The 57,671-nt window shown below is 41.3% G+C and carries 45 protein-coding genes, 1 tRNA gene and 1 other RNA gene (2 of these 47 cut by a window edge); 13 read left to right on the forward strand and 34 right to left on the reverse strand.

Going from position 1 to position 57,671, the window contains the following annotated elements:
* Positions 1 to 691: the 5' portion of an MNIO family bufferin maturase gene (bufB, locus tag PCIT_RS07695; protein WP_010362555.1), read on the reverse strand. Its footprint begins 296 nt before the window's first position; only the first 691 of its 987 coding nucleotides appear in the window; it begins with the start codon at positions 689 to 691; the stop codon falls past the left edge of the window.
* A 13-nt stretch (positions 692 to 704) separates the two neighbouring features.
* Positions 705 to 3,026: a ferritin-like domain-containing protein gene (locus PCIT_RS07700; RefSeq protein WP_010362554.1), complete on the reverse strand. Its 2,322-nt coding sequence runs from the start codon at positions 3,024 to 3,026 to the stop codon at positions 705 to 707.
* A 1,021-nt stretch (positions 3,027 to 4,047) separates the two neighbouring features.
* On the opposite strand from PCIT_RS07700, the gene PCIT_RS07705 reads away from it, so the two are divergent.
* Together PCIT_RS07705 and PCIT_RS07710 are read left to right on the forward strand one after the other, a co-directional pair.
* The gene (locus tag PCIT_RS07705; protein ID WP_010362553.1) at positions 4,048 to 4,362 is read left to right on the forward strand and encodes a hypothetical protein; all 315 of its coding nucleotides are present in this window, start codon (positions 4,048 to 4,050) and stop codon (positions 4,360 to 4,362) included.
* Positions 4,363 to 4,732: 370 nt separating this feature from the next.
* Positions 4,733 to 7,855 (forward strand): Ig-like domain-containing protein, encoded by a 3,123-nt coding sequence (locus PCIT_RS07710; protein ID WP_010362552.1) that lies wholly within the window; start codon positions 4,733 to 4,735, stop codon positions 7,853 to 7,855.
* A gap of 221 nt (positions 7,856 to 8,076) precedes the next feature.
* On the opposite strand, the gene PCIT_RS07715 is transcribed toward PCIT_RS07710, so the two are convergent.
* A complete protein-coding gene (locus PCIT_RS07715) occupies positions 8,077 to 8,508 on the reverse strand; it encodes an acyl-CoA thioesterase (protein WP_010362551.1) in 432 nt (143 codons plus the stop codon).
* Positions 8,509 to 8,963: 455 nt separating this feature from the next.
* Here PCIT_RS07715 and PCIT_RS07720 point away from each other — a divergent pair, with 455 nt between their 5' ends.
* Positions 8,964 to 9,200, forward strand: coding sequence for a hypothetical protein (locus PCIT_RS07720; RefSeq protein ID WP_010362550.1), 237 nt, complete (start codon positions 8,964 to 8,966; stop codon positions 9,198 to 9,200).
* Between the two features lie 55 nt (positions 9,201 to 9,255).
* Here PCIT_RS07720 and PCIT_RS23220 read toward each other — a convergent pair whose 3' ends face one another.
* On the reverse strand, positions 9,256 to 9,381 hold the full coding sequence (locus PCIT_RS23220; protein WP_021032256.1) for a hypothetical protein: 126 nt from the start codon (positions 9,379 to 9,381) through the stop codon (positions 9,256 to 9,258).
* A gap of 327 nt (positions 9,382 to 9,708) precedes the next feature.
* Between PCIT_RS23220 and PCIT_RS07730 the strand changes: the two genes are divergently transcribed.
* Complete coding sequence (locus tag PCIT_RS07730; protein ID WP_010362548.1) at positions 9,709 to 10,146, forward strand: nuclear transport factor 2 family protein; 438 nt, start codon at positions 9,709 to 9,711, stop codon at positions 10,144 to 10,146.
* Positions 10,147 to 10,274: 128 nt separating this feature from the next.
* Here the strand turns inward: PCIT_RS07730 and PCIT_RS07735 are convergent, their stop codons facing one another.
* The 7 genes from PCIT_RS07735 to PCIT_RS07765 all read right to left on the reverse strand — a co-directional run bounded on the left by PCIT_RS07735 (position 10,275) and on the right by PCIT_RS07765 (position 21,122).
* On the reverse strand, positions 10,275 to 11,000 hold the full coding sequence (locus tag PCIT_RS07735; protein WP_010362547.1) for a transposase: 726 nt from the start codon (positions 10,998 to 11,000) through the stop codon (positions 10,275 to 10,277).
* Positions 11,001 to 11,840: 840 nt separating this feature from the next.
* Positions 11,841 to 12,488: a transposase gene (locus PCIT_RS07740; protein ID WP_010362545.1), complete on the reverse strand. Its 648-nt coding sequence runs from the start codon at positions 12,486 to 12,488 to the stop codon at positions 11,841 to 11,843.
* A gap of 548 nt (positions 12,489 to 13,036) precedes the next feature.
* The gene (locus PCIT_RS07745; protein WP_010362543.1) at positions 13,037 to 13,756 is read right to left on the reverse strand and encodes a transposase; all 720 of its coding nucleotides are present in this window, start codon (positions 13,754 to 13,756) and stop codon (positions 13,037 to 13,039) included.
* A 2,061-nt stretch (positions 13,757 to 15,817) separates the two neighbouring features.
* Entirely contained in the window at positions 15,818 to 18,709 is a 2,892-nt protein-coding gene (gene gcvP, locus PCIT_RS07750) for an aminomethyl-transferring glycine dehydrogenase (protein ID WP_010362542.1), read from the reverse strand.
* A gap of 181 nt (positions 18,710 to 18,890) precedes the next feature.
* Positions 18,891 to 19,280: a glycine cleavage system protein GcvH gene (gcvH, locus tag PCIT_RS07755; protein ID WP_010362541.1), complete on the reverse strand. Its 390-nt coding sequence runs from the start codon at positions 19,278 to 19,280 to the stop codon at positions 18,891 to 18,893.
* Between the two features lie 52 nt (positions 19,281 to 19,332).
* On the reverse strand, positions 19,333 to 20,415 hold the full coding sequence (gene gcvT, locus PCIT_RS07760) for a glycine cleavage system aminomethyltransferase GcvT (protein WP_010362540.1): 1,083 nt from the start codon (positions 20,413 to 20,415) through the stop codon (positions 19,333 to 19,335).
* 134 nt (positions 20,416 to 20,549) lie between these two features.
* Entirely contained in the window at positions 20,550 to 21,122 is a 573-nt protein-coding gene (locus tag PCIT_RS07765) for a hypothetical protein (protein WP_010362539.1), read from the reverse strand.
* Between the two features lie 130 nt (positions 21,123 to 21,252).
* On the opposite strand from PCIT_RS07765, the gene PCIT_RS07770 reads away from it, so the two are divergent.
* A complete protein-coding gene (locus PCIT_RS07770) occupies positions 21,253 to 22,104 on the forward strand; it encodes a LysR family transcriptional regulator (RefSeq protein WP_010362538.1) in 852 nt (283 codons plus the stop codon).
* 592 nt (positions 22,105 to 22,696) lie between these two features.
* Here the strand turns inward: PCIT_RS07770 and PCIT_RS07775 are convergent.
* From PCIT_RS07775 to PCIT_RS07790, 4 genes are read right to left on the reverse strand one after another with little or no spacing between them, the layout of a single operon-like run.
* The gene (locus PCIT_RS07775; RefSeq protein WP_010362537.1) at positions 22,697 to 23,860 is read right to left on the reverse strand and encodes an FAD-dependent monooxygenase; all 1,164 of its coding nucleotides are present in this window, start codon (positions 23,858 to 23,860) and stop codon (positions 22,697 to 22,699) included.
* Entirely contained in the window at positions 23,860 to 25,044 is a 1,185-nt protein-coding gene (gene ubiH / locus PCIT_RS07780; protein ID WP_010362536.1) for a 2-octaprenyl-6-methoxyphenyl hydroxylase, read from the reverse strand. The genes PCIT_RS07775 and ubiH overlap by 1 nt, the downstream gene beginning before the upstream one ends.
* A 9-nt stretch (positions 25,045 to 25,053) precedes the next feature.
* Entirely contained in the window at positions 25,054 to 26,364 is a 1,311-nt protein-coding gene (gene pepP, locus PCIT_RS07785; RefSeq protein WP_010362535.1) for a Xaa-Pro aminopeptidase, read from the reverse strand.
* A complete protein-coding gene (locus PCIT_RS07790) occupies positions 26,364 to 26,927 on the reverse strand; it encodes a UPF0149 family protein (RefSeq protein WP_010362534.1) in 564 nt (187 codons plus the stop codon). The genes pepP and PCIT_RS07790 overlap by 1 nt, the downstream gene beginning before the upstream one ends.
* A gap of 196 nt (positions 26,928 to 27,123) precedes the next feature.
* On the opposite strand from PCIT_RS07790, the gene ssrS reads away from it, so the two are divergent.
* Both ssrS and PCIT_RS07800 read left to right on the forward strand, forming a co-directional pair.
* A non-coding RNA gene (gene ssrS / locus PCIT_RS07795) (6S RNA) lies at positions 27,124 to 27,306 on the forward strand.
* A gap of 340 nt (positions 27,307 to 27,646) precedes the next feature.
* Entirely contained in the window at positions 27,647 to 30,322 is a 2,676-nt protein-coding gene (locus PCIT_RS07800; RefSeq protein ID WP_010362533.1) for an ATP-binding protein, read from the forward strand.
* 60 nt (positions 30,323 to 30,382) lie between these two features.
* Here PCIT_RS07800 and rimI read toward each other — a convergent pair whose 3' ends face one another.
* The 5 genes from rimI to guaB form a co-directional block, all read right to left on the reverse strand.
* Positions 30,383 to 30,808 (reverse strand): ribosomal protein S18-alanine N-acetyltransferase, encoded by a 426-nt coding sequence (rimI, locus tag PCIT_RS07805; RefSeq protein ID WP_238348012.1) that lies wholly within the window; start codon positions 30,806 to 30,808, stop codon positions 30,383 to 30,385.
* A gap of 31 nt (positions 30,809 to 30,839) precedes the next feature.
* Positions 30,840 to 31,109, reverse strand: coding sequence for a hypothetical protein (locus PCIT_RS07810; protein ID WP_010362531.1), 270 nt, complete (start codon positions 31,107 to 31,109; stop codon positions 30,840 to 30,842).
* Positions 31,110 to 31,174: 65 nt separating this feature from the next.
* Positions 31,175 to 31,251, reverse strand: a tRNA-Trp gene (locus tag PCIT_RS07815).
* 146 nt (positions 31,252 to 31,397) lie between these two features.
* On the reverse strand, positions 31,398 to 32,972 hold the full coding sequence (gene guaA / locus PCIT_RS07820; protein WP_010362530.1) for a glutamine-hydrolyzing GMP synthase: 1,575 nt from the start codon (positions 32,970 to 32,972) through the stop codon (positions 31,398 to 31,400).
* A gap of 166 nt (positions 32,973 to 33,138) precedes the next feature.
* Positions 33,139 to 34,608 (reverse strand): IMP dehydrogenase, encoded by a 1,470-nt coding sequence (gene guaB, locus PCIT_RS07825; RefSeq protein WP_010362529.1) that lies wholly within the window; start codon positions 34,606 to 34,608, stop codon positions 33,139 to 33,141.
* Positions 34,609 to 34,721: 113 nt separating this feature from the next.
* On the opposite strand from guaB, the gene xseA reads away from it, so the two are divergent.
* Positions 34,722 to 36,119: an exodeoxyribonuclease VII large subunit gene (xseA, locus tag PCIT_RS07830; RefSeq protein WP_010362528.1), complete on the forward strand. Its 1,398-nt coding sequence runs from the start codon at positions 34,722 to 34,724 to the stop codon at positions 36,117 to 36,119.
* A gap of 88 nt (positions 36,120 to 36,207) precedes the next feature.
* On the opposite strand, the gene cysE is transcribed toward xseA, so the two are convergent.
* Both cysE and PCIT_RS07840 read right to left on the reverse strand, forming a co-directional pair.
* Positions 36,208 to 37,029, reverse strand: coding sequence for a serine O-acetyltransferase (cysE, locus tag PCIT_RS07835; protein WP_010362527.1), 822 nt, complete (start codon positions 37,027 to 37,029; stop codon positions 36,208 to 36,210).
* A 252-nt stretch (positions 37,030 to 37,281) separates the two neighbouring features.
* A complete protein-coding gene (locus PCIT_RS07840; protein ID WP_010362526.1) occupies positions 37,282 to 40,152 on the reverse strand; it encodes a M16 family metallopeptidase in 2,871 nt (956 codons plus the stop codon).
* 256 nt (positions 40,153 to 40,408) lie between these two features.
* Here PCIT_RS07840 and PCIT_RS07845 point away from each other — a divergent pair, with 256 nt between their 5' ends.
* Positions 40,409 to 41,365: a methylenetetrahydrofolate reductase gene (locus PCIT_RS07845; protein ID WP_010362525.1), complete on the forward strand. Its 957-nt coding sequence runs from the start codon at positions 40,409 to 40,411 to the stop codon at positions 41,363 to 41,365.
* 27 nt (positions 41,366 to 41,392) lie between these two features.
* Here the strand turns inward: PCIT_RS07845 and PCIT_RS07850 are convergent, their stop codons facing one another.
* The 7 genes from PCIT_RS07850 to proB form a co-directional block, all read right to left on the reverse strand.
* Positions 41,393 to 42,352 carry a sensor domain-containing diguanylate cyclase gene (locus PCIT_RS07850; RefSeq protein WP_010362524.1) on the reverse strand — a complete coding sequence of 320 codons (960 nt, stop codon included), beginning with the start codon at positions 42,350 to 42,352 and terminating at the stop codon, positions 41,393 to 41,395.
* A 99-nt stretch (positions 42,353 to 42,451) separates the two neighbouring features.
* A complete protein-coding gene (locus PCIT_RS07855; protein WP_010362523.1) occupies positions 42,452 to 43,687 on the reverse strand; it encodes a DEAD/DEAH box helicase in 1,236 nt (411 codons plus the stop codon).
* Between the two features lie 99 nt (positions 43,688 to 43,786).
* On the reverse strand, positions 43,787 to 44,479 hold the full coding sequence (locus PCIT_RS07860; RefSeq protein ID WP_010362522.1) for a DUF3581 family protein: 693 nt from the start codon (positions 44,477 to 44,479) through the stop codon (positions 43,787 to 43,789).
* Positions 44,480 to 44,622: 143 nt separating this feature from the next.
* Positions 44,623 to 46,107 (reverse strand): glutamate--tRNA ligase, encoded by a 1,485-nt coding sequence (gene gltX / locus PCIT_RS07865; protein ID WP_010362521.1) that lies wholly within the window; start codon positions 46,105 to 46,107, stop codon positions 44,623 to 44,625.
* 96 nt (positions 46,108 to 46,203) lie between these two features.
* Positions 46,204 to 46,569 (reverse strand): glutaredoxin family protein, encoded by a 366-nt coding sequence (locus PCIT_RS07870; protein ID WP_010362520.1) that lies wholly within the window; start codon positions 46,567 to 46,569, stop codon positions 46,204 to 46,206.
* A 40-nt stretch (positions 46,570 to 46,609) separates the two neighbouring features.
* Entirely contained in the window at positions 46,610 to 47,584 is a 975-nt protein-coding gene (locus PCIT_RS07875; protein ID WP_010362519.1) for a GGDEF domain-containing protein, read from the reverse strand.
* 58 nt (positions 47,585 to 47,642) lie between these two features.
* Positions 47,643 to 48,758: a glutamate 5-kinase gene (gene proB / locus PCIT_RS07880; RefSeq protein ID WP_040696832.1), complete on the reverse strand. Its 1,116-nt coding sequence runs from the start codon at positions 48,756 to 48,758 to the stop codon at positions 47,643 to 47,645.
* A gap of 333 nt (positions 48,759 to 49,091) precedes the next feature.
* Here proB and PCIT_RS07885 point away from each other — a divergent pair, with 333 nt between their 5' ends.
* Positions 49,092 to 49,307, forward strand: coding sequence for a hypothetical protein (locus PCIT_RS07885; RefSeq protein WP_010362517.1), 216 nt, complete (start codon positions 49,092 to 49,094; stop codon positions 49,305 to 49,307).
* A gap of 1 nt (position 49,308) precedes the next feature.
* On the opposite strand, the gene PCIT_RS07890 is transcribed toward PCIT_RS07885, so the two are convergent.
* Complete coding sequence (locus PCIT_RS07890) at positions 49,309 to 49,809, reverse strand: DUF1543 domain-containing protein (RefSeq protein WP_010362516.1); 501 nt, start codon at positions 49,807 to 49,809, stop codon at positions 49,309 to 49,311.
* Positions 49,810 to 50,009: 200 nt separating this feature from the next.
* Here PCIT_RS07890 and PCIT_RS07895 point away from each other — a divergent pair, with 200 nt between their 5' ends.
* Positions 50,010 to 51,665, forward strand: coding sequence for an amidohydrolase (locus tag PCIT_RS07895; protein WP_010362515.1), 1,656 nt, complete (start codon positions 50,010 to 50,012; stop codon positions 51,663 to 51,665).
* A gap of 26 nt (positions 51,666 to 51,691) precedes the next feature.
* Here PCIT_RS07895 and PCIT_RS07900 read toward each other — a convergent pair whose 3' ends face one another.
* Positions 51,692 to 51,904: a YgjV family protein gene (locus PCIT_RS07900; protein ID WP_010362514.1), complete on the reverse strand. Its 213-nt coding sequence runs from the start codon at positions 51,902 to 51,904 to the stop codon at positions 51,692 to 51,694.
* Positions 51,905 to 52,151: 247 nt separating this feature from the next.
* Here PCIT_RS07900 and PCIT_RS07905 point away from each other — a divergent pair, with 247 nt between their 5' ends.
* Positions 52,152 to 52,808 carry a Crp/Fnr family transcriptional regulator gene (locus tag PCIT_RS07905; protein ID WP_010362513.1) on the forward strand — a complete coding sequence of 219 codons (657 nt, stop codon included), beginning with the start codon at positions 52,152 to 52,154 and terminating at the stop codon, positions 52,806 to 52,808.
* 50 nt (positions 52,809 to 52,858) lie between these two features.
* On the opposite strand, the gene PCIT_RS07910 is transcribed toward PCIT_RS07905, so the two are convergent.
* Complete coding sequence (locus PCIT_RS07910; RefSeq protein WP_010362512.1) at positions 52,859 to 53,422, reverse strand: phosphoribosyltransferase; 564 nt, start codon at positions 53,420 to 53,422, stop codon at positions 52,859 to 52,861.
* A 300-nt stretch (positions 53,423 to 53,722) separates the two neighbouring features.
* Here PCIT_RS07910 and PCIT_RS07915 point away from each other — a divergent pair, with 300 nt between their 5' ends.
* The gene (locus tag PCIT_RS07915) at positions 53,723 to 54,943 is read left to right on the forward strand and encodes a DUF418 domain-containing protein (RefSeq protein ID WP_010362511.1); all 1,221 of its coding nucleotides are present in this window, start codon (positions 53,723 to 53,725) and stop codon (positions 54,941 to 54,943) included.
* 63 nt (positions 54,944 to 55,006) lie between these two features.
* On the opposite strand, the gene parC is transcribed toward PCIT_RS07915, so the two are convergent.
* Together parC and PCIT_RS07925 are read right to left on the reverse strand one after the other, a co-directional pair.
* Positions 55,007 to 57,310: a DNA topoisomerase IV subunit A gene (gene parC, locus PCIT_RS07920; protein WP_010362510.1), complete on the reverse strand. Its 2,304-nt coding sequence runs from the start codon at positions 57,308 to 57,310 to the stop codon at positions 55,007 to 55,009.
* A gap of 8 nt (positions 57,311 to 57,318) precedes the next feature.
* Positions 57,319 to 57,671, reverse strand: partial view of a PQQ-dependent sugar dehydrogenase gene (locus PCIT_RS07925; protein ID WP_010362509.1) — the 3' portion only. Its footprint extends 757 nt past the window's final position; the window shows 353 of its 1,110 coding nt (coding positions 758–1,110); its start codon lies beyond the right edge, outside the window; the stop codon is at positions 57,319 to 57,321.

A 57,671-nucleotide genomic window follows, 5' to 3' on the forward strand; every position in this document is an offset into this window, starting at 1 on the left:
AGTCACTAGGGCCTGCTAGGTGGATCTGAACAATGTGCTCATGAGGTAACTGGCGAATAAATTGTTCAGCGTCAAACCCATGATTAAAACTACTGACAAAAACATTATTTACATCCAGTAACATGCCGCACCCTGTTGCTTTGACTAGTTCACAAAAGAACGCGCTTTCAGTGAGCGTTGAGTGTTGAAATTCAAGATAAGTTGACGGGTTTTCAAGCACTAAAGGTCTTTCTAAAAAGTCTTGTACTTGGTCAACGCGGTTAATAACGTGCTGCAAACTTTCGTCATTTAACGGCATTGGCAGCAAGTCGTGACTATTTAAACCAGCAAGGCCTGTCCAACATAGATGGTCAGAAATAAGCTGAGGCTTAACGAACTCGCCCAACTCTTTGAGCTTGCCTAAATATTCAAAGTTAATTGGATCGCTGCTACCAATATTCATTGATACGCCATGCATCACTAATGGGTATTGTTCCTTTAACTTATCAAGTACATACCTACCATAGCCGTGATTATCTATATAGTTTTCACTGATGATTTCAAACCAGTCAACACCAAGTGATGTGCCATGCTCCAAATGAGACATAATATAAGGATAGTGCTGGCTTCTGAGGCCAACACCAAGCCCTAAGTTGGTCAGTTTTTCAATAGCGGACGCAGCAAACTGCTGCGTCCGAGTTAAGTTTGTCATACGCTCTTTCCTATCAAGTTGAAGGAGGAAGTGCTAAACGAATATCTGAAGGCGTTGGCTGCTTGGGCGGTTTACCGTCTTCATCCAACAAGCCATTCGCATTACTGTAAGCTTGCCAAGCGATGTTGTATACAGCGTCACCTACTTCATAAGGCATTGATACGGGAACAGTTGGATCTTCCGGAGGTGCGGTTTGGCCTTTCGGATAGGTGTAATCAATTTCCGAAAAGCTGTTATCTTTAAGGTCAAACTTAAACAATTGCATATCGTATTTTTGGTCATCACATGACAGCTCAGGAAAAAGTTGAGATGCTGAAATAGGCACCGCACACCCCCCCAAGTTATTACACTTGTTATCCGCTGGTGCACTTTTTTTCCCTGCAGATATACTGCCACTGCAGCTACCACCAGAGGTTGTACTATGAACAAAACCGCATCCACCCTGCGCTTTACAATCATTACTGCCTTTACAACTGTGATATACCTCAGGAGGTGGCAAATCATCAGTGCCTATGTTGGTATAACTCATCCCTTGGCAGGCATGATAAAGCGTGTTCGGATGTTGTGATTCAATGCCTGTCACTAAATCAGGTGCTATTCCTGTGGTTGCCCAGCAGATCGAAATTCTATCTCCAGATCCTCCCATTGCAGGACCTGGGAATTCGTTGGTTTTACACGACCAATAGCGATCTAGCGCGGTCGTAAGCCCTTTAATTGTACCTACCGCTGAACTACTAAATAATCGGTGAGTGTCATTACAATTAGGCGTGAGCCTCAGGTTATTCAGCGCTTGCACTACGCTTGCTACCGCTGGGAGTTGCGAGTTATGCTTATGTGCTAAATCGCCCCCTTCGGGATCCAATAATTCACAGCTCCAAGTGTTGCCATCAGCAAACCAAGTTGGCCAAGTCATGTAGCGTTCGTTAGGGTTGCTTGAAGGTTTTTCAAAATCAACTATCAGCTTTAATGTGTCGGTGAAAATCTGGAAGTGATCTTTATATTTATTGGTAAACCGTGCACATGCAGAGCCTGATATAGGGCCTTCACCGCTGCTTGCTGGGTAATCCGCTTTTAATGCTTCAGCGCTTGGTTGGAACTTTTCTTCGACTGTACTCGGGTGAGCATCGTTTGATTGCGACTCCTTAGAAGCAAGAAAGTTTTGCGCCCATAACTCATCGGCCCAACGCTTACAAAGCATATCAGCCACACCATCACCTTCACCTTGATCCGTAATGGCATTCACATTATTCATTAAGGCCTCTTTTAAAGCCGTATGATCTGTCTTTACACTGAGCGAGCCCATAATGCCCGGGAATTGTGCTTGATAATGATTATCTCCAGGGCGCTCATTAAAGTAGTCGCGCTGAATAGCCACGTAATCTAGTAAACTAGTTCCATCATCATATTCGATTTGAATATAATTCCAATAACTCAGATACATATGCCCAATTGAACCAAATAACGGCAAGTCACTTTCCTTGTTATTCGGTTTCCACCAATCATAAGGGGCTTGTTCAAAATACTTTGGCTGCTCGCTTGGTTCAAAAAGTTGTGGCTGGATAATTTTTTTCGCATTTTCTTCCGTCTCTTCTATCAACATAAATAGCAACGTTTGCTCTTTGCTAAGTTCTGTTGCATTAACGCGTAAATCTTGTAGCGTTTTACCAGGAAAAATTTGTTTGAAATAAGCTTGAACCTCAGGGCTCAATTTAGATAAATCGGTAGTGCAGTCTGCAAAATTCAAAATATGTGGAATGCCGCTTTGGTTGTTGTAGCACTTCCAACCGTACTTTTCGTCAATTAATGCCTGACTTGTAAAGCTAGGCGTGAGGCCCAGTTTACTTGCCATATTTGAGGCTAACTGTAGATGCAGCATTTCTTCAATAAAAACACTATATACCCCATTGAACACCTGTTGATTGACAGACAGTTCATATTTTTCTGCCGATTTATTAGGTACATCACTGCCGCCAGTTAAGTTCTCGGTATCAAACAGAGGTTCTAAGTTAACGTCATAGTCATTGCGCCTCACTTCTGGGATGTAGCCAGCTGAAGGACCGAGCCCGGGCCAATAACGGCCAGGATACAAGTTCGACGAGTCTGCAATTTGGTGGGTGCCTTGAATCGAGTAGAGGCTGCTCATATAAAGTGGGATTGTAAATAACTCGACGTTAATTGCAGCCTGTGCAATCGCCCTCAAACAAGATAAATCAGCAGCTTTATACTTGCTATCACGCACTTTAATTTTTTTCTTTTGTTCAAGGTTCCAAAGAGTATTAGCTTCAATTTCTGTATCGACTTCTACCGACGGCCCCGTTTTGTTCTGCACATTCATAATTTGCTCCTTTGTGACGGTGAACGTTGTGCAATATCGCTGGCTTAAATTAGTTAGGATCTTGATTAGCTATCCAAGACAACTCAAAAGTTTTAAGCAAGTTGACGTAAGTGAGCGATGGACACTCGCTATAAAAGGTAGCTGAAAGCAAGCGCAAAACCGATTACACAACATTACATGAAGGTATTGAGGGGTGTGCTACTGAGAGTGGACACTGACCTGTGTCAGGAAGAGTGCACTGACACATATGTTACTAAGAACAAGCAAAGTTAATAGTCAGGACTTGCACTGTGGACGATACATATACAGGGCAAGTGAGCTTGACGATTAATACTATGTCTTAGTAGCCAAAACTCTAGACAATAAACCTACCTCCTGCCGCTACTTTCAACGCTAACTGCGTTGAGTTTACTTGCAATAGGCCTGCGATTGACGCGTAAATTAGCCTTATCATCTCAATTGGGATCAATGAAAGCCTCAGGCTGGAGGCTAATAAAAAGAACTTAATTATTATAGATCAATAATTAAGTTAACCTCTTAACCAAAGTGAAGGTTAAGTACAAATAAAACAACCTACTAAACTGCAAAATTCAGTAAACAATCTAAAAAATACACAATCCAAGACTTGACCCCCATGTTCTTAATCAATATGGTGCTCCATTGTCAGAGTTAACAGCCACCGTCTCTTCGATATTACAAGGTTTCCCGGCTTCATAGCGATATGCAGAACGCTGCTTCTGTTGAGCTCCGTGATTTCGAAAATAGCAGCACCTTCACTTGAATCCGAATAAAAACTCTCTTGCTTCATTGTTATGGGGCTGCTTAATGCCCTCTTTTTCGAGTACTCCCCCTCGCTCTATACAAAAAATTGACACCCTTTAAAGTACTAATGCTAAGTTTAGGTAGCCAATCATGTTTTACCCCTTACTTTCAAGGTGTAGGCACATCACATAGACATGTTTATTAATTTGGTTCGAAAAATGCATGATGAATTAAAATTCACTTAAGTATGCAAGCAACAATGAATAAAAGCGAAAGTACTGTGTATGTGTTGAGCGGGTACGCCAAATGTTCAACCACAAACAATGGCAAGTACAAACTCGGTAATAAGCATTCTATCGGCTTATTAACAACCGATGAAAACTATCAAGGCAATATCAAACAGCTTAAAACTTTTATTAAAGGTTTAGGTTGGGAATCCATTACGTTTTGCATGGTTGAAAAGGTCAACGATATAAATACCTTATCAAATAACGTTTTAATCTCTAGTTTTATCCGAGCCAAGGAAAACGGTCAATCCCTAGTCGTCAATGATCAACCTATAACAATGCATTAAACAGCATTAGCTTATTTATAATCGTGATAAAAGGAAATTGGCGTTGCTTATAAGCACTATGACTAACATTAAATTATTGAGTCATCTTTACACTCAATAACCAGAGCCTGCTTCATGACTTTTGATTCATAGCATAAGTTAACCAATATGCAGCGTATAAAAGGGTCATAGCCTTCGATATTTTATCTGTAGAAATTCTATTTTAAATTAGTCATAACTTATCAATTCAGAATGAAAATAGAATAAGGGGCCAGGGTTAGCGCTATAGGTTACTATTTTTATTAGTATAACGTAATTATAATTTCACAATATCAACAAAAAAACAAATGTAGTATCATCAAAGGTAAGCATATAACTTTAAAGGCGTAAGATGAATAACCTCAGCTTATTTTGGTATCTAATCATCACATCATTTTTCTTTTTCCCAACTATAAGTTTGGCAAAAACTAACAAAGTTACTTTACCTAAAGCTAAATTAATTAAGCAATGGGCTGAAGTAGGCGAAAATATTGGAGACTCCGGTTTTTATAGTGCCGATTTAGACGGTGATGGGAATAAAGAGATTATTTTTGGTAACTCAAATAATAGAAGAACCAGAAATTCAAAAATTGCCATATTAAAAGAAGTGCGTCGTGATGAAAGTAATTCACCAGATAAATATGAAATAGTGAAGGAGTTTAGCCTACCAGATAGTGCTGAATTTGAAAGAATATATGGTTTTCATGATAAAGTTTCTGATAATCATTTTTTAGCTGTTATTTCCTCATTAAAAGAAGTGTTTGTCTTTAATTTGAGCGCTCAAAGCTATATCTCGAAGCTCGAAAGCATGACGACTGAACAAATAGACTTTGCAGATTTAGATAATGATAATATTACTGAAATGCTGCTGGTATCTGAAGACACTTTGACTAGTATCAATATGCAAACATGGCAAGTTGAAAAAAATTATCAAATTTCAGGTGAGAAGTTTCTAAAAAACAATCGCTTGCTGACTTTCCAGGCAGGTTACTTTTTGGATAGTCAAACTATTGATATTGCTTTTACTAATGGTAACATTTATAGAGAAAAAGCTGGTAGTTTCGAGCTGGTATGGACGATTAATAAACCGGCAAGCTATGACTTTGCTCATGATGTAAATAAAGATGGATTAGACGAACTGGTAGGTGCTAAATGTACTTTAGATGTTTTAAATAGATCTTACATTGTCCCTGAAGGAAAAAATGCAGATGAGAGTGAATGTAGTAATAATAGATCCTCTCCAAAATCTGCAATAGATCCCAAAACAGGAAATTTAATCAGTTTTATGGCTCCTAATACCCCTTATACCCTAGATCTTAAAACTGGCCCTATTGTTGGGGTTAACACGGTTACTTGGCAAGAAAATACATACGCGTATCCGCGATACTCAAGCCTTAATAAGACTAAGCACTCTACTTTTTACGCATTAATTAATTACCATATTGATGATATTGACAATGATGGCTTATTAGAGACAATCTCAACAAGTGTTGAAGTAAACTCCTCAACAGGCGCCGAAGTTATTACAATTTCAGGAACGAATTGGTTAGGTATGTCTTGGGTATTCTGGGATTATGAAACTAAAACTTACGCTTTGAGTAATCTGGGCGAAACAAATGACATAGAGTTATTTGAATTCAGCTATCAGGATTACTACAACTTCGATACCTATTTATCACAATATTTAGAGTTTAAGGCCCCGGCACTGAACCGCTTCAACACCAATACCTTATCATCAATATGGGAAGACAAACGAAAACCTTATTCACAAGTTTTTGCTGATATTAATGGAGACGGTAAAAATAATGTAATTTCAACTCACGAGGCTCCCTTTTCTTATGAGGTATCAATTTTGGTAGAAGGTATTGGTTATATTTATAATTTTCCAGATAGAACTCATGAACTAATACACAGTGATTTAACATTTGATGGTAAAGATGAAATTTTACTATTGCATGCTAACTCTACCATAGCCGTATTTAAACCAGATCTAGCCAACCCTATTCTTTATTCGACAAATATAGAAAGTTCAAAAATAACAGGGTCTTTGAAAGGGTTGCAAGCCTTAGATTTTGATCACGATGGTGTCCAAGAAGTCATAGTAAGAGACAGTGACAGTCTTTTTATTTACTGGCTAGAAGCGAATCGTGTTGAGCAATTTAATTTTGAGGGCTTCGGTGACTATACTTCAGCAATAATTAAAGGGAAAACTAGATTATTAAGCACGAATGAACAAGGTGAGTTAGTTTCTTTTACTCAGGAAATAGTACCCTCAGTCATAGCTAAAATATGTGATCGTGCTGCTATGCACTTATCAGTGAATGACAATGCTCAAGTCTACTATATTTGTGATAATAAGTTAGGAGTAATTGACTTAAATAGCCAAGCTATTATTTACCAAGAATTACTCAATCACAGCCCTGATCAGGTACAAATATTACATAGTGATGATTTATCCTACTTGCTTACTTTTGCAGGAAGTCGACGCTTTTTATTTAAAATTGACTTAGTCTCTGCAGAAACGATCAGTTTAGAAAACCTCAATTTAACAACTACGAGTAATAATAAAATTGAAGGCAAAGTTCTAAACGCGGATGGGTTAGCTGCTGATGGATTTTACACCTTTAGTGCGCCGGAAAATGGCAAAATTGACTTCATTAATAGACAGGCGGGAATATTCAATTATACCCCCAATAATGGTTTCTCAGGAACTGATGAGTTTGTTATTGCATCAATAAATTCACAAGGTAACTCAGCGAAAGCAAGTGTTTCGGTTAAAGTCCTTAACACCGTACCAACGATTAATAACCAAAGCTTTACCACACACTGGAACTTAAAATTAACTGCTCAGTTAACCGCTGTTGATATTGATAATCAACCTTTAGAGTTTAGTGTTAAGAGTCAACCTAGTTTTGGCGCTGTTCAGTTCATTGATAGCACAACAGGTCAGTTTGACTACATTCCATCGATAGCGTCATTAGAGCCAAGTAGTTTTAACGTAATGGTCAATGATGGCTATAGTAATTCGGAAGCTAATATCATTATTAACCATACTAATAGCCAGCCTACAGCTAAAGGTGTAAGTAGGACATTTTCGTATGATGACGTCATTAAGTTACAACTTATAGGTAGTGATGCCGATGGAGACCCTCTAACTTATGAGCTGTTAGATAGCGTGACATCTGGGGAACTTAGTCTAGATAACACAACAGGTATTTTGTCTTATAAATTAGAAAGTACCTCTGACAATGAGATCAATATTAACTTCCGAGTGTCGGATGGAATAAGTTACTCTGAACTTGCAACAATTAATATTACGATACAAGGTAAAGCTATCAAAAAAGACAGTAAAATTGATAAAGATAATGCAAGTGGTGGCGCAATGCTTATTTTATTGTTTATTCTACTACTATGCTTGGCTCTGAGGGCTTTAAATTACAAAGAAAAGATAGCTTTGCAAAGTAGGCTAAATTAAAAATAAAAGCTCATAAAAGGGGCAATAACCAAAAGGTTATTACCCCTTTTATTTACAGAACTTACTTGTGATAGAGACGAAGAAGATAATGAACAATGCGCAAACAGGTAGTCCCCGCAAAATAGCAGGTGTTATTCAGTTCCCTATTTGATGGCTTTACTTTCACTGGAGCACGATATCGCATAATGCAATGCCACCGACTAACTCACCTCTTAACGTTACTATAATTGTCCTGTGTATTGCTTCAGTATGGTTAGCATGTTGCTTGGAATTGACGCTTTTTGCCCTGTTTTCATATTAAACATCACCACACTCGCATACCCTGTGGTGCAGATTGCTTGCTGTGATTCGCTAAACGCCTCGTAGCGCATAGTAAAACGGTCTTCTTTTATATCGGTAATGTATGAACCAATATGCAGCGTATCAGGAAAAGTAACCGGTCGTTTGTATTGCGCGTAAGTGTCGCGCAGAACAGGGCTATGAGTGGGTTCTGATAAAATAGACAGTAAGCCCGTTTGGCTTAAAAAATCAATTCGCGCGGTTTCGAAATAGCGAAAATACGACACGTTATTCACATGCCCTAAGGCATCCATTTCTCCCCATACCACATTAATCTTTGTGTTAATTGCAAACTTTTCGAAAAATTCCTGCATGACGATGCCTCAAAGTTATGGTTATTTATTTTGAGAGTAACAACTCATCGTACCAGCAACAAGGGTAATGCGATCCCTAAATGAAAAAAGATAACTAACTATCTCAAACCAGAGCCTAGTCAATTTAAGACCTGACCTCAATACTTGCTCGACATACCCAGATACCTGCATATTTAAAATTCAGAAAAACAACCTGCTCATTTAAAACTCGCATAAATCAACTAATATCAGACAAACGCTTCCTGAACTATTTTGTTTCCCACTCTAAAAACTGCGGTCCTTTATCCAGACTCTCACCTACCAAAAACTTTTGCCTATGAAGCGTACCTTTAAACAATTTATGCCAACGAATCAAATAGCCCCTAACTTATTATTTTTTGAATGTATTGATTAAAAAGATATTTTATATTAAATTTAAGAACCCGTAATGGGAACTGATATTTATAAGGAATAAAATGAAGTTTAGTTTAAACAAGGTCAAGTTAAAGAATTTATCAAACGATGGTGTACGTTTACCTCTAAATCTAACACCTCAAATCGCAGGTGCCAGCATTAATGGAGGCTGTGTAACAGGGGAGACCATTACAGAGGGTAGAACAACAGATGTGTCTGTAACAATTACCGATCCAACGATCGGCACCGTAATTGGACCTGTAACCGGCCCTGGCACCGCACCTATATTTAGAGGATAAGCTACTCTAACTATTTTAGCGTGTTAAAAGCTATGTTGATAGTGCTATTGTACTATCAACTGTCACTCTCAATATAAACAACATAGTCATCTGCTTCAACAAAAGTCACTTGCCGATTGTTACCATGTTGAACAATATGCTGCGAGATATTGGGAAGGTTTAATCGAGGAAAACGTGCCATAACTTAACTAGTCCATTAGTTTTTCGTTACATCAGTATAGCCCATCAAACACAAGTGAAGCCTAAATCAACGACTCTGACCCCATTGATTGGCGTGATTGGCGGGATATTGGGAAGATTTAATCGAGGAAGACGTGCCATAACTTAACTAGTCCATTAGTTTTTCATTACATCAGTATAGCCCATCAAACACAAGTGAAGCCTAAATCAACGACTCTGACCCCATTGATTCGTGACCCCATTGATTCAAAATGGTTATAAATTTGATAGATTAAAACTGTAATAAATTAAAAAAATCAGATAAATTAGTGTAAAACAAGGAGGATTAATGACTAGATTACTTTTTATCTTAACAAGCTGTATTTTGCTAACATTCCCTACATTAAAAGCCAGTGCTGGTCAGTTTAACACACCACAAGAAGCCGTTGGGACCTATGTCACAGGCGTCACCCTAGGCATTGGTAGAAATATTGAAATGGCCTTCCAAAAAACAGCTACAATTCAGTACTTTGACGAGCGCGGTCAGTACCAAATCTTTGGCCGTGATCAATTTATGCAACGGGTTGATACAGGTAATAAGTGGGCTGCGAAGGTCGAAATCACGAACTTGTTAATCACGGGAAATGTTGCCAATGCCACTGTCGAGTTTACATGGGGAAAAGAAAAACAACATGGTTATGTAGATTATATCAATCTCATTTTTGATGGTCAGCAATGGCAAATTACCAGCAAGGTTGCACAGTACATCTCAAGAAAGCCCAATTAATCAGTTTATCTTAGAGCACTTAGAAGCGAGCTCTTGGACAGAAGTGCCAAGTAAAGGTAAGTTAATCACGCCAAACCAAGCTGGGGAATACCAGCTAGTTCGCGTGAGACTAAACGAGTTCAAAGGGGTCAGAGTCGTTGATTTTTCTCTTTTGACTTTAAGAACGCCCCTGATTTTCTATCTCCTCCTTTTGGCAAAGGCGAGACTCTCCTACCCGATACTTCCTCAACTTGTTGTTTAAATTTATCATTGCCAAGTACCCACATTTTATCAGTTGCTGTTTTTATTTCCTCAAGCGTATATCGCGGAATGTCTCTTTCAAATAATGAGCGATATTGCGCTTGCCTCTGCTCTGGGCGAGTACCTAACTGTGTATATAAATCGTGCTCAGTAATAAGCTCAATGACCTTCCCCGCCCCATTATGCTGATAGCTAGACCAAGTATACTCAGCTGGGTGTGCAACCATACCGGCTCTAACAGGATTAAGCTCAATGTAACGGCTCACAATTAAAAAATAATTGTCACTATCAACTAATGTTGATTTAAATCGCCCTTCCCACAGTGTGCCCGTGCGTTTATAAGTTTGGTTAAAATAGCGAACATAATAACGCCCTAAAGACTGTATAAGCTTGCTCACACCATTGCTTGTGGTTGGTGTGGCCAGTAAATGAATATGATTCGTCATCAGTACAAACGCATGTACTTTTACTTCATATTCTTTGGCGTAGTACTTTAGCTTTTCTAAATAAACAACATAGTCATCTGCTTCAACAAAAGTCACTTGCCGATTGTTACCACGTTGAACAATATGCTGCGGGATATTGGGAAGGTTTAATCGAGGAAGGCGTGCCATAACTTAACTAGTCCATTAGTTTTTCGTTACACCAGTATAGCCCATCAAACACAAGTGAAGCCTAAATCAACGACTCTGACCCCATTGATTGCCGGATTGGCGGGATATTGGGAAGATTTAATCGAGGGAGGCGTGCCATAACTTAAACTAGTCCATTAGTTTTTAGTTACATCAGTATAGCCCATCAAACATAAGTGAAGCCTAAATCAACGACTCTGACCCCATTGATTAGACCCCATTGATTACATTGATTGCCGTGATTGGCGGGATATTGGGAAGATTTAATCGAGGGAGGCGTGCCATAACTTAAACTAGTCCATTAGTTTTTAGTTACATCAGTATAGCCCATCAAACATAAGTGAAGCCTAAATCAACGACTCTGACCCCATTGATTACCATTGATTAGAAGCGAGCTCTTGGACAGAAGTGCCAAGTAAAGGTAAGTTAATCACGCCAAACCAAGCTGGGGAATACCAGCTAGTTCGCGTGAGACTAAACTATAATTTGCCAAACAACCCTTCCAGTGCTTACCAAATTACGCTGGGTTCAAATATAGCGTCATTTTCTCAACACTCAATAAAGGGCGAGCCAAATGTGTTACGAGTGCCGTATTCAGCACAAAGCTCCCCTTATTTAACAACTCAGGCCTATCAAACACTCAAATGAAACTTGGTTTTAAACGATTCAACAGGACGCCCTGTGCCAGGAGGCCAAGCCCTATTCTTCTTATGGCGTGATTACTATACTCTACAGGCAAACAACTTCGAATTAACCTCCGCTACTGCAGACGCGCAAGGAAAGATTTCACAAACTATCGAACTAGGTCGCCGATCAACGGGGTCAGAGTCGTTGATTTTTGCCAACTTGTTGTTTAAATTTATCATTGCCAAGTACCCACATTTTATCAGTGGCTGTTTTTATTTCCTCAAGCGTATATGGCGGAATGTCACTTTCAAATAATGCGCGGTATTGTGCTTGCCTCTGCTCTGGGCTAGTACCTAACTGCGCATATAAGTCATGTTCAGTAATAAGCTCGATGACCTTCCCTACAGCATTATGCTGATAGCTAGACCAAGTATATTCAGCAGGGTGCTGAACCATGCCTGCTCTCACTGGGTTTAGTTCAATATAACGACTCAGAATTAAAAAATAATTGTCACTATCAACCAATGTGGATTTAAATCGCCCTTCCCACAGCGTGCCCGTGCGTTTATAAGCTTGGTTGAAATACCTTACGTAATAACGCCCAAGCGACTGCATAAGCTTGCTTACACCACCTGATGAAGTGGGTGTAGCTAATAAATGAACATGATTAGTCATCAGTACATATGCATGAACTTTAACCTCATACTCTTTGGCGTAGTACTTTAGCTTTTCTAAATAAACAACATAGTCATCTACTTCAACAAAAGTCACTTGCCGATTGTTACCGCGTTGAACAATATGCTGCGGGATATTGGGAAGGTTTAATCGAGGAAGACGTGCCATAACTTAACTAGTCCATTAGTTTTTCGTTACATCAGTATAGCCCATCAAACACAAGTGAAGCCTAAATCAACGACTCTGACCCCATTGATTTTCATAGCGTTTGATTTGCCAACAGGCGTTGATGCACACCCTAATAAGCTACTCCCTAAGCCCATAAATGCTAATGTCACGGTATTTTTTGTAAATTGTCTGCGAGAAATCACTGATACTGCCCCTAAATTTTTAAATAAGCTTAATCGAGCAAAATGATACTTTTATCAAAGCTATGTTAAACCTAATGATATTTTCATTGAAAATAAATGATACAATATAACATAACAAAAGAACCAAAAAGGAAGATGAATACTAAAAATTAGGCATATATGATTTGACCCCTTTGATTACATATAACGTAACCCACATTCAAAAACAACCTATACAAACCTCAATAACTTGTAACAATATCGTATAAAAAATAAAACCCAATGGGTGGTAAAGGTTAAATTTCATACAACATTTAATGTCGCTTAATGCTATTCAGCCTATAAGCAAACAGGAGTTCAATGGGGTCAGAGTCGTTGATTTTTCTCTTTTGACTTTAAGAACGCCCCTGATTTTCTATCCCCTCCTTGTGGCAAAGGCGAGACTCTCCTGCCCGACATTTCCTCAACTTGTTGTTTGAATTTATCATTGCCAAGTACCCACATTTTATCAGTTTTTATTTTCTCAAGCGTATATGGCGGAATGTCACTTTCAAATAATGAGCGGTATTGTGCTTGCCTCTGCTCTGGGCTAGTACCTAACTGCGCATATAAATCATGTTCAGTAATAAGCTCGATGACCTTCCCTACAGCATTATGCTGATAGCTAGACCAAGTATATTCAGCTGGGTGCTGAACCATGCCTGCTCTCACTGGGTTTAGTTCAATATAACGACTCACAATTAAAAAATAATTGTCACTATCAACTAATGTTGATTTAAATCGCCCTTCCCACAATGTGCCCGTGCGTTTATAAATTTGGTTAAAATAGCGAACATAATAACGCCCTAAAGACTGTATAAGCTTGCTCACACCATTACTTGTGGTTGGTGTTGCCAATAAATGAATATGATTCGTCATCAGTACAAACGCATGTACTTTTACTTCATATTCTTTGGCGTAGTACTTTAGCTTTTCTAAATAAACAACATAGTCATCTGCTTCAACAAAAGTCACTTGCCGATTGTTACCGCGCTGAACAATATGCTGCGGGATATTGGGAAGGTTTAATCGAGGAAGACGTGCCATAACTTAACTAGTCCATTAGTTTTCGTTACATTAGTATAGCCCATCAAACATAAGTGAAGCCTAAATCAACGACTCTGACCCCATTGATTCTCAAACATAAGTGAAGCCTAAATCAACGACTCTGACCTCATTGATTCTAAAGAAGTATTAAGAACCACCAAGGAGTGGTTTCAATGAATTTGATAATATTAATGTTTGTTTAACCGTATAAAAACCTAAATCTCAGGTACGCCATATAATTAGAGCTGAAGTACCCTCTGTGGGGGCTAATTTTATTTGATAAACCGAGTAAGTAAACAGTTAAATCGCATTCACGCCAAGAATCTTCCTTTTTAGAGAAAAACAAGACAAACCGACAAGCAAATAAAGAGCTGCATATGGGGGTATGAGCTGCCCAAAGCGAGTTACGTTAGCTTCTCAAAACCTGTCAGCAGCTATCTTTCCTTATTACTACATATAACAATTTAACCACTCTCAAAATCAGGGTAAATACCAATATAAAACTGGTCTAAAAATTAGCCTGTCGACAAGTAGCGCCACGAGCACCCATCGGTACATCGTCAATACATACCTCTGTAATTTCAATTTAATTTGTATAACGCTTAACATATTGCCTTATACAGGTCCAAGTGATAGAGTGAATTTTGTTCACTCTATATTGCCATAATTTTGGTATTTAGCTTTAAATAAGGATCGGCATGGCAGTGAACTAAGACTATTAAAATAAAGGAATGAATTATGAAAATGAAACTCAATAAAAAAGCAATCAAGTCTCTATCTTATACAGAAAAGTCATTAAATCAGGAACAAACCAAACAAGTCGGTGGAGGATGGTCAATTCCAACAAACTACATAATGTGTACGTATATATGTCCTATTACTCGTTAATTTAATTGTTTAGCGCGACTCACAGCGCGACACTCTTAACTAAAGTTAAGCAGTCATAATCTCTTTTTCACATATTTATTGGCTGCTTTTTTGATTCCAAGTACATAAACTCTTATACGAACAACCCACTGAAAATAAGCCGTTCGTAAAAGTTATAATCTCCAACAAGGCCATGCAACTGACACTAAAAGTGCCATAGGTGAAGCGTTGCGATCACGGAAAGTCAGTGAAGTATTTAATCTTATTTATGCTTTTATCTAGTCTTGCTTATGCCCACCAAGATACCATCATTAAACTTGAAGGTAATAAATTAATCGGTCTTCCTAATCAGAGTACGTAAATCCCTATAGGCAATGCACTTCAAGACATGCCGGTACATGGATGTGCTTTCATGGCGTTTACGTTCACATCAATTATTTATTTGAAGATCAGCGTCGCTGGGTGAGTCCAGTGAGGGCCAGCGGCCGCCCCTCTTTGGTTGCTGTCGCCAACGCGACAAAGGGTTAATTTTCAAATGAATGTTGAGAAATAGAAAATGCTGACATGAGTTGTTTTGTGGGTCCTGACTTTCGTCAGGAAGAGGATATTGATACAAGCAAGATCCTGACCTACGTCAGGAAAACGACATTAATACAAGCACTGCTAAGAATAGATCCTGACCTGTCTCAGGCAGACGATATTGATTCAAGTGCTGGTAAGAATGGGTCCTGACCTACGTCAGGAAGACGATATTGATTCAAGTGCTGCTAGGAATAGATCCTGACCTGCGTCAGAAAGACGATATTGATTCAAGTGCTGCTAAGAATGGGTCCTGACCGACGTCAAGAAAACGATATTGATTCAAGTGCTGCTCAGAATGGGTCCTGACCTGCGTCAGGAAGACGATATTGATTAAAGTGCTGCTAAGAATGGATCCTGACCTTCGTCAGGAAGACGGTATTGATATAAGTACAGCTAAGAATAGATCCTGACCTTCGTCAGGAAGACAATAACTACCTTGAAAAACGATATTGATACAAGCGCTGCTAAGAATGGAGCCTAACTTGCGTCAGAAAGGCATAATTAAAATACCAGCTTCTATTTAACAAGCTACAAAAAAGCCGCTTTGAACACTCAAAGCGGCTTTTTAATTTAAGTAGAGGTTTGGCGTAAAGCCAAACCTACCTCACTCAATTACTCTGCATACGTCTCAATTGGCGGACATGAACAAATTAAGTTACGGTCACCTAACACGTCGTCAATACGTGTAACTGTTGGCCAGAACTTGTCTTTTGCCACACTTGGTACTGGGAATGCCGCGTAGAAACGGTCATACGCTCGGTTCCACTCATTGCCTAGTACGTCAGCTTGGGTGTGTGGTGCAAATACCAATGGGTTGTTTTCAATAGACCATTCACCAGAGATGATTCTGTCTACTTCGCCCTTGATAGAGATCATGGCTTCAATGAAGCGGTCGATTTCTACTTTAGATTCAGACTCAGTAGGCTCAATCATCAATGTGCCTGCTACTGGGAACGACATAGTCGGTGAGTGGAAACCATAATCTTGTAAACGCTTAGCGATATCCATTTCTGTGATGCCTGACGTTTCTTTGATTGGGCGTAAATCAACAATACATTCGTGTGCAACACGGTTGTTTTGACCACGGTACAAAATTGGGTAATGCTCACTTAGCTTTTCTGTTAAGTAGTTGGCATTCACAATCGCCATTTCAGTTGCTTGCTTTAAGCCTTCTGAGCCCATCATCGTGATGTATGCCCATGAAATAGGAAGAATGGCTGCTGAACCGTAAGGTGCTGCTGATACTGCGCCATTACCTTCAGTCGTGCCTGGTACGTTGATCACGCTGTGGTTCGGCATAAACTCTGCTAGGTGTGATTTAACCCCAATTGGGCCAACACCTGGGCCACCGCCACCGTGTGGAATACAGAATGTTTTGTGCAAGTTAAGGTGTGATACGTCAGACCCAATTGAACCTGGGCTGGTAATACCCACCTGTGCGTTCATGTTCGCGCCATCCATGTATACTTGGCCGCCGTGCTCATGCACGATGTTGCATACTTCTTTGATGCTTTGCTCGTAAACACCATGTGTAGATGGGTAGGTTACCATGATACATGATAGGTTTTCAGCTACGTCAGCGGCTTTCGCACGTAGGTCGTCCATATCGATGTTACCAAGCGAGTCACACGCAACAACCACCACTTTCATGCTGGCCATTTGTGCTGATGCTGGGTTAGTACCATGTGCTGAACTTGGGATTAAGCAGATGTTACGGTGCCCTTCGCCACGTGACTCATGGTATTTACGAATTGCGATAAGACCCGCATATTCACCTTGTGCACCAGAGTTTGGCTGTAATGATACTGCGTCGTATCCGGTGATGTTTACCAACCACTCGTTAAGCTCGTTGATCATCACTTGGTAACCTTGTGCTTGATCAAGCGGGCAGAATGGGTGCATTTCTGCAAATTCAGGCCACGTTACTGGGATCATCTCCGCTGTCGCATTCAGTTTCATAGTACATGAACCTAATGAGATCATAGAGTGGTTAAGCGCTAAATCTTTATTTTCAAGGCGCTTAATATAACGCAGCATTTCGGTCTCGCTGTGGTACGAGTTGAAGTTAGGATGCGTTAAAATTTCGTCGTCACGTACTAGGCTTGCTGGAATACCAGTGATGCCATCAGCAGCAACTTGAGAATCAAGTGCATCTACATCAAGGCCATGGCCTTCACCTAGAATAATATCAAACAACTGTGCTACATCGGCACGAGTGGTTGTTTCGTTCACTGATACTGAGTATTCACCCGCATGATTAGTTGCAAAGTTTACCTCTGCTGCAATCGCACGTGCAACTACCGCATCTTTGTCTGCACTTACCACTGTTAGCGTGTCAAACCATGTGTCATGCTTCAGCGTCACGCCTTTTGATGTCAGGCCGGTTGCTAAAATGCTGGCAAAACGGTTAGTGCGTTGAGCAATGGTTTTTAGCCCTTGAGGGCCATGGTACACCGCATAAAATGCTGCCATGTTGGCAAGTAATACCTGCGCTGTACAAATGTTTGAATTGGCTTTTTCACGACGGATATGCTGCTCACGTGTTTGCATTGCCATACGTAGTGCATCGTTACCTAAGCGGTCTTTTGATACACCAATAATACGACCTGGCAGTGAACGCTTGTACTTATCGCGTGTTGCGAAAAATGCAGCATGTGGACCACCGTAACCCATTGGTACACCAAAACGTTGTGCAGATCCTAGTACGACGTCTGCACCGAGTTTACCTGGTGCTTTTAGTAGCATTAAGCTCATGATGTCTGCGGCAACACAGGCAATCGCTTTTTTATCTTGTATTTGTGCGATAAGCGTTTGTACGTCTACCACTTCACCCGTTGTGCTTGGGTATTGGAAAAGCGCACCAAAAATCTCATGGTTTACAGCGTCTGTTGCTGGGCCAACGATGATGTCAAAACCAAACTGTTCTGCACGCGTTGTTACTACGTCAATGGTTTGCGTGTGAACGTCTTCGGCAATAAAGAATGCATTGGCTTTTTTCGCTTTAGATACGCGTTTAGCCAGTGCCATCGCCTCTGCTGCTGCCGTAGACTCATCTAACAATGAGGCTGATGCTAAGTCTAAACCAGTAATATCAATGGTAAGAGTCTGGAAGTTAAGTAATGATTCTAAACGACCTTGCGCAATCTCTGGCTGATAAGGTGTATACGCCGTGTACCAACCTGGGTTTTCAAGTACGTTACGTAAAATCACGTTTGGTACATGTGTTGGGTGGTAGCCCTGTCCAATGTACGACTTGAATACTTTGTTTTGGCTTGCAACCGACTTTAGGTAGCTCAGCGTTTCAACTTCAGTACGGCTATCGCCTACTGTTAAACCTTGCTCTAAACGGATAGCTGCAGGGACGGTTTGACCGATCAGCTCTTCAACACTCGATACTTCAAGAGCAGCTAGCATATCGCTAACTTGCGCTGGGCTAGGCCCAATATGGCGGCGAATAAAATCTTGCTTTTGCTCTAACTGTTCAAGAGATTTGGCGTTTGACATTAGTCCAGATTCCTATGATCCAAAAATATAAATAATATTTACTGCAATAAACCAACGGGGTTTATATTGGTCTATGGTAATCAATTTTAAACAGCACACAGCAAGGGTAATGGCTTGACTAAAGTGTGTGTTTGAAAACAATAAAAGCCCCGGTTGGGGCTTTTAAAAACTCACTCGACGATTAATCTTCGTCGATTGAGTTTGCGTAACCTTCTGCATCTAACAGGTTACCTAGCTCAGCTTCATCAGATGCTTTAACACGGAATAACCAACCGTCGCCGAACGCGTCGTTGTTAACCGTTTCTGGTGAATCTTCAAGGTCTTCGTTAATAGCAACGATTTCACCAGTGATTGGTGCATAGATATCTGATGCCGCTTTTACCGACTCAGCTACAGCACAATCTTCACCCGCATCAACTTCATCGCCAACTTCTGGTAATTCTACGAATACCATGTCGCCTAAAAGCTCTTGAGCGTGCTCAGTGATACCTACAGTATAAGTACCATCACCTTCGGCGCGAACCCACTCGTGTGAAGACGCGTACTTTAACTCGCTAGGAATATTGCTCATTTTTTGTTCCTTTGGTTCGGTTTTTTAGGCGGCGCACCGCCCTATTATAATATTAAATAATTGACTTGCCGTTACGTACAAAGCTTGGCTTCACTACTTTAACGTCAACTAGCTTTTTGCGCATTTCAACCTGTGCTGTCTCACCAGTAGAGCGAGGTACTCGTGCTAAAGCAACACTAAAGCCAAGCGTCGGTGAGAATGTACCAGAAGTGATAACCCCTTCGCCACCTTCTACGATAACTTTAGAGCCTGCACGTAACACGCCTTTGCTCTCTAGCACTAAACCAACTAGCTTATCTGTGCTCTTGTCTGCACGTTGTTGCTCAACCACTTTACGGCCAATGAAGTCACGCTCAGCAGGTTCCCAAGCAATCGTCCACGCCATGTTTGCAGCCAATGGCGACACAGTGTCGTCCATGTCTAAGCCGTACAAGTTCATGCCCGCTTCTAAACGTAGCGTATCACGTGCACCTAAGCCAGCAGGAGCAACACCTGCGTCTAATAATTTTTGCCAAAGGTCCGCAGCACCGTCATTGTGTACCACAATTTCATATCCTGCTTCACCCGTGTAACCTGTGGTAGCGATGAATAAATCACCTGCTTGCACACCAAAGAAAGGCTTCATACCTTCAACAGCAGCATTTTGCTCTGCATCTAAAACCTCAGCCGTTTTTGCTTTGGCATTCGGGCCTTGTACTGCAATCATCGCATACTCTGGACGTTCAGTTACTTCAACTGCATAACCTTCAGATACTGTCGCAATGTGTGCTAAATCTTTTTCACGCGTCGCTGAGTTTACAACTAGGCGGTAATCCGTTTCAGTGAAGAAATAAATGATAAGGTCGTCAATTACGCCGCCTTGCTCATTTAACATGCCGGTGTAAAGCGCTTTACCAGGAACAGTTAACTTCGCTACATCATTTGCAACTAGCTTACGCAAAAATGCTTTTGCATCATCGCCTTTTACATCCACAATGGTCATATGAGATACGTCAAACATACCTGCATCGGTACGTACCGCGTTGTGCTCTTCAATCTGTGAACCATAGTTAATTGGCATATCCCAACCGTGGAAATCCACCATTTTCGCGCCAGCTTCAATGTGCTTTGCATGTAGTACTGTTTTAGAAGTCATATCATTCCTTCACTGTCATATTTGTACTTATAGGGTATGAGCTATAAGTATTGCCTCATAGTGAGGTGGGGTTAATTCAATAGTAACAAGGGCCGCAAAATCATCTTGCTAGCCCTTGTCATATAATCTGTTTGTTAGTTTAGGCTAAAGCCTTGCTGCTGCAATACGCCTTGCCACTTTTCAAGTGTTGGCTTTAGCGCAATGAGCTGATATTGCTGTTCGCCGCTTTGCAGTAATGAAGTGACAAACACCTCACCACTTTGTCGGCCATAGCACGCTTGCTCGTCAGATATACGAAGGCCCGGCGTTAGCTCAAAGCTGCTCACCAAGGTGTCAAATGCTTGCTGACCACTGAGTGTGCTTACATTTAAGTCTTCGCGCACCACTAGTTCAATATCGTACTCATGTTCATGCTGCGTAATTAATGCTTTAAATGATGCGACAGAATCGACATCCACAACGAAACGATAGGCAGTTTCGCTGAAGTAATAAACGGCAAAATATTCACCACTTACTAATTGACCTTTGACGCCCAGTCCCGGGGCCATCAATTTGTTTAAGTTAAGCCCTAGCACTTGATTTAAAAACGGCGTCGTTTCAAAACCACTAAAATCTAAAATCACTAGGTTATGTGTAGCAACCATGCTATTGGCTGCAGGCGCTATGCCTTGGCGATGTTTAGCAAACATTGTAGGAGCAAAAGTCATTGCTACACCTTAAATAAATTTTCATTAGCTGAAAGTATATGGGGGCTGATAAGCAACAACAAATTGTAATTTTTTATCAATTGATAAATAATACTTATATAAACAGCTAGATTAAATTGTATTTATTAATATGAAGAACTTATCTATTGATGGACTGCGCACATTAGTCACTGTGGTTGAAGTGGGTGGCTTTGCAAAAGCGGGAGAACGACTGGGTTTATCGCAGCCGGCAGTCTCTTTACAAATTAAGCGCCTTGAGGATATGCTCAATTGCAAGCTGTTTAAAAAACAAGGTCAACGCCAAGTTTTAAATCAGTACGGTGAGTTATTACTGCCACTTGCAAAACAGATGCTGCAACATAATGACGCGATTTTACAGCAATTCACTTCAGAGAGCGTCACAGGAAAAGTCCGTTTAGGTATACCCAGTGAATTTGCTGCCCGTATACTGCCTTCAATCATTGGTGACTTTGTTGCTTTATACCCTGATGTATCGCTTGAAGTTAAATCTCGCTTAAGTAAACATTTGCTTTCAGTATCTCGCCAAGATCAATTTGATCTCGTGTTGGCATTAAATGAGCAAACTGGATCAGAGCAATTCCCTGTGTTTATGCAAGATCAGTTAGTGTGGGTTGGCGATCTGTCTTTGGTCAAAGATAGCGCGCAGGTCGTTACCTTAGTCACCGCACCAGAAGGTTGTATTTATCGCCGCCGTGCCATTGAAGCACTACAACAAGCGGGCATTAAACACCGTGTTATTTACAGTAATGCCGACTTAACAGGGTTGACCGCGGCATTAAAAGAAGGGTTAGGCGTGACTGTACTTGCAAAAAGCACGGTCCCCAATGAGCTTAACTATCAAACCAGCACTAAATACTTGCCAGAGCTCGGCGACATTGGGATCTGCTTGGTCAAAAACTCAGCTGAGTCTGTGCATGCCGTCGATAAGTTAGCGGAGTTTATCGCTCTGCGATTAAGTTAAATATGTAGGGTATAGATCTAGAAACTAGCGCCTAAACCAATGGACCCTGAATCAAGTTCAGGGAGACAAAATTTAGGAGTCAAGTTCAGGGCGACGAAGTTTAGGGGCAAACTCACGAAAATGAAGTTTAGGCGTCAAACCCCAACACCGCCGTCTTTCTGACGAAGGTCAGAATCCACGTAAAACATAAACGTGGGGCTCAAACCAATAGACCCTGAATCAAGTTCAGGGCGACAAAATTTAGGAATCAAGTTCAGGGAGACAAAATTTAGAAGCCAAATTCACGAAAATGAAGTTTAGGCGTCAAACCCCAACACCGCCGTCTTTCTGACGAAGGTCAGAATCCATGTAAAACGTAAACCTGGGGCTCAAACCAATGGACCCTGAATCAAGTTCAGGGAGACGAAGTTTAGGCGTCAAACTCCAACACCACCGTCTTTCTGACGAAGGTCAGAATCCATGTAAAACGTAAACGCGGGGCTCAAACCAATGGACCCTGAATCAAGTTCAGGGAGACAAAATTTAGGAGTCAAGTTCAGGGCGACAAAATTTAGGAGTCAAGTTCAGGGAAACGAAGTTTAGAAGCCATGCCCTACTTGCCTACCGCTTCTTTTGCAAATAAAGTCTTGATCGGACCTAAGTTATCAACCAAGCTCAAACCAACTCCACGGATCAGTTTTTTAACGGGATTAGAACCTTCAAACAACTCTTTCAAGCCTTGCATCATAGCAATGTGCTTTTGAGCATCCAGCTTACGGTTGCGCTCATATTCACGTAATGAGCGAGTCGAGGCAAATTCGCCTTCTTTGGTTAATTGCGTAATTAACGCTTGGGCATCTTTCAGCCCTAAGTTCATACCAAGGCCTGCCAATGGGTGAATAGTGTGGGCCGCATCGCCCATCAATACAATTTTTCCATTAACCCATTGTTGGGCGTAACGCATTTTTAATGGGAATACGGCTCTATCATCAGCCACTTCACATAAACCGCACTGTCCATCAATCGCAACGTTTAGCGCTTTATTAAACTCTGTATCAGACAAAGCCATTAAGCGCTTCGCTTCTTCAGGTGAGGTAGACCATACAATTGAGTGGTGCTGTTCATCTTGTAGAGGTAAAAATGCCAACGGTCCAGTATCTAAAAATACCTGACGTGCAGTCGCATCATGCGGTAATTGGGTTTTAACCGTCGCGACAATCGCATTATGGTCATAATCCCAAAATGTCAGTGGCATTTTAAACTGAGTGCGTATCGCTGAATTTGCTCCATCAGCGGCCACCAGTAACTTAGCCATCACAGGCATGCCTGTTTCAAGCGTAATTAATACATCGGTTTCAGTCTGATGAATCGTTTGATAACGCGTGTCAAAACATAAAGTCACAGTATCTAATTGCTGTAACTCAGTAAACAAAGCGTAGCGTATCGCATCGTTTTCAACGATATGCCCCAACTCTGGTAAATCTAGCTCTGCGTTATTAAAGGCTATTTTACCAAAGCTATCTTGGTCGCGTACGTCCATATGGGTATAGGGGGTTGCACGCTGTGAAACGATATCTTGCCACACACCTAACTGCTCAAACTGAGTTTGGCTAGCTAAGCTAATAGCACTGACTCTATTGGCAAATTGCGTTTTTAATGGTTGGGGCGCTGCGTTACTATCGATAACCAGTACACTTATATCAGCTTTTGCTAGCCCTAGCGCCAGAGTCAAGCCAACGGCACCGCCACCCACAATACATACTTGCGCTTGTTGCATTACTTACTTCCTTTGATCACATGACCCATCAATTGTTTTGCTAACGGGGATTTTAATCGTGTGGAAAGCGCCATAGCTAACAAACCACAACTGCGCCCCAAAGCAAAAATACGCGAATTATTTGAAAATAACCGGACTAAAGTATCTGTTAATGTCATCACTTGCTTTATGTCTGCCTCTCTGGCTTTTGCATATGCTCGAGTAAACGGGAAGTCGCCCAAACTATCGAGTGGGTTGCTTGCCATTAATGACACCAATTGTTGAATATCTCGCACACCTAAGTTAAAACCTTGCCCTGCAATCGGATGAATGGCGTGTGCTGCGTTGCCAATAATTACACTGCGATGATGTGCTAACTGTTCGACTTTGCCAAGTACCAATGGATACGATGTTCGACTTCCTACTTGAGTAAATACGCCAGCTCGAAAACCAAAGGCAGATTGCAAAGCCTCAACAAACTGCTCATTTTTCATATTTTGATACTCGTGCAGCTGATTATTCTCCATACACCATACGAGTGAGTAACGATTTTGGCTCATTGGTAACAATGCCATCGGGCCATGCTCGGTGAAGCGCTCAAATGCCTGCCCGCTATGACCCCCTGCAACTTCAATGTTGGCAATTAATGCACCTTGTTCATACTGCGTGCTTACAAAACCCAACTTTAACAATTCGCGAGTGGGTGATTTAGCCCCATCAGCCACTACCAATAACTTGCCAACCAACACCTCATCAGTAGAGAGTGTCAGCGTGACATGTTCTGGCTGCTGCACCAACTCACGCACCGTCGCTGGGCAAAACAATGTAATGTCGGCTTTTTTCAGCTGTTGATGTAACTCAAAACCATATCGGTTAACCTCTACTACATAGCCTAACGCATCGCAGTCATAGTCCTGATGATCTATATCAGTTTTACCAAAATGACCTCTATCAGACACATGAACTTGATGAATTGCCTGCGTAAAAGGCCACTGAGGGTTAAATAGCCCGAGCCTCATCAAATAGGCCGCCGACTGTTGTGCGAGTGCAATACTGCGGTCGTCAAAACTTGGGTGCGCTTGCTCATTCAACGCAAAGGCTTCAATCACAGCAATTTGGTAAGTGGGACACTGTTTTTTGATTGCCAAAGCAGAGGTGGCCCCCGCCATACCGCCACCGACAATTAATACATCAAACTGTTGCAACCGACTCTCCTACTGTTGCATGAGGGCTTCTATTTCAAAAATTGATTTTGGGACACCGGCAGTTAAGTTTTCAAAGCCATCACTGGTAACCAATAAGTCATCTTCAATACGAATACCAATACCTTTATATTGCTCAGGTACGGCTGCATCTTCATCGAAATATAGTCCAGGCTCAATGGTCAGTACCATACCAGGCTCAAAAGCGCGGTCGGCTTCGTCCTGCTTATACTCACCCACATCATGCACATCAAGCCCTAACCAATGACCTAAGCCATGCATATAAAAAGCTTTGCATGCTTGCTTGTCTACCAGTGTATCTAAATCACCCGCTAAAATACCGAGGTCGATCAAACCTTGAGTCATCACTTTCATCGCTGCTAGATTTGCTTTAACTAAAGTACCACCGGGTTTGACGTGTTTAAATGCTGCTTCTTGAGAAGCCAAGACCAGTTCATACAGTATTTTCTGGGGCTCACTAAATTTTCCAGAGACAGGAAACGTTCTAGTGATATCTGCTGCATAGCCTTCAAGTTCACAACCTGAGTCAATCAAGACTAAATCGCCATTATGCAAATCGTCGCTATTTTCTGTGTAATGTAAAATATTGGCGTTATTACCCGACCCTACAATGGTGCCATAAGCAGGGTGACGCGCGCCATTCATAGCATAGTGATGGTGAATTTCCGCTTCCAGCTGATACTCAGTCGCTTCAGCTGATGCAAAACGCATCGCACGTTTATGAGCGTCACAACTAATTTGCGCCGCTTTGCGCATCACAGCAATTTCAGCCTCAGATTTAAACAGACGCATTTCATGTAGTATTGGACGGATATCTTTTATGATCTCCGGTGCACGGTAACCTTTTTTAGGTGCGCCACGCAGTGTATTCATTAATAACCAAATTTGATCATCAAACGCCGGGTACGTACCTTGACCGTAATACAATACTCGATGCCCATTCACCAAGTTAAGTAATTCATCATCGAGTTCACTTAAGGGGTGCGTTTCATCAAGTAACAAATTAACCTTCGCGCGCTCAAAGCCGATTCTTCGGCCATGCCAAATTTCTGCCACTTTGTCTTTGTTTCGGCAAAATAAGGTACTTACTCCTTTACCTTCTTTATCTTTACTTAACACCAATACAGCATCTGGTTCGTTAAAACCTGTTAAGTAAAAAAAGTCGCTATCTTGACGAAATGCATATTCAGTATCTCGGCTGCGAGTTAGTTCAACTGCCGCTGGAATAACAGCCACTGAGCCGTTATCCAATTGCGCCAATACACGAGTACGGCGCTCTAAAAATTCTTGTATTGTGATCATTAGTGTAATGTCTTTGAAGTTGCGTTGGCGTCAGGTTCTTTTCCCATCTCTGCAAAACATAACAATGCGGAGACTCGAATATACTCAACAATCTCATGTAAAGCTTGTTGATCTTCTTCACTGTCATCAAAGTGTGTATCAAGCTTAGTGATCTCAGTGAAGTCACTGATCACTTCTTTTACGTCAGCCGACAACTTACCATAGTCTTTTTGCTTTAAACCAAAGCCAAGTAAAAACCCAGAGACCCAAGCAACTAACGCGTTTGCTTGGTCTAGTAATGACTCATCTTCACTGGGGAGAAATAGGTCAAACTGAAACTCGCTTTCATTAAAGTGCTCAATAACATGTTTATACATATCAGCAAAAAACTGTTTTAGCTCTTCGCTAAAATTCTGCCCTTCATTAAACACATCACTCAGTAAACCTAAGTATTCTTTTGCTTCAATATTCAGCCCGCAAGCCAGTAAACCACTGATGGCACCATGTACTTCAGCAGGGGCTACATAAATGTCGTTTTTTTCTAGCACCAATTGGGCTTGGGTATAATCTTTTAATTCGCTCATCAGTATTTCTTACACTCACAGTTTAGTCGCTTAATGCTACCACTCGAAGTATAGCAACTCCAAGCAATTGTATGTGCTAGCTTAAAAATCCGCCGCGTCGTTTAGTAAACTAGCGACACCGATTAAATTAACAGCAAACGATGAAGTATTTTGCATTTATGGTTTCTACTCACGCAGATGTTTTATATACTGGTTATGTTCCCTAGCGCGTTGGACAGCAGATTAAGTCCCTGAGCCGATAAACTTTATTTAGGGACGTAGTTTGCTTACTATTGTGCAAGCTCGGCATGTACCGAGAAGCCTGCGGTAAGCTGTTGCGTTCCGCCTTGAACCTTAGGGTTCAAGGGCTGACATCAGCATCCGCGTTGCTGGGGCACATACCTTCTTTACCCTAACTTACAAACACATGTATCTTCACACTGGTTTTTCTTCCTCGATGTTAGCGTGATTAAAATATCGTTGAATCTAGTGAAACTTATATTAGACAATAATTTACCTGAGTGATTAGGTTACAACTCGGCCATTTAATTAACCCCATAACAACCATTTATTTGTTACATTTTTAGAAAATTCACTACTCCCATATAAATTTCATACCAATTTCACCATACTCGAACGGGTTTTCTTGTGAAACATGCTGCATTGGCTTAGGATTAGAATGTCATGAACCAATAATGATCTCTGATACTGATCAATCATATGGATATCTATGTAACACCATGAAAACAAGTAAGTTAAGTATTAAGCTATTATGGTACATCACTCCTCTGGTGATATTACCCTTGTTGTTTCTTGGTGGTTTTACACTCACGAATGTAACGAGCTCAACCCAAAAGCAAGCCAAACTCACTGTTAGCCGCTTTGTTGAACAACAACAACAAAAAATGTTTAATTACATTGAGATATACCAATCTACGACAAAGCTACTCTCTAATTCTCCTGTATTAATGGATTTTCTTAATCATAATAGCTTTTATGATGTATCAAGTACCTCGAGGCTCAGTGCCCTGGTAGATGTATTTGCCAGCTACAGTGAAGCCTACCCAGACATCTTAAGTATCAACTTGGTTGACCCTAAGGGAGAAAGCCAAGCTTATCATGCCAATAATTTAAATAAGGCCCCTCATAGTTACCCTTTTTTTAGCCAAATGATCAACAATAACCTACGGCAGCAACAGTTCATGGTTGCAACCGATAAGGGCACAACGCACTTGTATTTTGTACAGCGTATTTACGGGGTAAATTTACAACTCAGGCAACCGAACCAACAAGGTTATATCATAGTAAAGGTTGACCCCTCGATTATAAATTCGAGTATTTTTGAAGCCGCCTATGACAATACCCTCAATTTATTAGTGACTGATGGCGGAGAAATATTATTTAGCTCAGACAAACAGCTGTTTGGCAGTTACCTTTCACCTGATGAAATAGAGCAAATTCATGATGTCGCTGACAAAGGCACACTGAACGCAATAAACCTCAATAGCATAGATAACATCGAGCGTATGCTATACGCCGTGCAGCTCAGCGGTGGTTATTATTACTTATCTACAATACCTAAATCTTTGCTGTATCACTCAGGTAAAGCCATTAGTTTAATAACGGCTCTGATTGTGATTTTATCGGTCATTATATTACCGATCTTGATTTTTATCGTTGTACGCAACTTACTGTTAAACCCAATAGAGTTATTAGGTGAGGCAAGCCATAGAGTCGGTGATGGTGATTTATCAGTATATTTACCCAGCCAAGGTAATGATGAAGTTGGCACGTTATTTCACGACTTTAATCACATGGTTAAACAAATAAGAGACTTTCAAGGTGAGCTAGAAGAGTACAAGCACCACTTAGAAGAAAAGGTAGACAATCGAACCCGTGCATTAGAAGAAATGAATAAACAACTGGGTATGGCTATCACGCAAGCAAAGCAAGCCAATGAATTGAAAAGCCGGTTTTTAGCAAATATGAGCCATGAAATACGCACACCGCTTACTGCAATCATGGGTTTTACAGAGCAATTGTTACACAACCCTGATGCTCAGGGCACACGGCATCACCTAGATACCGTATTACGTAATTCAAAACACCTACTCGAGCTCATCAACAATATTCTCGATCTATCAAAAATTGAAGCTGAAAAACTCGCAGTAGAAAAAAGTGAATTGAAGCTACAACCGCTCCTAGACGATATAAATTCAATCATGGCCCCCATGGCGCAAGAAAAGCTCCTGTCGTTTGCTATTGAATATCAGTTTCCTCTACCCCGGACTCTTCACAGTGATATTACGCGCTTAAAGCAAATTTTATTGAATATAGCCACCAATGCGGTGAAATTTACCGAATTTGGCGGAATTAAGATAAAAGTGTCTTTCGATGAAACACGACAAACATTTCGATTTACCGTAGAAGATACTGGTATAGGTATGTCTGAGGCTGAAATTGATCGCGTATTTAAACCGTTTGAACAAGCTGATAGTACCACCACTCGCCGCTTTGGTGGCACAGGCCTTGGGTTATGTATTTCAAAAAACCTCGCACAGCTACTTGGCGGGGACGTTGAGGTTAGTAGCGAACAAGGAATTGGCAGCCGCTTTACCATTAGCGTTGCTGGTAACTATCAAGACAGTAATTATGAACTCGCCTATGAACTATCAGCAGCGTTACCAGAGCCTAATATCTCAGAGGAACTGGCAAGCACACATCTCGATGCGCATATATTGCTTGCAGAAGACAACACTGATAACCAAGTCTTGGTGACACTACTACTACAAGCATGGGGGATCACGCCAGATATCGCGAATAATGGCGCTGAAGCTGTAGAAAAGGCACTCGTAAACGATTACCAACTGATATTAATGGATATGCAAATGCCGGTGATGGGCGGCTTAGAGGCCACTGAAATGCTCCGCCATGCAGCCTATGATGGTCCTATTATTGCCCTTACAGCAAATGTCATGAAACAAGATGTTGATACTTATCTCGCTGCAGGATGCGATGCTACGCTTGGTAAACCCATAGATAAAGCAGAATTAGGCTCTGTCTTACTGGAGCATTTACAGCTACAAGATGCTAGCCAATCTCAGTGGGATTCATTACTACAAAGTGAAAAATTTAAGCAGATCAGTCAAAATTATATAGAAAAGCTACCTGATCACCTCACCCAACTGCAGGATTATTACGACAATCAAGAATGGGAATCTCTCAGAGCACTGGCTCATAGCTTAAAAGGCAGTGCTGGGTGTTTTGGCTTTATGAACGTACATAGTGCTGCAGATGATTTAGAGCAGAGCTTACGAACCAATAATAAGGCGCAGTGGCAATATGCGTTATTGAACCTTACAGAAGCAATTAAGTACACGCTCACAAATCAACAACCATTAAAAATTGCGAACTAAATATGCGTAGTTAGATGGTAACTCGTTTCTATTGGACTATATGGTGCACCAGTATCTAGGTTAGCTGCTGCCCATAAAACACAGTGCCAATGCCATTAATATCGCATCCTCTTTGCCGCTATGGCTTGGGTAGTAGTTTTTACGAATACCTGACTCAATAAACCCTGCTTGCTCATACAACCCGATAGCCGCTTTATTTGACGCCCTCACTTCTAAAAACAAGTTTTCAGCAGACATCGCTTCACTGCGTGTCACAAAATCCAGTAACAATGCTTTTGCTAACCCTTTGCCTTGATGCGCTGGCGCAATACAGATGTCCATTAAGGTATTATCAGGTCCAGCTCGCTCACCCACATAAAAGCCAGCTAGCTCTTTATCTAAATACAATGCACCATTAAAGTAACGCCCGGCCAAACAGGTTTCCATGGTCTTTTGCGTCCAAGGAAAGGCGTGGCATGCGGTTTCTATTGCCATAAGCTCACACATTGGTAGCTGCGCGAGTATGTCGTGCTTTATATTAGTATTCACTTAATAGTTTCCATAATTGGCGTTTCTGCTCGGCATTTAATTGCGCTGAGGGTAAAATCAGGCCTTGAGCATCTATCGCTATATCATGCCCTTTTTGCACAAGCGTTAAATCTAGATGAGTATTCGCCAATCCGATATCAAACGCCAACTGTGCACTTAAATCAATGGCCGCACTAGCATGTTCAGAGCCTATAGCAACATCGGTTTGCTTTAATATCAAAGGAGAAATTTCAAGAATATCGGCATGCAATGGGTGCATAAAAACCTACGATTTTATAATACTGAGTGTTACTAAGAATATAAAATATGAAGTAAAAAAGGAAGTGGCAGGGGCGGCAGGACTCGAACCCGCAACCATCGGTTTTGGAGACCGCTGTTCTACCAATTGGAACTACGCCCCTGCAATGACGACGAATTATAGAGATGTTTTATAAAAGGTAAAGCGTTATTTTGCAAAATACGGTTCAACTGCCTTTTAAATAAACAAAAAGGCGAATATTTAACATATTCGCCTTTAATATTAGTAAACTAAGTCACTAATGCGTGGTTATTCCCACTCGATAGTTGCCGGTGGCTTACCAGAAATATCATAAACAACACGCGAGATACCATCAATTTCATTGATGATACGGTTAGATACTAGCCCTAAAAAGTCATAAGGTAAGTGAGACCAACGTGCCGTCATAAAGTCAATGGTTTCAACACAGCGTAATGATACAACCCAATCATACTTACGTGCATCACCCATAACCCCTACTGACTTCACTGGGAGGAAGACCGTAAACGCTTGAGATACTTTATGGTAAAGATCGGCTTTATGCAGCTCTTCAATAAAGATAGCATCTGCGCGACGTAACAAATCGCAATACTCTTTCTTGATTTCACCAAGTACACGTACACCTAGACCAGGCCCTGGGAATGGATGACGATAAAGCATATCGTAAGGTAAGCCAAGCTCTAAACCAATCTTACGTACTTCATCTTTAAACAATTCACGTAATGGCTCAACAAGCCCCATTTCCATATCATCAGGCAAGCCGCCTACGTTATGGTGTGACTTGATCACATGTGCTTTACCTGTTGCAGAAGCTGCTGATTCAATCACGTCAGGGTAAATAGTCCCCTGAGCTAGCCATTTTGCATTCACTAATTTCTTTGACTCTTCGTCAAAGATATCAATGAAAGTATGGCCAATTGCTTTACGCTTTTCTTCAGGATCTGATAACCCCTCAAGGTCTTTCAAAAACTGGGCTTCAGCATCTACTTTGATGATGTTCAGACCGAACTTATCACCAAACATATCCATAACTTGCTGACCTTCGTTTAAACGAAGTAAACCGTTATCAACAAATACACAGGTAAGCTTATCGCCGATAGCACGGTTAATCAGCATCGCTACCACTGATGAATCTACACCACCAGATAAACCAAGGATAACTTCGTCATCCCCTACTTTTTCTTTAATACGCGCAATCGCATCATCAATAATTTGTGCTGGCGTCCATAACTTCTCGCAGCCACAAATGTCGATTGCAAAACGTTCTAATAAACGCAAACCTTGCTGAGTGTGTGTCACCTCAGGGTGGAACTGCACGCCATAGAAACGCTTTTCTTCCCAAGACATCGCAGCATGGGGGCACGTGTCAGTGCGGGCAGTTGTTGTGAAAGTATCTGGAATTGAGATAACTTTATCGCCGTGGCTCATCCACACATCTAAAAAGTCAGTGCCGTCTTCAATGTGATCTTGAATTTGATCAAATAACTTACAGTCACCCACTTTCTCAACACGGGCATAGCCAAACTCTTTTTTGTCAGAGCTTTCAACTAAGCCACCAAGCTGCATCGCCATTGTTTGCATGCCATAACATACGCCTAATACTGGCACGCCAGCGTTAAATACGTACTCAGGTGCTCTTGGACTATTATCTTCAGTCGTTGACTCTGGGCCACCTGATAAAATAATGCCTTGCGGATTAAATTCACGGATCTGCTCTTCGGTCACGTCCCAAGCCCATAGCTCACAATAAACACCGATTTCACGAATACGACGCGCAATTAGCTGCGTGTACTGTGAACCGAAGTCTAAAATCAAAATGCGGGAATCATGGATGTCTTTGCTCATTGATAATCTCGTAGTTAGGAAACGACTCACACCAACCGAAATAAACTACTCTGAGTTAACTTCGCTATATTGGTATCAATTTAGTAAAGCACAAAAACGAACTTTACTTAAAATTAAGAAGGGCTAGCATATGCTAGCCCATTTAAACACGCTGAATTTCAGTATGTTAGCCCATTCTATAGTTAGGCGCTTCTTTGGTGATCTGCACGTCATGAACGTGCGACTCACCCATACCAGCAGATGTAACACGCACAAACTGTGGTTTAGTATTTAGCTCAAAAATATCAGCACAGCCCGTTAGGCCCATTGCACTGCGAATACCACCAACTTGTTGGTGAATGATCGTCGCAATTGGTCCTTTATAAGCAACACGGCCTTCAATGCCTTCTGGCACTAACTTTTCAGCTTGCTTTGAGTTTTGGAAGTAACGGTCTGACGACCCTTCTTTTTGATTCATTGCACCTAATGAACCCATGCCACGGTACGATTTGTAATAACGACCTTGGTACAGCTCAACTTCACCGGGAGATTCTTCAGTACCCGCAAGCATTGAACCGACCATAACGCATGACGCACCTGCAACCAATGCTTTAACAACATCACCTGAGAAACGAATACCGCCATCAGCAATAACAGGAATATCGCGACCTTTTAGACCTTCAACTGCATCAGAGATGGCAGTGATCTGTGGCACACCACAACCTGTTACGATACGTGTTGTACAAATTGACCCTGGGCCAATACCCACTTTAACCGCGTCAACACCGGCATCAGCAAGGGCAATCGCACCTTCAGCTGTTGCAACGTTACCTGCAACGATTTGTAAATCAGGGAATGCAGTACGCGTTTCTTTTACTCGGTCAAGAACACCTTGTGAGTGGCCATGAGAAGTATCAATAAGCAATACATCAACACCTGCATCAACCAATGCAGCGATACGCTCATCAGTACCCGCACCAACACCTACAGCAGCACCAACACGAAGACGGCCACGCTCATCTTTACATGCATTCGGCTTTTCTTGGGCTTTTTGATAATCTTTAACCGTGATCATGCCTTTAAGCTTAAATGCGTCATCAACAACCAAGATCTTTTCGATACGGTGCTCATGCATTAAACCAAGAATTTCTTCACGACATGCGCCTTCTTTCACCGTCACTAACTTATCTTTTTTCGTCATCACGGTTGAAACAGGTTGATCTAGTTTTGTTTCGAAGCGCATATCACGGCTCGTTACAATCCCTTCAAGCTGATTATCGGCACCTGTCACAGGAAAACCTGAGAAGCCTTTTTCTTCAGCAAGTACCAATGCATCTTCAATGGTTAAATCTGCAGTCACAGTAACAGGAAAAGAAACAATCCCCGCTTCATACGTTTTAACTTTACGTACATTACGAGCTTGCTCTTCAATCGTCATATTCTTATGAATAAAACCAATACCACCTTCTTGCGCTAACGCAATCGCTAAACGCGCTTCAGTAACAGTATCCATAGAGGCTGATACAAGGGGTAAGTTCAATTCAATACCACGCGTTAAACGCGTCGATAGATTTGCAGTATGAGGTAAAACAGTAGAGTGTGCTGGAACTAATAGCACATCATCAAAGGTTAGGGCTTCTTTGGCAATTCTTAGCATGTTTGCGGTTTCTCTCACGTGGAACTGAGTATAAGGAATTGCGTGCAAATTTTATCAGCGTTCCCCATGCGAGTAAATAAATATTATCAAAAAATATGATAAAGTACTCAGCAATGGCACTTGGAGAGACTAAATTGAGCTATCAATCGCGCAGTACTATACCCCAACATGTTTATACAGTTTCTAAGTTAAACAAAGAGATCCGAGCAATTTTAGAACAAGGCTTTGCTCAAATTCAACTTACCGGAGAAATTTCAAATTTTGTTGCGCCTGCGTCTGGGCATTGGTATTTTTCACTTAAAGATGAAAAAGCGCAAGTTAAAGCCGCCATGTGGCGTGGCAACAATCGCAATTGCAGTTATAAACCAGTTAATGGCGCACAAGTTACCGTACGTGCTCGTATCTCTGTTTATGAACCAAGAGGTGATTATCAAGTTATTGTCGAGCACATGGAAGCCGCCGGCGAAGGGTTACTTAAACAGCAATATGACGCACTCAAGCTAAAGCTTGCAGCCGAAGGGCTTTTTGGCAGTGCCCATAAGAAACCTTTGCCAACACATATCAACAAAGTGGGGATCATTACCTCAGCGACGGGTGCAGCAGTAAAAGATATTTTATCCATATTACAACGCCGTGCGCCCCAACTTGAAGTGATTATTTATCCAGCTCAAGTGCAAGGCAAAGACGCACATTTCCAACTCATCGAAAAGTTACAGTTAGCTAACCAGCGTAACGAAGTTGACGTGTTAATTATTGGTCGAGGTGGAGGCTCTCTTGAAGATCTATGGTGCTTCAATGAAGAATTACTTGCTCGGGCTATTTTTGCCAGCAACTTACCCATAATTAGTGCGGTAGGCCATGAAATAGATACGACGATATCAGATTATACTGCCGACTTAAGAGCAGCGACACCATCTGCTGCGGCTGAGCTCGTGAGCTCAGAACAAGATGTATTGATTGATTTAATCGCCAATAAAAAGCGACAACTTACAAAAGCCACTAATCACCATATTCAGCACATCAAGCAGCGTATCCAAGCGCTCACGCAACGCTTGAGACTACAACACCCAAAGAACCAATTAATGCAGCAGTCACAACGTATTGATGAACTTTCACTGCGTTTGCACCGCGCTTTTGAGCAGCGTCATCACCTTTTGCAAAGTCGCATGTCGTTGTTAGAACAAAAATTAAACCACCAGCACCCAGATGGTCGCATTAAAAATGCCAAGCAACGCCTAAATCAATTAACGCTGCAATTAAACCAGCAACACAAGCAACACACTGAAGCACGGCAAAACAAATTAGCGTTTTTGGCTGCAACGTTAAATAGTGTGAGTCCATTGAGTGTATTAGCGCGTGGTTACAGCATCACAAAAACGAACAATAAAGTCATAAAGTCAGTTTCGCAATTACAAGAAGGGCAAATTATTCAAACACAATTGAATGACGGAGAGATTTCATCGCAGATCACACAAGTCATGCCTAAAGCACAGCCCAAAGACATAGGTTGAATCAGTTAATTAATTTCTTGAAAAACATTTTGTTGGGCACCATCATAAAAAGTGATGAACAGCCCAACTGAGCGGTTTTTTTTGACAGCTATAGCATCGCACTCGTATAGGAATCATTTACAGACGCAGGTTGATCTTCTAAGAAGTTTTGGTTCATGCTTTCAGCAGGACAAGGACAGTTTGGTTTACCAACCACTTTAGCTGGGATCCCAACGACTGTGGTGTGTGGTAACACAGGATTTAAAACAACGGAGCCTGCACCAATTCTCGCGCCTTCTCCCACCTCGATATTACCAAGTACTTTTGCCCCTGCGCCAATTAGCACTCCAGCGCGAATTTTAGGGTGACGGTCGCCTTGTTCATTACCTGTACCACCCAGCGTGACCGATTGTAAAATCGACACATTATCTTCAATAACGGCGGTTTCACCAATCACTATACCAGTCGCATGATCAAGCATAATGCCATGACCGACTTTACAAGCAGGATGGATGTCAACACCAAATACTTCGGATGTACGGCTTTGAATAAACCGAGCCAATTCTTTTCTGTTTTGTCGCCATAGGCAGTAGGCAAGTCGATGTGCTTGTATCGCATGAAAACCTTTCAGATTCAAAATTACGGTTAAGTAACTATCGGCCGCAGGGTCGCGATCTTTAACCGCTTTTATATCATGAGCTACATGTGTCAGCATTTTATCGCAATCAACAAACGCTTGGTCGAATAATTCTCTTATTGTAAAGGCAGATACCACCGCATCAGCTAGTTTATTGGCAACAATAAAACTCAAAGCTGCTCCCAAACAATCATGATTTAGCACACTTGAATAAACATGACTTGCGAGTAAAGGCTCGACGTTGACTAATTCTTTTGCTTCTTTTTGAAGCTGATGCCAAATTTCATGACGCATAAGGAAAACCTAACTATTGGTAATACGGGTAGATTTTAACGGCTTAACACAAGATATGTTACTGCTATTGCAAACCTTCTCGCTATTACTTATAACAAACCGCTCTGTATAGAGCAATGTTATCGCTTTTATCTTTAAATCATCGCGGTGTACTTCGAGCGATACAAAGCGGGTATATTGTGAATCTCATTTCTCATTATAAAAATGGCCATAAATTGTTTATGGCCATTTTTCGTTAACGTAATTCGTTATTTATTCAAAAACAACTTTTACATCTTCTACCGTAATGTTAGCTGACGGGATCGCTAGCTTATACTTTTCAATCTGCTTATCTTCATTAATCAGTACCGCGGGCTTATCCGTGTTGTACTTAAGCGAAGATATTTGCTCCGACGCCAAGCGCTGTGCCATATCTTTAGCGTCACCAGTGATAAAGACATAATGCATATTATCAGTTTGTAGTGTGTCAGATATCACGCGATTGACATCTTCCACAGTCAAGTTGGCAAGTTGCTTGCGAACATACTCAACAAAGCTTTCAGTGTTGTAATATTCACTATCGAGTGCATATCCTAACTGGCGATCTTGACTTGCTACTAGCTGCGGAACGTAATTACTTAAGAAGTTTCGCGTTGCATTAAAGTCTTTTTCAGTCATGCCTTGTGCTATTAACTTATCTAGCTCAAATTGCGCAACGCGTGTTGCAAAATGGGCATCGTTATTCGAACGAAGTGGGCGTAACCAAATTTGGAAAACTTGCTCTGAACGGCCTAAATTTGCATCAGGTTTTGTTTGGAACATACCGCGTGGGAAATATTCGATATATGCGTAATCACCGTAGTTCATACCGCGAGTTTGACGAATGCGCTTATACAAAAAACTATTCGAACTACGGTGCTCACCAAAGTATGAGCGCACTAACCACAATGCGGTCCAATCTTTAGAGCTGCGTATTGTATCGATAGGGAAACCAAACGACACAGCGGTAGATTTGGCACTTTTCTCAATAATTGTTGCATGACGACCTGTTAATACTGGCGCATCTGGTACCATCAAACGTGCTTCATCACCTTTTGGTAGAGTCGCTAAGTCATCTAGTAGCTGTGTTTTTACTTTGTCAGAGAGCGCACCGGTGATCCCCACATTTAATTTAGCCTGTGTAAACTCAGCATGATAGAAAGCTTTCACATCGTCTAACGTTAACGCTTCTAAATCAGACAAATCACCAAAGTTATAACTTTCATATGGGTGGCCTTGATACAGTTTATGATAAAGCACCTCTTTACCTAATTCTTCATCATTAGAAGACTTTAAGCCCGCTTTAATACCGTCTATCAACTCTTTCTTCAAACGCTTAAAATCATCTTCTCTAAAGCCTGGGTCAAGTAGTTGCCCGCTGACAAGATCATACCATTGCTGAGCATTATCTTTGTGAACACGCCCGCGCAATGAAATCATTTCTTTATCGATTTGATAATTAAAGCTGCCCGCGATTGGATAAAGCGCCGTTTGAATCTCTTTATACGTTTTCTTTTGCGAGCCGCCTTTTGCAAGCATCGCGGCTGTTAGTGCTGCCACCCCTTTTTTACCGACAGGATCCGCTGCGGCACCTGTATAGAACAATAAGTTAACGTCAACGAGTGGCGAAGCATTGGTTTTATCAAGTAGTTTAAAGTGACGCTCGATAGGCTGTTTTGAGTCTGCAACTAATGCACTTAGTGAGACTTCATTATCAAAACCAGATACGTTAGCAAGATCAGACATAGTCACCGTCGTACGCCCACTGTCGACAAAATATTTATTCGCGATAGTACGTATATCTTCTGGCGTCACTGAATCAGCCGATTGATACAATTGATTAATCACTTCAGGGTCACGCTCAAAATGCATATAACGTGCAAGCGTAGACGCTATGGCTTGTGAAGAATCCAGGCCATTTATAAAGCTATATTTTCTATTTGATTTTAACGCCGCCAATTTATCAGCATCAACCAGCTCAGTGCGCGCACTAGCATAAGTGCGATTAATTGCATCTCGTACTACGGTTAAATCTTGCTCTTTTTCAACCTTAACAAATACGTGCAATAATCCGGGATCTTTGGTTTCTGCATTATACGGGAACATTTGACTGGCAATTTGTTTATCGACAACCAACTCTTGATACAACGCAGAGTTTTTACCAAAGTATAGTTCTGAGATCAGATCTAACGCAGCTCGGTCTTTCTTTTCAGGTACCCATGAAGTGCCTTTATAAGAAACTAACAACCAATGACCAGGCATACCTTCGAATTGCTCGTGAACATATTTTGCCTCAGTTTGTTTTGGCTCAACAGGCACCTCTGCTTTGAAGTCGCCTTTTTTCCAGTTGCCCCAATGCTGCTTCACCGCTTTCATGGTTTCTTGTGGATCAACGTCGCCGACAATCACCATTGATACATATTCTGGTTTATAAAAGCGCTCAAAGAATGTTTGGCCATACGCCATTTGATCTGGCATCGCTTCAATATCTTCGAAAAAGCCCATTGTTGTGTGCTTATAGGTATGTTTATCGAAGGCTTCATTACGTACTGCCGACAATAATTTACGTACTGGGTTTGCATTGTTCTTTAAATACTCACCTTTTACAGTCAGTGCTTCAGTGCGAAACTGTTCTTCGGTGTATGATAAGTTCTGAAAAATATCCGCTTCAATTTCAAGAACTTTGTTTAAATGCTCTTTTGAAAAGCTCAAATAGTAATTAGTAAAATCATTGGTTGTATATGCGCGATTATCAACACCTGAGTTTTTCAATATATCTGAGTACACATCTTGAGGGTACTTTTCAGATCCTTTAAACATCATATGTTCAAAGAAGTGGGCAAAACCGGTTTTACCTGCCTCGACTTCATCACGCGAGCCCACAGATACAGGGATCTGTAATGACACCACATCAGGGTAATCCGTTTTTACCACCATAACTCGTAAGCCATTCTCAAGCTCTTCAATTAAGTAGTCTTGCGAAAACACTTTATCACTGGCATTTGCTACGCTAGCCACAGGTGTACTGTTGTTCGCACTGTTACTTACACAGCCAGTTAATGCGAGTGTTACCGCCAGGCTGGTTGCCAATAGTTTAAATTTCATATGTGTCCTTAATAATTATTTTTTAACTAACGCGATGGCTAGTTTAACCATGCAATTATGCCGTAAATTAACGGCCGTTATACCCAAAAAAGACAGATTTATGTAAAAAAATATGTCGATAAATTTCAGTAGGCTAATTAAAAATATGAAGGGAATTCATCGCTATTGAATAAGTTTCAATAAAAAAATCTATCTAGACGTCTAAATGGCTGCTATATTACACTTATTAAAATGACTTTAGGCTGGAATGAGGATTATGGCTTTATCACTGCAACAAAAAATACAAGACCCAAATCAGGGTGTGTACATGATTGGTACTACCCCACCAAAACAAGGCACAGATAGAGCCCAATTAGAAACCATTGCGAATAAATTACTAGCTCGTTTACATGAAATAGAGTACGACGGTGTTATTATCTACGATATCCAGGACGAAAGCAGTCGTACACAAGCACCTCGCCCTTTTCCGTTTAAACATACCGTTGATCCGTGTGAATATAGCCAGCTTATCAAAGAGCTATCTCATTTGGATGTGATCACCTATAAAAGTGTGGCGCAGCGCGATGCTTCGCAGTTTAATCATTGGCTAAGCGAAACCAAAGAAAAGTTTGGGTTAGATAACCTAGTCCTTGTTGGCAGTCCATCCTCTACTGGCGACATAAAATTAAGCCTACCTGATGCCTACAAAGCATTGGCTGCACATCAAGAGTCATTTTTTCTCGGCGGGGTCACAATTGCCGAACGTCATGCAAGTAAGAAAAACGAACAACAGCGTTTAATCGAAAAAACGACGCAAGGTTGTGAGTTTTTTATATCTCAAGCTGTTTATAACCCCCAGGCAACAATCGACTTAATCACCAGTTACGCGAGAACTTGTAAACAACAAGGCGATATACCTAAACGCATTATTTTAACGTTCACACCTTGTGGTGGACAAAAGACGCTCGAGTTTATGGAGTGGTTGGGTATTTCAGTACCAGATGCAACTAAATGGCGTATGCTGGACTCAGAAAACCCTTTGAGTGAATCAATACGAATTTGCCGCGAGAATCTAGACTTAATCTTACAAAGCTGTGCGCGTCTAAACGTGCCTCTAGGGCTTAACATAGAAAGCTTAACAAATCGAAAAGAAGAAATTGACGCATCAATAAACTTATATCGCTTACTCAAAGCAACCATGGAGTTGCACTTAGCAGAAAAGCAAATTGCATAACCGCTTAAAGCACTCTCATGTATCAAGCTAAGGCTTTTTAGTCTTAGCTTGATACATCGCTTTATCAGCTAAGCTAATTAACTGCTTTAAATCAAAAAACTTATCATCAGTCATTGCATGGCCATAACTAAACATCACACTGGGTAAATCTTGCTCTGACAACAACTGCTTGAATTCACCCATTAAGCGCTGCATCAAATCGTTTATCCAGGCCCCAGATGGCCCTTGAACAAACATTAAAAATTCATCCCCGCCCATACGCCCTGCCAAATCATCATCGCGACTTACCGCCTTTATGGCTGTGGCTAATCCATTTAATACTTTATCACCAATAGTATGACCATATTGATCGTTCACTGCTTTAAACTCGTTTAAGTCTATAAAAATACAGTAAAAATACATATGCATTTTCAGGGCAATATCGCGTTTATGTTCAGCTAAGGTTACAACCGCACGTCGATTATAAATATTGGTTAAGGGGTCGAGCATAGCAATATGGCGCATTTGACTAAAACGGTGAATCAAAATCAGATCATCTTCGAGCATATCTCGTAGATGCTCTATTAATTCCTGCAAATTAATATCATAGGCTGTGACCTTAAAGTCCATCACACACAAAGTACCAAATGCACTGCCGTCAGGCCAGCGAATAGGAACCCCTAAATACGATTCGAAGCCGTCTTCACTGACTTCGGGGTTGGTATCCCATTGACGATTGGTACTTGCATGACGTTCGTACAACGGGGCGTTATCGGCAACGACTTTCTTGCAGAAAATATTCGTTTCCAATGGGATAATGCCACCAGCTGAGTAAGGGTTATCCTCATCGTTATTGGCCACTAATACTGAAAAGCCATCAGGCTGAGCCTGCACAATAAACCCAGCTGGAGCACCGAATATCCGTGCCATTAAATCAATGGTTTTTTGCCATTTAGCCAGTGTATCTTGTGATTTAGTCTGCTCTAGTAACTCAGGATCAGTAGCCATATGACAATCTCTTGGTGCCTATGCTCATTGTATTTTATTTATTCAGCATATCAATAAAACACCTAAACCGCCGCATCAAAACAATATATTTTCACTTATTTATTTTTTACGGCGTCGCTGATCCCGCTTGCCCAAAATATGCTTTTTATCGCGCTGCTTACGTGATTTTGCTGAGTTTTTCCGGTTATCTTTGGGCTCCTTGGTTAAGTCAGGCTCATAACCTTGTAACCATTGTGGTGTGAGTCGTTCATCAAGTAACACTTCAAGTTCTTCAAGTAACCACTGCTCATCTATACTGACCAGTGACAATGCCGTTCCCGCTTTACCTGCGCGCCCTGTCCTTCCTATACGATGAATATAATCCTCGGCGACAAACGGCAACTGTGCATTAATCACATAATTTAAATCAACAATATCAATCCCACGCGCAGCAACATCAGTAGCAACCAATACTCGCGTTTTACCCGATTTAAATTGCGCTAGCGCTTTATCTCGCGCACCTTGCGATTTGTCACCATGGATGGCTAAGGTTGGCAAGCCATCCTTATTTAGTTCTTTGGCATATTCATCGGCCATATTTTTAGTTCGAGTAAAAATAAGCACCTGCTGCCAGTTATTCTTACCAATCAAATGCGACATTAGCTCACGCTTTCTATCATCATCGACCGCATAAAATAACTGTTCTACTTTTTCGGCTGCACTATTTTCTGGATCAACTCCGACACGCTGAGGCTTAGTTAGCCACTGTGAAGCCAGTTTTTGTACTTGTTCATCAAGGGTGGCCGAAAATAACAAGGTTTGCTTTTGTTCTGGTAAATGGCGCATTATGCGCTTAATTTCACCGATAAACCCCATATCAAGCATCCGGTCTGCTTCATCAAAGACCAAATGCGAGACGTTTTCTAACTTTAAAGTCCCTTTAATTAAATGATCTAGTAATCGACCGGGGGTTGCGATAACAACATCAACACCCGCTTTGAGTGCTTTCTCTTGTGGGCTAATATTTGCCCCACCATAAATACACGCAACCTTTAAACCTGTGTACTGAGCGTAGTCTTCACTATTAGCTGCAACTTGCTGAGCAAGCTCTCTGGTTGGCGCCAATACTAAAGCTCGTACCTTAGAGTTTTGTTCAGGTGCTTTTAAAAGGCAATGCAAGATGGGCAACATAAACGCTGCGGTTTTACCCGTGCCAGTTTGTGCTGTAGCTAATAAATCATGCCCTTCAAGTACCAAAGGGATGCTTTGCTGTTGTATTGGCGTGGGGGCAGAAAACTGCAGTGTTGTTAGTGCCTGATCAAGCTCAGGCGCTAACTGCAAAGGTTGGAATGACATAGTGACGACTCACGGACGAATAAATTGGCTGCAGTATACCAAATACGCGTACTAGATGCCCGCAACAGACGTCACTCTTCGTCTAGGTAGGAACCAGAATTAAAGTGTGGCTTTTCTGTTGTTATAATAAGTAATTAAACCATCAACCATATCTTGGCAGTAATCACGAATGCCTGACACCAACATATGCTTTTCACCCCGGCCAATTTGCTTGCCGTTACTTAAAAGCTTAAAGCGCAAAATAATTTTACCACGCTTACCTTCATAGCTAAATTCTGGTGTATCAGCAGCCAGTTCTACTTGTGATACTGATGGGTCATCTAAATGGATCGCCATCGACTCATAAATCACCATAGGTCGCGCTGGGTTTATCATCACGCCTTGTTCAGCCATCAAAGGAATAATGACATGAGGAAAAGCAGTGCCCGAAAATTCAACATAGTTTTTGGTCAAGCTTTCAATCAATGTTGGACAAAGGTTAGCGTCACCGTCACGCTTGACCGACATCATCACTTTATCATTTGAAGTAATATCAAAAGCGTCACTGCCTTGCGGAAAGCTCAATAAAGACAATTCATCTACCATGCCAACAAATGAGAAATGCATGTTCTCACTCACCCCATAACGGGATAAAACCAGAGCAAATAATAAGTCACCAGGTACACAAAACTTTTTAGCATCTACGTCATGTAATGGATTAAAGTCATCTGCAACTTGCTTTGCAAATAGACTACCTTGTTCGCGGGTAATAACCACGTGCTCGCCTTGCTCTTGGTAAAAACGACTTAACATATACTCTTTCTTTGATCAGTTATAAAACCGCGCTATGTTATCAGAATATTTACAATAAGAGGTCGAATCTGTTTAAATTTAAGCATAAAAAAAACCACCTAGATTTAAGGTGGCTTTTTAGTTTTAAAATTCAATCAGTTGAATTATGAAGCTGGGTAATCTCTATACGCTTTTTCAAGCTTTTTAGCTTGTTTCTTAGAAACACCAATATGCCCCAAAGCAACACGTAAACGTGCTCTTGATAGGTCTGAGCCTAAGATTTCCATCGCATCTAGTACTGACGTTGACGATGCTTTGCCTGTTACAGCAACAAAAATTGGCTCTAGGAAGTCTTTGATTTTCAATTCATGGAAAGTTGATACTGCTTTGGCAATCGCAAAAATTTCGCTTTTTTCCCAACTACGTAAGCTCTCTAACTCCCAAATAAAGAACTGCAGCGCTTGACGAACAACCTCTTCATCCGCTTTACCCGCAGTCAATAGTGCCGGATCGTATTCTGGGATCCCCCCCACAAAGTGACCGGCTAAATCAACTAAGTCAGACAAAGTATTAATACGCGCTTTCGCTTCAGGTAAAATGCGTGCCAATGTATTGCTGTTAAATTTCCAATCCACAAAACGCTGAATAAGCTGTTCGTCAGTGAGGTTCTCACGGATCCAAAGGCCGTTTAACCAGCTTAGTTTATCAACATCAAATACTGGGCCACCCAGAGAAACTCGTTTCATGTCAAAGTTTTCAATCATTTCTGCCAACGTGAACTTCTCACGTTCATCAGGCATTGACCAACCCATACGACCTAGATAGTTAAGTACAGCCTCAGGTAAAAAGCCCATCTCTTTGTAATAGTTAATTGAAGTGGGGTTCTTACGCTTCGACAATTTAGACTTGTCTGGGTTACGTAACAATGGAAGGTGACCTAATACAGGCGCTTCCCAGCCAAAGTCTTCATATAACTTCAATAGCTTAGGGGCGGAGTTTATCCACTCTTCACCACGGAAAATATGGCTGATCTGCATATGGTGATCATCAACCACATTCGCTAAGAAATAAGTTGGGAAACCATCTGCTTTCAAGAGCACTTGCATATCGACATTTTCCCACGGGATCTCTATTTCATCACGCAGGTAATCATTAAACTTAAAGGTGCCTTCAGCTGGAATCTTCATGCGAATAACATAAGGCTTACCTGCTTCTAGGTTCGCTTTGATTTGCTCTTCGCTTAACAATAGACCACGCCCGTCATATTTAGGACGCAAACCTTCGGCCATTTGCTCTTCTCGCATTTGATCCAGCTCTTCAGATGTCGCGAAACAGTAAAAGGCTTTACCTTGCTCAACTAGCTGGTGTGCATATTTTTTGTATATGTCGCTGCGTTCTGATTGACGGTATGGGCCAAATTCACCACCGACATCAGGGCCATGATCCCACTCAAGACCTAACCAACGTAGGCTATCCATAATCGCTTGTTCTGATTCTGGGGTGCTACGCACTTGGTCCGTATCTTCAATACGTAATACAAATTCCCCGCCTTGCTGCTTAGCAAAACAGTAATTAAAAAGCGCAATATAAGCAGTGCCTAAATGCGGATCACCCGTCGGCGACGGGGCTACACGAGTACGGATAGTCATGTGGATTCTCTTAAATATCAGACAATAAAATATGGGTTGGTATGCTAGCATACCAACCCATATTCTCAAATTTTCTCATTGCTCACTGAGCAGTCATTATGCGGCGTTATCGAGCTTTTGCAGATAACTCACAATGTCATTTGATTCATACAACCAAGTTACTTTGTTATCTTGCTCAATACGCAAACAAGGCACTTTAACTTTGCCACCTTGTTCAGCTAGTTCTTGACGATATTGATCGTTGCCTTTCGCATCACGCGTTTCAATGTTCAATCCTTCTCGCTTAATAGTGCGACGCACTTTCACACAAAAGGGGCAGGCTTTAAATTGATATAATTTAAACTGTGCAGTTTGTACATCAAGCATATTTTGTTGCTCTGGCGAGCGCTTTTTGCTGCTTGGTGTAAAAATAAAATCAAGTAATAAGATGATGCGTCCAAGTAACCAACGTACAAATTTCATATTTTTCCCCATATCTATAATGGGTATATCATATCATAAGCTAAAACAATTCAATATCGCTCTGATTAAGCTCTAACGGCTTAATATCTAAGTCATTAAAATATGTCATTTTATTTCGTCCATGCTGCTTTGAATGATACAAGGCTTGATCAGCCTGATGCACGGCCTCTGAAGTTTGACCAATATCAATCAAGGTCACAAAACCACCGCTTACCGTCACAGTACCAACTTGAGGAAAGCGTGTTGCCGCAATAAGCGCTCGGATCCTATCAAGCCCTTCAAACGCCGTCTCTGCACTCTGACTTGGAAAAAGCACTGCAAATTCTTCACCACCATAGCGAAATACGTAATCTTCTGATCTAAAGTTATTTTTGAGTAACTGTGCCACCAGCAAAATAACCTCATCACCAATCACATGCCCGTATGTATCGTTGACCAACTTAAAGTTATCTATGTCTAACATAGCTAAGTACCAGCATCGCTCAGCATAACCTTGGCGCATTGCTGCGTGATTATCACGCGCAACGACACTTAATACTTTTTCTTCAAATGTCTGGCGATTTAACAGCTGAGAAAGTGGATCTATACAGGCATAATGCAGCGTCGAGAGCTGCTTGACATACACGTTCAATAAATGTGCTATGAGACTTTCAAAAGGTTTAATTGCATCATCACTTGCTTCGATGATCAAAAAGCCGAGTAAATTATTTTCAAATTTAGCCGGAAACACCGATGTGTTTTGATAATGGTGCACCTCAATACTGGGTTTCAGCTTCTTTAATTTCTCCAAGTGCATGGCAATACTATCGTCTGAGAGGGGCGTATAAAGCGAACTAAAAACGACAACTGGTTGGTGTATCGGAGAGAAATGTTTACTAAAAAACAAAGCACTCACATATGATTCTTGAGTCAGAGTACTCAATACTCGATTAAAGCTGCTATCAAGCGCACACTCACTTTTTTGATCTAATAAGCGCGTTGTTAATTCATGACCACATGGTGTAGTTATATTCATCTCAAGCCTCAAAACACTCTTGAGCTTATAGCTTAGACCACCCTGCGTAAATTACGCACTACAATACACATTCTAATAAAACCATATCATCTCTATGAAGTACCTCATAAGATGACTTACACCCTAACTCTGCTTCAATTTGAGAGCTATGCCACCCTTTAATCACGCGTAGCTCACTATCTGAAAAACCACATAAACCTTTCGCGATAATACGGCCGTTCTGATCCTTTACAGTCACTAGATCTCCCCTTTTAAATTGCCCTTGACTCGATGTAACCCCTTTGGCTAACAAACTTGCACCATGATTAATGAGCGCTTCACAGGCGCCTGTATCAATGATCAAGTTACCGGTTGATTTTGGCGCAGAGAGTAACCATTTTTTGCGCCCTTCTACAGGCGCACTAAAACGCAAAAAAGTGGTATTCGGTGCGTCATTATTTATCACTTGAGTAATAACATCAGATTCACTGCCTTTCGCGATAATCGTTTCGACTCCCGCTCTTTGAGCTATATCTGCGGCTTGCAGCTTCGTTGCCATTCCCCCCGTACCTAGACTACTCCCGCTGCCACCAGCCAAAGCGCGTAATTCATCATCCACCTTATGTACCTCAGAAATCAATTGTGCGTCAGGGCAATTTCGAGGGTCTGCTGTAAAAAGTCCAGATTGATCAGTTAACAAGATCAACTTATTTGCATTAGCGAGTATTGCCACCATCGCAGATAAGTTATCGTTATCGCCCACAGTGATTTCAGCGGTCGACACTGCATCATTTTCGTTAATAATAGGCACCACATCGTGATGTAGTAATTCCGTTAGTGTATCTCTAGCTGTTAAATATCGATCTCGATGTTCAACATCTGCGCGTGTAAGCAGCATTTGCGCTACGGAAATATCATATAAGGAAAATAACGTTTGCCACATATGAATAAGCTGCCCCTGTCCAATTGCGGCAAGCATCTGTTTTTCTTTTAATGTTGAACCGCATTGCTTGGTTAATTGCGAGCGACCTGCGGCAACAGCCCCACTTGAAACTAACACGAGTTGATACCCTGCATTTTTTAACTGTACGCACTGCCGCACCAATTCAACCATACGAGGTTTGTTTAATGTTTTTTCCCCAGCGGTTAATACACTGGTACCAAATTTAATTACAACTATATTTTTATTCATCATACCTCCACCCATCCTGCATCATCATTTATAACAAAGCAGATATTTCGTACAAGTAAATTTTGTTCAAGTGTTCCAAAAAACAATAGGCACCTAAATTAAAACAAGCGTTTATGGAAAGGCCTTTGAGTTATAAGGACTGTATGGTTATGGTTAGACAGCACTGACGCCTCTGGGCGTACTAGCTCTGTGCCTTAATCCACGATATGGCTTTGTTATGAACCCCAACTAAACATCGTATGCCAAATCTTATGTGTAAATGGTTGATCAAATGATCCGTATCAAGCTTAAGCATGATAATATGCGCCATAGTGCGAATCAGACAGGAGATTGGCTATGAAAACACACTCAAAACGCAAAGAATTGATCATGTTGCCATTATTACTAGTGGCGATTTTACTCTGTATAGGCGGGCACTTTATTCTTCAACCTAGCTTTCAGGAAAGTAACATTGCGGAATACAGTTTAGCTGCGCTGCCTTTTTTATTGTTCGCCATTGTCATTATTGCGATTAGAATGGCAATAAAAGCAGAGCAACAGGAAGATTCATAATTTATAAAATATGATAGCCATACCAATCTGGTATTAAGGGCTTATGTAGCCCACTTGGCGTCAGTTTTATAAAGTATTGCTCATCTAATAAGTCTATTGCAAAACAATCATCTACGTCATGTAAATTATCTTTATGTAGGTAGCTCATACCTCTTAATAGCTGAGCTTTGGCTTGACTCTTTGCTTCATCAGCACTTTTAGCAACAAACAATGCAAACTCATGTTGCTCCGCGAGGTGTGTTGACTGATACCCTCCCATATTCACAAAATACAGTTTCTCAGCTTGCTCAATAGGCTCTGTGACTAAACTTACTTCATAGCCATGAATATGCGTTATTGCAGTATAGCTGTCCATGTGAACCGCATTTTTCTCTCCAACCCACTGAGCTTTAAGTTTTGGGTAGCACTGTTCAATGCTATCACCAATCACAAACCGTACATCATGCATTTCAATATGACACCCAGCAACTCGGCCACCAAGATAGACCATAAATAATTGCATTCTACCCCCTCCTTTCTCAATGAAGCAGAACAATATCATAGTTATGTGGTTAAGATAGCCCCTTCCTAACCCACAGATACGAAACTGAAACGGACCTCCTTTTAATTACTTAAGGAGTAAAAGGCACAATTTGAGTGAAAAGAAAAACTAAGATATGGTGCTAACAGCATAACTAAACATAATGACAACAAGGCAGGGAAATGAAGATAAAACACCTCGTAAGCTTTGTGATATTTACACTAATGTCTGTCGTGCAAGTGCAAGCAAAAACGACACTCATTCATAATATCAAAGGGTATACACCGACTAATCACCAGGGTCAAAAAGCATTCAGCGTTCTGGTTTTTCGTGAAGGCAAAGTCGTAAAAACAGGTAACGATGAGACGCTCAAGCAATTTCCCCAAGCAATACGTATAGATGGAAAAGGCAAAACCCTGTTACCGGGGCTAATTGATGCACACGGGCACGTGATCGGGCTTGGTAACAATTTGCTACGCCTTGATATCCGAGGAAGCCGCTCAATTGACGAGGTCGGTAGTAAACTCAAAGATTATGCACAAAAAAACCCAACAGGATGGCTTATAGGCCGAGGTTGGGATCAAACATTGTGGCTCGGAGGACAGTTTCCAACAGCGGCAGATCTAGATAAATATATACCAGATAGGCCTGTGGTACTCACCCGGGTGGATGGCCACGCTATTTGGGTAAATACAAAAGCGATGCAAGTAGCAAAAGTGAATGCAAAAACAACCTCTCCAAATGGCGGAGAAATACTGCGCTCGCACAGTAGAGCACCTACAGGGGTGTTTATTGATAAAGCTGAAAATCTTATTAATAAACACATCCCAGCTACCAGTCTCGCACAAAAAGAACGCGCGCTCAAAAGCGCCGGTGAACACTTACTCAGCCTTGGGATCACTTCAACGCATGATGCCGGAATAGACCACGATACATGGAAGCTATATCAAAAACATGCCAAACGTCAGATATTACCACTGCGCATTTACGCTATGCTCGGAGCCAATGACGACAAACTAGAAACAATGCTTGAACATGGTCTCATAAAAGACACTCAAGACTTTTTATCTATTCGCAGCGTTAAAATATATGCAGATGGTGCCCTAGGGAGCCGTGGTGCAGCACTACTGAATGATTACCATGATAGAGAAGGACATCAAGGGTTAATGCTCGAAACACAACCGCACCTAGAATCTCTGCTCGCCCTGAGCTTTAAACATGGATTTAGCGCGCATACCCATGCAATAGGAGATAAAGCCAATCGCATTGTGCTTGATGCTTACGAGAATACTTTTAAAGCCGTCGGTGGTAAGTTATTGAGAAACCGTATCGAGCACGCGCAGATCATTCACCCTGAGGATATACCACGGTTTAAATCTTTGGCTATTATCCCTTCGATGCAGCCTGTTCATGCTACTTCAGATATGACAATGGCTCAGCAGCGCCTAAACGATAATCAACTACTAGGGGCTTATGCTTGGCAAACTTTCTTAAAACAAGGCAGTAAACTCGCATTTGGCTCTGACTACCCTGTTGAGTTAGCAAATCCGTTTCATGGCTTGTATGCGGCAACCACCCGCATGTCTCGAAATGAAAAGCCCAAAGGGGGCTGGCGCTCCGCTGAAAAACTTAACCGTGCACAAGCATTGCGCGCTTTTACACTCGATGCGGCATACAGTGAATTTAGAGAGTACAAAACAGGGAGTTTAGAGCAGGGAAAGTGGGCTGATTTTATCTTAATCGATCGAGATTATTTTACTGTGCCACACGCTGAATTAGATGATATTAAAGTGGAGCAAACTTGGATAGCCGGTGATCTTAAATACCAGCAACCGTAAGATAACTTCAAGCTGTACCTGTGTCGCTACGCTCGGTGCAGCTTAATTAAATGGTAACTATTGACCAAAGCCAGCAAGCCATTGGTCAGTGCGACAGGCCAAGCTTCAATCATCACGCCATATACAGCAAAACATATACATCCGGTTAAATTAAACCACCGTAATTTAACGACATTACTCATCATTAGTGAAATAACTAAAAAAACTGAGGCAATATAGCCTAAATATTCCCAAGTCATTTGTTCTCTCCCAGTAGTTGAGTTAGCATAGTCAGCTGTAAAAAATTATTGTCGGTGTGAATAAGCCTAGAATAAAAAAACTAACTCACAAACCCCTTATAGAATTAGGACTAAGTAAGCTCTAACACGGGAACGGGGGCGTTTGCACTTTAGCAAACTGCAGGTGTGAGTTAGCGAGAAATCAAGGACTTCATGCTATCGTTATTTATCACTAATAAATAGGACAATTGTCCGAAGAGCCATCTAGATGTTTCAATATCACTTTTCAACCGATCTTGTAGAACAATTGCTAAAGTTTGCAGGGAATGGATTTGTACACACTAAAAAAGATGTATTAATCCATCAAGATGAGCCTTTAACTAAACTAATTTTAGTGCGTAGCGGCACGGTATCATTTAGCTATGATGTGGGGAATGGGCGTCGCTTGTTACTCGGGCAACTCGACTGTAACAATACGCTTATCGGCGAAATTGAGGCTTTAAATCAACACCCTTGTATTTACACTGTTACCTGTTTAAGTGAGGTTAAATATAACTTAATTGAGCTTAAACACTGGCGTCAATTGCTGCTAGATCAACCACAGCTGAGCTTGTATACAGCACAATCTATTGCGGCTAAGTTTACCGAAAATCAAAAAATCAACTTAAATAAGTTGCTTTTACCATTGAGTTACAATATTGCTAATGATTGCTTATTGCGTGCTGAGAATAATCACCCAACGATGCTCAGGGCATACCCCACAGTCAACGCCGAAGCTGAACGTTTTGCCACAACTGAACGAGCTTATCGCCGTGTAGTCTCTGAATTAGTCGAAAAAGGCTTAATTGTAAGAAGTAGTGATGGCTTAAAGCCGGTAGATATGGATTTACTCGAAGAGTTTGTAGAGAGCTTCTCGCAAATATAACTTTGAAGTTGTGATGCACAAAAGCGAACTTCTGTGCATCATGCTATATATCACGACTTAAATAAGTCTTGTATATTTGTTAGGTCAGACTTACCCGCAATAATCTCATCTGGCGTTAGCCCTGATAGCTCATGTGGGAATACCAACCACTCATCCGACTCATGAATGTAGTAATCTGGTTTCATCGGTACTTTTGTATTTTTTGGCTTGTAATAAGGGCATGCTACACGAATATCTCGAGGCAAATTCAAGCGCATCAATTCACTTAATTTTTCTTTTAAAGCAAAAATACTGCGACCAGAGTCAAATACATCATCCACGATTAATAATGAGTCATCTGCATCGGCATTTTCAATAATATAATGCAATCCATGTACTTTAATTTCTTTTGACTGCTTACCGATACCATAATAAGAAGACGTACGTACTGCAATATGATCAGTCTCAATTCCTTTATAATCATAGTATTCTTGCACCGCGATACCAATTGGAGCACCCCCTCGCCAAATACCGATGATGAAATCAGGACGGAACCCATCTTCATACACTTGTGCTGCAACACGAAATGAATCTTCTAATAATTGTTGTGCGGTGATATAGCACTTATCTGACATACAAAACCCCGTGGAACTATGCGAAAAAATCGCCAATTGAGATAAGCTAGTTGTATAACAACGTCGCGACTGCATCGCGCCAAAGTCAAACTGGCATAAGTTATAACCGGTAATTTTAGCGCAGATAAATAAAAAATGCTTTAGCTTCTTCTAATCAACTGAAGTCGTTCAATAAATAAGAATAAAACTATGTAATTTTAGCTTTAAGTTTCGTCTTTTACTTATTCTGTCTGTATTTTAATTAGGCACATACTGCGTATACTCTTTAATTCGACACACTATAAAGGAACTATCATCACAATGTCACAAAGCGCATCAACTCCTTTAGAGCCTCAGCAAAGGCTGACCAATTTAGACGTGGTACGCGGTGTTGCACTACTGGGAATTCTATTGATGAATATTCAAGGTTTCTCCCTTCATTTTGCAGCATACTCAAACCCTATGGCACTTGGCCCAATCAACGAAACTGATTACTTAATTTACTATTTAAATCATATCCTTGCCGACCAAAAATTCATGACACTTTTTGCCACATTATTTGGTGTCGGTGTTATTTTAATGACTGAAAAACTAGATGTTAAGGGCGCTAAAACGCGAAAAATACACTTTAAAAGAATGGCAATACTCATGTTTATTGGCCTATTCCATGCTTACTTCCTGTGGTTCGGCGATATCTTGTTTACCTATGCGATTGCAGGCATGATAGTCTATTCAATGCGCAGAAAGTCAGTAAAGTTTTTAATCGTCATTGGGATTGTCTTACTGAGCTTAACCTCACTCACCCTCTATAGTATTGGCATTTCTTTACCCCATATATTAATTGAAGACCCACAAGCAATCACTGATATGAACACATACTGGGCTCCTTCACAGACACAAATAGCAGACGATATAGCTGCCAACCAAATGGGCTGGGTAGCCGCAATGAGCCACCGGATTGCCATGGCAGCTTATATGCAAAGTAACATCCTCTTTTATCTGCCCCGTGTCATTGCCCTGATGTGTATTGGTATGGCCCTTTATAAACTAAACCTATTTGGCAATACGTTAAGTAATAGGCGCTTAGCTGGCTATTGCATTGTATCGCTGAGCGTTGGCATTACTCTAAGCGCTATTGGCATAGAGCAAAATAGTGCATCTGGGTGGCCATTAAAAGCCATGCTTTCAGGCCAGTTATATAATTACTGGGGTAGCGTATTCTCAGCTTTTGCTTACCTTTGTGCGCTTATTCTTTTTTGCCGCAGTGCCATGCTGATTAAACTCAAGCAGCTACTTGCCAACATTGGAAAAATGGCACTCACTAATTATTTAGCACAATCACTTATTTGCTGTTTTATATTTTCAGGCTGGGGTCTCGGTTTATATGGCAGCATGTCTCGCAGTGAGCTTTTATTTGTTGTTGTGGCTGTGTGGGTGTGCCAAATTAGTTTTTCCACTTTATGGATGAACTGGTTTAAGTTTGGCCCTGTTGAGTGGTTATGGCGATGCCTTACTTACTCCCAATGGCAGCCAATCAAATAGTCAGTTAATAACGAAAAAGGCTCACATACGTGAGCCTTTAAAGGTCAAACAATTACGCCGTATTTAATCAGATATCGGCTCTACCCCATCGGCGCTACTGTCTATATTTGCTGTACTTACTTCAATCTCGAACTCATCAACGCGTTGTAAGCCCCTAGGTAGTTTATTTCCACGTCTACCCCGCTCGCCATAATAATGCTCTAAGTCGCTAGGCTTTAATGTTAACTTTCGTTTACCTGCATGAAGTGTTACCGCTGAGCCGGCTGGAACACATGCCAACACTTTCACAAACTCTTCTCGAGCTTGTACTTTGGCACTTGGAATAGAGATAATTTTATTTCCTTTCCCTTTGGCAAGCTTAGGCAGATCACGTAAAGGAAACAGTAACATGCGCCCTTCGTTTGAAATGGCCATACACATATCAGTTGCAACATCATGCACTTCAATCGGCGCAATCAGTTCAGCTCCTTTAGGAACACTTACCAAGGCTTTACCATTTTTATTCTTGCTGATCAGATCTGTAAACTCAGTAATGAATCCATACCCGCCATCAGTTGCCATCAGCAATAAGGTATTATCTTCGCCCATGAGAACATGCTCAAAGTTACACCCAGGTGCAAGATTAAAGCGCCCTGTCATTGGCTCACCCTGGCTCCGTGCAGAAGGTAAACTATGGGCATCGGTAGCAAAAGCACGGCCCGACGTATCTAGGAAAACAGCAGGTTGATTACTTTTTCCTTTGGCTGCGCCTTTATAGGTATCTCCAGAACGATAATTCAGACCCTGAGCATCGATATCATGGCCTTTAGCAACACGCGCCCAGCCTTTTTCTGACAATACAACCGTCACCGCCTCTGATGGGATCAAGTCTTTTTCACTTAACGCTTTCGACTCACCTCGTTCAACCACAGGTGAACGACGCTCATCACCATATAGCTCAGCCGCTTCTTGAATTTCTTTTTTCATGAGGGTCGACATGCGGCGCTCTGATCCAAGTGTTAGTTCTAACTTATCACGCTCTAAACTTAGCTCATCTTGCTCGCCACGGATCTTAACTTCTTCTAGCTTGGCTAAATGGCGTAATTTTAGATCTAAAATCGCTTCAGCTTGACGGTCTGAAAGTGCAAAGCGCGACATCAGCTCCGTTTTTGGCTTTTCTTCGGTGCGAATTATTTCTATCACTTCGTCAATATTTAAAAAGGCGGTCATTAAACCTTCTAAAATATGCAGCCGTGCTAATACTTTATCGAGCCTATGCTGTAAGCGGCGTCGCACCGTATCACGGCGGAAAATCAACCACTCAGATAAGATTTGTAAAATGTCTTTGACTTGCGGGCGACCATCAAGCCCGATCATGTTCAAATTCACACGATAGCTTTTTTCAAGGTCGGTGGTTGCAAATAAATGCGCCATTAATGGTTCAAATTTAATTCGATTTGAACGCGGCACAATCACAATACGGGTTGGGTTTTCATGATCCGATTCATCACGCAAGTCAGCAACCATGGGCAGTTTTTTCGCCGTCATTTGTGCGGCGATCTGCTCTAAAACCTTACCGCCAGAACACTGATGAGGTAATGCCGTAATAACAATTTCACCTTGCTCTTCAGTATAGACTGCACGCATCTTAATCGAGCCACGGCCCGTAGTATAAATCTTTTTGATATCTGCTTTGGGGGTAATGATTTCAGCGTCTGTTGGGTAATCAGGCGCTTTAACAATATCAAGCAGTTCATCTAACGACGTTTTTGGTTTATCTAGCAATAAACAGCTTGCTGCTGCCAACTCTTTGACATTATGCGGTGGAATATCGGTGGCCATACCAACGGCAATACCTGTTACGCCATTTAATAAAATATGCGGTAAACGTGCTGGTAAAACTTTTGGCTCATCCATCGTACCATCAAAGTTAGGCGTCCAATCAACGGTCCCTTGCCCGAGCTCTTTCAGTAAAACTTCAGAAAACTTTGATAACTTAGCTTCGGTATAACGCATTGCGGCAAAAGACTTAGGATCATCCGCAGCGCCCCAGTTACCTTGCCCATCCACCAGCGGGTAGCGGTATGAAAACGGCTGCGCCATTAGTACCATTGCTTCATAACATGCACTATCACCATGCGGGTGATATTTACCTAGAACATCACCTACGGTACGCGCAGACTTTTTATACTTTGCTGACGCAGATAGCCCAAGTTCACTCATCGCATAAATAATACGTCGCTGAACGGGTTTTAAACCATCGCCAATGTGCGGCAAGGCTCGGTCCATGATCACATACATGGAGTAATTCAGGTAAGCGTCTTCTGTAAAACGCCCCATAGTCTGTTGTTCAATGCCTTGTAATGACAAAGCTTGAGGATCAGTCATGTAACACCCTATTTATTGTTATAGCGAATACGATAAATCGCATTTGCATAATCATCCGAAACTAACAAAGAACCATCCGCTAATTCAGCGAATGCAACCGGACGACCTAAGGTTTGCTCTTTAGATAAAAAACCACTCACAAATGGTTCATAGGCAGTAATTTCTCCGCCTTTAATTGTCGCCATCATTACACGGTAGCCTACTTTTTTACTACGATTCCAAGAGCCGTGTTCAGCAACAAACAATTTATTGTGCATCACTTTGGGAAAGTGGCCGCCTCGATAAAAGTGTAAACCTAGCGGTGCTACATGCGCCTGAAGCGCTAGTTTTGGCGCACTAAAGTGCTGAAAGTCAGCGAGGG

It is taken from the genome of Pseudoalteromonas citrea (genome assembly GCF_000238375.3).
In the GTDB taxonomy this organism is placed as follows: Bacteria; Pseudomonadota; Gammaproteobacteria; order Enterobacterales; family Alteromonadaceae; genus Pseudoalteromonas; species Pseudoalteromonas citrea.

Excerpts from the sequence above, each read along its gene's own strand:
- PCIT_RS07700 (WP_010362554.1), bottom strand. The coding sequence starts at position 3,026 with ATGAATGTGCAGAACAAAACGGGGCCGTCGGTAGAAGTCGATACAGAA.
- PCIT_RS07705 (WP_010362553.1), top strand. The coding sequence starts at position 4,048 with ATGAATAAAAGCGAAAGTACTGTGTATGTGTTGAGCGGGTACGCCAAA.
- PCIT_RS07710 (WP_010362552.1), top strand. The coding sequence starts at position 4,733 with ATGAATAACCTCAGCTTATTTTGGTATCTAATCATCACATCATTTTTC.
- PCIT_RS07715 (WP_010362551.1), bottom strand. The coding sequence starts at position 8,508 with ATGCAGGAATTTTTCGAAAAGTTTGCAATTAACACAAAGATTAATGTG.
- PCIT_RS07720 (WP_010362550.1), top strand. The coding sequence starts at position 8,964 with ATGAAGTTTAGTTTAAACAAGGTCAAGTTAAAGAATTTATCAAACGAT.
- PCIT_RS23220 (WP_021032256.1), bottom strand. The coding sequence starts at position 9,381 with ATGGCACGTTTTCCTCGATTAAACCTTCCCAATATCTCGCAGCATATT.
- PCIT_RS07730 (WP_010362548.1), top strand. The coding sequence starts at position 9,709 with ATGACTAGATTACTTTTTATCTTAACAAGCTGTATTTTGCTAACATTC.
- PCIT_RS07735 (WP_010362547.1), bottom strand. The coding sequence starts at position 11,000 with ATGGCACGCCTTCCTCGATTAAACCTTCCCAATATCCCGCAGCATATT.
- PCIT_RS07740 (WP_010362545.1), bottom strand. The coding sequence starts at position 12,488 with ATGGCACGTCTTCCTCGATTAAACCTTCCCAATATCCCGCAGCATATT.
- PCIT_RS07745 (WP_010362543.1), bottom strand. The coding sequence starts at position 13,756 with ATGGCACGTCTTCCTCGATTAAACCTTCCCAATATCCCGCAGCATATT.
- gcvP (WP_010362542.1), bottom strand. The coding sequence starts at position 18,709 with ATGTCAAACGCCAAATCTCTTGAACAGTTAGAGCAAAAGCAAGATTTT.
- gcvH (WP_010362541.1), bottom strand. The coding sequence starts at position 19,280 with ATGAGCAATATTCCTAGCGAGTTAAAGTACGCGTCTTCACACGAGTGG.
- gcvT (WP_010362540.1), bottom strand. The coding sequence starts at position 20,415 with ATGACTTCTAAAACAGTACTACATGCAAAGCACATTGAAGCTGGCGCG.
- PCIT_RS07765 (WP_010362539.1), bottom strand. The coding sequence starts at position 21,122 with ATGACTTTTGCTCCTACAATGTTTGCTAAACATCGCCAAGGCATAGCG.
- PCIT_RS07770 (WP_010362538.1), top strand. The coding sequence starts at position 21,253 with ATGAAGAACTTATCTATTGATGGACTGCGCACATTAGTCACTGTGGTT.
- PCIT_RS07775 (WP_010362537.1), bottom strand. The coding sequence starts at position 23,860 with ATGCAACAAGCGCAAGTATGTATTGTGGGTGGCGGTGCCGTTGGCTTG.
- pepP (WP_010362535.1), bottom strand. The coding sequence starts at position 26,364 with ATGATCACAATACAAGAATTTTTAGAGCGCCGTACTCGTGTATTGGCG.
- PCIT_RS07790 (WP_010362534.1), bottom strand. The coding sequence starts at position 26,927 with ATGAGCGAATTAAAAGATTATACCCAAGCCCAATTGGTGCTAGAAAAA.
- PCIT_RS07800 (WP_010362533.1), top strand. The coding sequence starts at position 27,647 with ATGAAAACAAGTAAGTTAAGTATTAAGCTATTATGGTACATCACTCCT.
- rimI (WP_238348012.1), bottom strand. The coding sequence starts at position 30,808 with ATGTGTGAGCTTATGGCAATAGAAACCGCATGCCACGCCTTTCCTTGG.
- PCIT_RS07810 (WP_010362531.1), bottom strand. The coding sequence starts at position 31,109 with ATGCACCCATTGCATGCCGATATTCTTGAAATTTCTCCTTTGATATTA.
- guaA (WP_010362530.1), bottom strand. The coding sequence starts at position 32,972 with ATGAGCAAAGACATCCATGATTCCCGCATTTTGATTTTAGACTTCGGT.
- guaB (WP_010362529.1), bottom strand. The coding sequence starts at position 34,608 with ATGCTAAGAATTGCCAAAGAAGCCCTAACCTTTGATGATGTGCTATTA.
- xseA (WP_010362528.1), top strand. The coding sequence starts at position 34,722 with ATGGCACTTGGAGAGACTAAATTGAGCTATCAATCGCGCAGTACTATA.
- cysE (WP_010362527.1), bottom strand. The coding sequence starts at position 37,029 with ATGCGTCATGAAATTTGGCATCAGCTTCAAAAAGAAGCAAAAGAATTA.
- PCIT_RS07840 (WP_010362526.1), bottom strand. The coding sequence starts at position 40,152 with ATGAAATTTAAACTATTGGCAACCAGCCTGGCGGTAACACTCGCATTA.
- PCIT_RS07845 (WP_010362525.1), top strand. The coding sequence starts at position 40,409 with ATGGCTTTATCACTGCAACAAAAAATACAAGACCCAAATCAGGGTGTG.
- PCIT_RS07850 (WP_010362524.1), bottom strand. The coding sequence starts at position 42,352 with ATGGCTACTGATCCTGAGTTACTAGAGCAGACTAAATCACAAGATACA.
- PCIT_RS07855 (WP_010362523.1), bottom strand. The coding sequence starts at position 43,687 with ATGTCATTCCAACCTTTGCAGTTAGCGCCTGAGCTTGATCAGGCACTA.
- PCIT_RS07860 (WP_010362522.1), bottom strand. The coding sequence starts at position 44,479 with ATGTTAAGTCGTTTTTACCAAGAGCAAGGCGAGCACGTGGTTATTACC.
- gltX (WP_010362521.1), bottom strand. The coding sequence starts at position 46,107 with ATGACTATCCGTACTCGTGTAGCCCCGTCGCCGACGGGTGATCCGCAT.
- PCIT_RS07870 (WP_010362520.1), bottom strand. The coding sequence starts at position 46,569 with ATGAAATTTGTACGTTGGTTACTTGGACGCATCATCTTATTACTTGAT.
- PCIT_RS07875 (WP_010362519.1), bottom strand. The coding sequence starts at position 47,584 with ATGAATATAACTACACCATGTGGTCATGAATTAACAACGCGCTTATTA.
- proB (WP_040696832.1), bottom strand. The coding sequence starts at position 48,758 with ATGATGAATAAAAATATAGTTGTAATTAAATTTGGTACCAGTGTATTA.
- PCIT_RS07885 (WP_010362517.1), top strand. The coding sequence starts at position 49,092 with ATGAAAACACACTCAAAACGCAAAGAATTGATCATGTTGCCATTATTA.
- PCIT_RS07890 (WP_010362516.1), bottom strand. The coding sequence starts at position 49,809 with ATGCAATTATTTATGGTCTATCTTGGTGGCCGAGTTGCTGGGTGTCAT.
- PCIT_RS07895 (WP_010362515.1), top strand. The coding sequence starts at position 50,010 with ATGAAGATAAAACACCTCGTAAGCTTTGTGATATTTACACTAATGTCT.
- PCIT_RS07900 (WP_010362514.1), bottom strand. The coding sequence starts at position 51,904 with ATGACTTGGGAATATTTAGGCTATATTGCCTCAGTTTTTTTAGTTATT.
- PCIT_RS07905 (WP_010362513.1), top strand. The coding sequence starts at position 52,152 with ATGTTTCAATATCACTTTTCAACCGATCTTGTAGAACAATTGCTAAAG.
- PCIT_RS07910 (WP_010362512.1), bottom strand. The coding sequence starts at position 53,422 with ATGTCAGATAAGTGCTATATCACCGCACAACAATTATTAGAAGATTCA.
- PCIT_RS07915 (WP_010362511.1), top strand. The coding sequence starts at position 53,723 with ATGTCACAAAGCGCATCAACTCCTTTAGAGCCTCAGCAAAGGCTGACC.
- parC (WP_010362510.1), bottom strand. The coding sequence starts at position 57,310 with ATGACTGATCCTCAAGCTTTGTCATTACAAGGCATTGAACAACAGACT.